Origin of the sequence: Salinicola sp. CPA57, assembly GCF_003206035.1 — a bacterium.
Classification (GTDB): Bacteria; Pseudomonadota; Gammaproteobacteria; order Pseudomonadales; family Halomonadaceae; genus Salinicola; species Salinicola socius.
In genome coordinates this window covers 29068-86272 of record NZ_PZJR01000004.1, presented here as the reverse complement: position 1 = coordinate 86272, position 57205 = coordinate 29068, and the positions used below count along the sequence as shown (strand labels likewise).

Sequence of the window (57205 nt, the reverse complement as noted above, 5' to 3'; positions counted from 1 at the left end):
CGGCAGCCAGACGCCGAACGACGCGCTCCTGACGCTCGATACCGAGCTCTGGCGGGCGCTGTCCCGCCACGGCTTCACCGCGCCGCAACGTGAATTCACCCCGCATGTCAGTCTGGTACGTCAGGCCGGCCGCGCGGCGACAAGGACCACACTGATCACTCCCGTCATCTGGCGATACGACCACCTCGCGCTGGTCGAGTCCCGACTCGACGGTGAGACGTCGCGCTACCTGACGCTGGCTCACAGCCAATCCTGACCACGGTTCAGAACAGAATCTGCAGATTGTCAGAAGCCAACTCCACGCCCTCCGGCAGGATTCGGGAAGTCGCCATGAAGTCGGCATCCAGCTCGTGACTGATATGGGTCAGCCAGGCGCGAGACGGCTGGATTCGCTCGATGATCTCCAGCGCCATGGCAACGTTGTTGTGGTTGCGGGGCGTAGTATGCGACTCCGGGTGCGGGGAGTCATCAGACTCCGGATTCGGGGAGTGATAAGAGTCGGGATGAGTCGCATCGACCACCACGCCATGGGGCCGCCATTCGCTCAGAAAGCGTTCGGTGGCACCGGGCAGGCCCACGGTGTCGCACAGCCAGGCCAGCCGGTTGACGCCGTCTTCGATCGCGTAGCCCAGCGTCGGCTTGCTGTGGTTGAGCGGCAGCGGCGTGACCTCGAGCCGCCCCAGCTGCAGTGTCCGGAACGGCTTCAGACCGGGCTGGAAGTCGAGAATGCCGGGGTTCCTGTGCAGGTCGGCGCAGCCTTGAGGATCCTTGGGACCGTAAACCGGAATCGATTCGCCCCGGCCCCAGCGCAGGTGCAAAAGCCCCTGCACGTGATCGGCGTGATAGTGAGTCAGCAGGATGGCGGCAGGGCGCTGACGCTCGCAGCGGGCGGCCAGATCCATGCGCCCGGCGTCGATCAGGATCAGTTCCCCATCGAGTTCGATCTCGCCGCAACAGGGCTCTCGGCGGTGGCAGCTCAGCAGCCGTGCCCGCTGGCAGGCCGGGCAGTCGCAGCCGAAACAGGGAACCTGCGCGCTGTCACCGGTGCCGGCGAAGCGCAGCTTCACGCCGGATCGTCCGATACGGGGGCGGCGTCGAGCCAGGCTTCGAGTGTCTTGACGCCCTCCGCCAGCGCGCCGCCGTTGTCGATTCGAGCGACCCCGGAAAGCGCGTGTTCCTCGCAGCTTCGTGCCAGTCGCGCCTCGACCTCGGCCAGCGTCTCGCGTCCGCGAGCGATCAGGCGTCGGCGCAGCACCTCGGCGTCCGCCACCACCAGCAGCGGCACCAATGCCGCCCCGAATCGCTCGCGCGCCCTTTCCAGCGCGCGGCGACTGCCGTTGAGCACCACCGTGTGCCCCGCCGCCAGCCACGCTTCGATCTCGGCGCCGACGCCGTAGTCGAGCTCATGTGCGCGCCACGAGAGACAGAACAGCCCCCGCTCGCGCCGCCAGTGGAATGCCTCGCGGGAGAGTTCGACACAGTTCTCCGCCCCGCCGCTGGCCCGGGTGATATAGCGATGCGCCACCAGCGCGTCCGGACGACGCCGTGCCAGCTCGCGCAGCAGGCTGTCCTTGCCGACGCCGCTGGCGCCCATGAGGTAGATCAGACGCGACATCTCGGACCTCTCGGAAAATACGCCATCAATGAACCTGCCTGCCCGCGGTCCACACCCGTCTCAGGATGGGATGATCGTCGATCAACCGCACCCGCAATAGATCGGCGCGCAGCCCCGCTGCCAGACGACCGCGATCGTCGAGCCCTACCGCTTCGGCCGGTATCCGTGTCGCGGTGGCGACCGCCCGGGGCAACGCGTAGCCGTTCTCCATCGCCGCCACCCGGAACACGGCATCGAGCAGCGCCGCCGGATAGTAATCCGACGACAGGATATCCAGCACGCCCAGCTCGACCAGATCGGCAGCGGCGATATTGCCGGAGTGGGAACCGCCGCGAACCACGTTGGGCGCGCCCATCATCACCGCCATGCCGGCCCGGTGGGAGGCCTCGGCCGCTTCGCGGGTGGTGGGAAATTCGGCGACGCGAGTGCCGTACTCGTGGCTTTCGGCGACATGCTCGACGGTGGCGTCGTCGTGGCTGGCGATCGCCAGGCCGCGTTCGCGACAGCTGGCCGCAATGGCACGACGATGCTCGGCGCTGTAGCGCTGGCTGTTGTCGATCTGTGTCGCCATGAAAGCGTTCATCGCTGCGTCATCGAGCTGGTACTTGCCCTGATAGTAGACGCGATACGCCTCGAGGCTGGCGAACTGGCGCTGACCGGGGGCGTGGTCCATCAGCGATACCAGGCCCAGCAATGGCGATGACGACAGCGCTTCGAACCGCGCCAGCGTGTTCGGGTGACTGACCTCGCAGCGCAGGTGGAGGCGATGATCGACCCGCGCCAGGCCATCGTGGACGATCTGCGATAGCGCCTGACACATCTCGTCCAGCGCCCGGTGGCGCATGCTCTGCTCGTCCACGTCACCGATCGAGACCGCATCGAACACGGTGGTGATGCCGCTGGCCGCCATCTGGGCATCGTGAGCCAGTGCCGCCTGACGCCCCGGCCATTCGACCTTGGGCCGCGGCTGGAAATATTTCTCCATGTTGTCGGTGTGCAGCTCGACCAGCCCCGGCAGCAGCGTGTCGCCTTCGCAGTCGACGGCGCCGGCGGCCTGGCTCGCGCCGTGGTCGATGGCCGCGATCCGGCCGTCGCGGATCACCAGCGTGCCGTCGATCACCTCGTCGTCGAGCACCAGCCTGGCGTGGGTCAGTATCTGTTCCTGCGCGCTCATGACAACGTCTCCTGGACGTCCCGGGTGAAAGAAGCGCGAGCGCCGAGGCTGTCGTCCAGCGGCAGCAGACGATCGGCGACCCGGTCGCGCACGTCCTCGTCGTGAAAGATGCCGAGCATCGCCGCACCGCGGGCCTTGGCCTCGCCGATCAGGGCGATCACCACGTCGCGATTGGTGGCATCCAGCGACGCGGTGGGTTCGTCGAGCAGCAGCAACGGATGCTCGCCGATGAACCCGCGAGCGATGTTGACGCGCTGCTGTTCGCCGCCGGAGAAGGTACCGGGCGGCAGCTGCCACAACCTTTCGGGCAGGTTGAGCCGGGCCAGCAGCGTCTCGGCCCGCTGGCGGGCATCCTGCTCGTCGGCGCCACGCGCCAGCAGCGGCTCCATCACCACGTCGACGGCGGCGACCCGCGGGACCACCCGCAGAAACTGGCTGACGTAGCCGATCACGTCGCGGCGCAGACCGTGCCAGGCGTAGGCCGGCAGCGTCTCGAGGTCGAGCGTGCCATCGTCGAAATGCAGACGGATACGGCCCTGATCGATGCAGTAGTCGCCATGGAGCATCTTCAACAGCGTGCTCTTGCCGATACCGCTGCGTCCGGCCAGCACCAGGCACTCGCCGGCATGCAGCGTCAGCGACAGATCGCGCATCACGTCGATTTCGAGCCCGCCCTGGCCGTGTAGCAGAAACTGCTTGTGCAACCCGCTCACCGTGAGGCGAGGTCGAGCGTTCGTCATGGAATGCATTGAAATTCCTCCCTCAGGGCGTCAGGACAGAAGAAACCAGCAGCTGCGTATATTCGTGCTGCGGGTCATCGAGAATCTGATCGGTGAGGCCGGTCTCCACAACCTGACCGCGGCGCATCACCATCAGCCGGTGGGCGAGCAGGCGCGCCACGGCGAGATCGTGGGTCACCAGCACCACCGAGAGACCGAGGCTTCTCACCAGCGTGCGCAGCATGTCGAGCAGGCGCGCCTGGACCGAGACGTCGAGTCCGCCGGTGGGCTCGTCCATGAACACCAGCCGCGGCCGGGTGACCAGGGTGCGGGCGATCTGCAGGCGCTGCTGCATGCCGCCGGAGAACGTGCGCGGCGCATCGTCGATACGCCCAGCATCGAGTTCGACCTGGCGCATCCACGCCTGGCCCGTCTCTCTGAGCTGGCCGTAGTGGCGCTGGCCCTGGGCCATCAGCCGCTCGCCGATGTTGGCCCCGGCGGAAACGCCCATGCGCAGGCCGTCGCGGGGATTCTGGTGCACCAGCCCCCACTCGAGGCGCAGCAGCGCCCGGCGCTGCGCCTCGCCGATGGCGTAGAGATCGAGCTCGGCCTCATCCCGGTCTAGCACGTCTTCTCCGGCATGCCGTCGATAGACCACGCGCCCGGCATCCGGCGCTTCGAGCCCGGCAAGCACGCGCAACAGCGTCGACTTGCCGGAGCCGGACTCGCCGACGATGCCCAGCACCTCTCCGGCATGCAGTTGAAAGTCGATCGCCTCGCAGCCCTTGGCCGGGCCGTAGAGTCGGGTGATGTCCTGAACGTCGAGCAGAACCGGACGTTCCAGTGCCGGCTTCTTCATGCCACTTCTCCCCGCCGGGTCTGGCAGTAGTCGGTATCGGAGCAGACGAACATCCGCCCGCCCTTGTCGTCGGTGATCACTTCGTCGAGATAGCTGTGATCGCTGCCGCACAGCGCGCAGCTATGCTCCCAGCTCTGGATCTCGAACGGATGGTCCTCGAAGTCGAGACTCTCGACCCGGGTGTAGGGCGGGATCGCGTAGAGCCGCTTCTCGCGACCGGCGCCGAACAGCATCAGCGCCGGATTGCCGTCGAGCTTGGGGTTGTCGAACTTGGGGATCGGCGACGGGTCCATCACGTAGCGCCCGTCCACCTTGACCGGATAGGCGTAGGTGGTGGCGATGTGGCCGTAGCGGGCGATGTCCTCGTAGAGCTTGACGTGCATCACGCCGTACTCCTCCAGCGCGTGCATCAGCCGGGTCTCCTGCTCGCTGGGCTCGATGAAGCGCAGCGGCTCGGGGATCGGCACCTGGAACACCAGAATCTGACCGCTTCGCAGCGGCGTCTCGGGAATCCGGTGGCGGGTCTGGATCACGTCCGCCGCGGTGGTCGCGGTGGTGGTCTCGACCCCGGCCACGCGCTGGAAAAAGTGGCGGATGCTGACCGCGTTGGTGGTGTCGTCGGCGCCTTGATCGATCACCTTGAGAATGTCGTCGGCCCCGAGAATGCTGGCGGTGAGCTGCACGCCGCCGGTGCCCCAGCCGTAGGGCATCGGCATCTCGCGGCCGCCGAACGGCACCTGGTAGCCGGGAATCGCCACCGCCTTGAGCAGCGCACGGCGGATCATTCTTTTCGTCTGTTCGTCGAGGTAGGCGAAGTTGTATCCGTTCATATTGAGCTCCCGAAACTAGCTGCGTCGCCGGATACGGCGTTAAACACGCCCTCAAAATGCTCATTCATAACCCATGAACTCCGCTTTCTTGGTCGTGTTTGCCTTGTCCCGACTTCCTCGCTGACGTTTCTTCCTCCGTGGAAGGTCGATCCAGCGATTCGCCCAGCTCAGGTGAAGAATTTCGAGCATGTTCGCGGCGCAGGCGCCGGAGCAGATCGAGCTCGGACTGGAAGTCGACGTAGTGCGGCAGTTTCAGATGCGAGACGAAGCCGGCGGCGTCGACGCTGTCGGCGTGCGCCAGCACGAACTCCGCCTGCTGGGCGGGGCCGATGATCGGCTCGCCCAGCTCCTCGGCGCGCAGCGCACGATCGACCAGCGCCATGGCCATGGTCTTGCGCTCGTTGTGGCCGAAGGCGAGGCCGTAACCCCGCGTGAACTGCGGTGCGGCTTCCCGGCTACCGCCGAACTGGTTGATCATCTGGCACTCGCTCAGCGCGATCTCGCCGACGCAGATGGTCTCGTCCCACTCGGCGACGTGGATCTCCACTTCCACCTGGCCCAGGCGGATCTCGCCGGCAAACGGATGATTGCGGCCGTAGCCGCGTTGGGTCGAGTACCCCAGCGCCAGCAGGTAGCCCTCGTCGCCTCGGGCCAGCATCTGCAGTCGGGCGGCGCGGTCCATCGGGTAATCCGGCGGATCGCGGGTGATGTCCGCAGGCTCACTGCCGTCGTCGATCTCCTGCTCCACCAGCCCTTCGTCGTTGAGCAGCGCCAGAATCTGCGGGCACGCCTCGGCGTCGGTGACATCGTCCCGGGTCTCGGCAGGCGGCACCTCGGCGCCGGCCAGCTGGAGGAAATCGAGCAGGCGGTGGGTGTAGTCGTAGGTCGGGCCCAGGATCTGGCCGCCGGGGATATCCTTGTAAGTGGCGCTGATGCGGCGTTCGATGCGCATGCTGGCGGTGTCGAGCGGCTCGCTGACGGCGAGTCGCGGCAGCGTGGTGCGATAGGCCCGCAGCAGGAACACGGCCTCGGTCAGATCGCCGCTGGCCTGCTTGAACGCCAGCGCGGCGAGTTCGGGGTCGTAGAGCGAGGCCTCGCTCATCACCCGGTCGACGGCCAGGCGCAGCTGATCGCCGATCTGGGCGACCTCGAGTTCCGGGCGATCGCGATCGCCGCGGCGGCGGTCGGCCAGCCAGCGGTGGGCGTTGGCGATCGCCTGCTCGCCTCCCTTGACGGCAACGTACATCAGTTCACCTCCCGAGAATCGACGCGCGTGCTGCGGGGCACTGCCGCCAGCTGCGCGCCGCAGCCGAAGATCATGTCCAAACCCCGCGGGAAACTGGCGCGGTTGGCGGCCAGCCGATCCATCAGCGCCCGGCAGCCGGGGGAATCGCCGATGTCGAGTGCGCGGGTGGTCTCGATGCCAGGCCCGGAGAGACGCCAAGGCCCGGCGTTGGCCAGTCGCTCGACGGCGACCAGCAGCGTGGTGCCGCGATCGGGATAGGTGTCGCTGCCCACCGCGAAAGGCGTGCGCGGATCGAAGGACCCGTGGGTCAGCAGCGCGAAATCGGCACTCGCCGGGTCATCGGTGATTCGCGCCCCGGTGTGAAAGGTCAGCGCCTCGCGCAGGGCCGGCGAGTCGAGCTCGGCGCCGATCCAGATCGTGGTATCCAGATCGCACAGACTCAGCAGCGCGCCCCACAGGGCGGCGCCCAGAAGCGGCTTCTGCGGCTGGGCAGGCGGTGTCGGCACGACCAGTTCATGCACGGTGCCGGGCTCGGACATGGCGCCAAGTACCTGCCGAAACAGGCGTTGGCTGTCATGGACGGTGTCATCCAGGGCGGGCCAGGATAGATTCATCACGCTTCTCCTTCGGGTTCATTCACCACGTACGAGAGTGAAGAAATCGACGCGGGTGGCGGCGGCGGTGGCGACGTCACGGCGCTGGCGCTCGGCCAGTTCGGCGGCCAGCGGCGCCAGCAGCTGCGTCTCGAGTGTCTGCTGCCACTCGGGGTGCTGGGCGACGGCATCGGCCAGCGCGATCAGCTCGGCGTGGCGGTGGTCGCGACCCCGTACCCAGCCGTGGCCGAGGGTGCCGTCGTCGAGCGCGACGCTGGCGCGGGTCAGGGTCATCTCGCCGAGATGGAAGGCGTTGCCGGTGCCGCCGGTGCGACCCTTGAGCATCGCCATGCCGGTTTCCGGGCCGCGTACGCAGCGGTGCGGGGGGAAATCGCCGAGCAACGCGCCCAGTGCGCCCCAACGGGCCTCGATATGCTGACGGGAGGAGAGCGCCAGCAAGCGCTGACGCGCGTTTCGTGATGTGTGACTCATGACGCAACCTCGTCGGTGTCGGAATCCATGGGGTCGGTGTCGAAATCGACGTGATAGGAGAGCCGGTCGGCGCGCGCCCGGCCCACGGACACCTCGACCAGCCTGCCGGCCGCATCGGTGTTATCGCTGGTCATCACCAGCAGCGGCGCATTGAGCGGACACTGCAGCCAGCGGGTGTCGTCGCGATCCGCGGGAACGGCATCGATGCGCACCCGCCGCCGATGCAGGCGCAGGCCGTAGTGCTGGCCGAGCAGCGCCCGGGTGGAGCCGCCGCGATAGCGCTCGAGCCAGCCCGGCACCCGCTCGGGATCGAACCAGTGACGCAGCCGCATCAGCGGGGCATCGTCGACGGTGCGCACGGTATCGACCCGCAGCAGCGGCTCGTCGGCGGGTCGTCCGAAGCGCTGGGCGATGGCCTCGGGAGGATTGACGAGTCCCTGTTCGAGACAGCAGGTGTTCGAAGGCAGGCCGAGTCCGGCCAGATTCTGGGTCACCTTGCTGCCGGCGCTGACGGCGTAGTCGAGCCGACGATCGACCACCTGGGTACCGCGCCCCTGGTGGCGCGTCACCATGCCGGCGGCGACCAGTTCGTCCAGCGCCCGGCGCACCGTGTGGCGATTGACCGCGAAGCGCTTGGCCAGCTGCGCCTCGGTCGGCAGCAGATCGCCCGGCGCGTAGTCGGCGCGGACCTCGCGCACCAGCACTTCGGCCAGTTCGCGGTAGCGGGGTATCGTCAGAATTTGTCTAGACATCATGTGGCCCAAAAAACCGGGGGGAAGCCCCGGCATCAGATGAAACGCTTGCGAACACGCTGCGACACCATGTCCAGCAAGGTGACGGCGACGATGATCACCAGCATGATCGTGGCGGTCTCGGTGTACTGGAATCCGCGCATGGTTTCCCACAGCGAGACGCCGATACCGCCGCCGCCGACCATGCCGAGCACCGTGGCGGAGCGAATGTTGGACTCGAAGCGGTACAGGCTGACCGAGATCCACAGTGGCAGCACCTGGGGGATCAGGCCGAAGACGATCTCTTCCAGGCGCCCGGCGCCGGTGACGCGCACGCCTTCCATCGGTCCGGCATCGGTGGCTTCCACCGCTTCCGAGAACAGCTTGGCGAGCACGCCGGTGGTATGGACGAACAGCGCCATGGTCCCGGCGAACGGCCCCAGGCCGACGGCGACCACGAACAGCATCGCGAACACCAGCTCGTTGATCGCGCGGCACGCATCCATCAGCCGACGCACGGGCTGGTTGATCCACCATGGCGCCAGGTTGTCCGAGGAGAGCAGCCCGAACGGGATCGCGAACAGCACTGCCAGCAGCGTGCCCCAGATCGCGATCTGGATGGTCACCAGCATCTGATCGATATAGTGATCGAGACTGCCGAAGGTGGGCGGCACGAAGTCGGCGGCCAGGGTCGCCATGTTGCCGGCGTTCTGGAACAGCAGGCTCGGGGCCATTTCGGCGCCCTGCCAGGCCCAGCCGAGTACGCCCACGGCGATGACCCAGCCGAGCAGCGCGGTCCAGCTGCGCTTGCCGGAGCGGGCTCGCGCATCGAGTGTGGAAGTGGTCATGCATGGACTCCGCTGCATCGATCATGAAGATGGCCAGGGCAGTGGGAACGTCGAAGTCCGCCCTGGCCTGTCAGAGACTCGTGTTCAGAACACGTCTTCTTTACTGCGTCGCCATCGCGGTGGTGTTGCCGGCCGGCTGGGCCTGGGCGGCCTCGCGGGCATCCATGCGCTCGTTCAACGACTCGAGGCGAGCGTCGAGATCCGCCAGCTTCTGCTGCTTGTCGTCGGCATCGAGGGAATCGTCGGCGGCGACCTGGGCGCGCTGCTTGAACAGCTCGAGCTGACGGATCGGCAGCAGCTGGTCGTTGTCGGAAGCGGCGAAGCCGGACCACTGAAGCGGCTCGAGGATCTGCTTCTGCCTGGCGGTATCGCCATAGCTCAGGAAGAAATCGCGCAGCTCGTCCTTGGTCTGCTGGGGCAGGTCGGTGCGCCAGACCAGCGGGTCGGAGGGGATCAGCGGCGACTTCCAGACCACCTTCAGCTGCGCGGCCTTGTCGGGATGGGTGATCTCCAGACGCTCCATGCTCTCGGTATTGAACGTCGCGACATCCACCTGGCCGTTGGCAACGGTCAGCGCGTTGGTCTCATGGTTGGCGTTGAGCGTGCGCTTGAACGCGGTATTGGGGTCGATGTGATTCTTGGCGAAGACGTAGTAACCCGGCACCAGATACCCGGAAGTGGAGTTGGGATCGCCGTTGCCGAAGGTCAACTCACTGGCGTGATCCAGCACCTCGTCGATGGTGTCGTAGGGGCTCGACTTGTTGACGATCATCAGACTCCAGTAGCCCGGCGCGCCGTTGGCGGCGACGGTCTGGGCGAAGATTTCGCCACCGGCGCGATCGACTGCTTCCATCGCCGACTTGTTGCCGTACCAGGCGAGATCGACCTTGTCGAAACGCATCGCCTGGATCACCGCGGCGTAGTCGGTGGCGAAGAACGGCTTGACCTCGACACCCAGCGCGTCGGACATGTCGTCCAGGAACGGCTGCCACTGGGTCGACTGGTTGGTGCTCGACTCGGTGGAGATGATGCCGAAGCGCAGCGGCTGGTCGGCGGCCTGGGCCGAACTGACGGCAAGCGTGCTGCCGAGCAGACCGAGCCCGGCGATCAGCGGCAGGGCCGCACGGCGTAGACGGGATGAGATCATGTCGTTTCCTTGGAGTGTCGTCGGTGATGGATCGTTGTTGGCGAATCGCTGGTGATGGCTCTGTGATGACGGCTCGGTGATGACGGCTCGGTGATCGGCGGGCGAGCGAGCGCCCGGATCAGCCCACCGCATGCAGCGGCGGCGCGAGCCGATGTTCAGGCTGGCGAGTTTCTAGCTCGTCGAGACCGGCGTTTTCGTAGAGCGCCTGCAGGCGGCCGTCGGTGAGGCCTTCGATCGGCCCGTCGTAGTAGAGACGCCCCTGCTTGAGGGCGATGGCGCGACGGCAGTAGCGACGCGCGACCTCGACCTGATGCAGCGTGACGACGACGGTGCGGCCGTCCTCGCGGTTGATCCGCTGCAGAATCTCCATCACCTCGCGGGCACTGCGCGGGTCGAGAGAGGCGATCGGCTCGTCGGCGAAGATCACCTCGGCCTCCTGAACCAGCGCCCGGGCGATGGCGACGCGCTGCATCTGACCACCGGAAAGCGTATTGGCGCGCTGATGGGCCAGGCCGACGATGCCCACGCGCTCCAGTGCTCGCAGCGCCAGGTCCCGCTCCTGCTGGGTAAACTGGCCGATCAGCGCCCGCCAGCGCGGCATCGCGCCAAGATGGCCGATCAAGACATTGGTCAGTACGCTGAGACGCCCGGCGAGATTGAACTGCTGGAAGATGTAGCCGCAGCGACGGCGCTGCTCGCGGCTGGCGCCCAGCAGCCGGCCATGACGCTGCACGTCGCGATCCAGCACCCGGACATGGCTGTGCGACTGGCGGTCGGCACGGGTCAGCCCGACGAGATGGCGCAGCAGGGTCGACTTGCCCGAACCCGATGGCCCGATCAGGGTGACCATTTCGCCACTGGCGATCTCGAACCCGATTTCGCGCAGTGCGGCATGGGTGCCGAAGGATTTGTCGAGCCGTTCGACGCTAACGATGGCGGTCATGCGAGTCGTCCCGGAAAGTGTCGGGCCGTGGGTCGGATCATCAACCCCTGGCCCCGAAATGTTGAACACAGTCTGGCGACGTCGTGTGACGGTTATTTATCTAGACAATTAAGAAACGATGACAAGAGGGAGGGACGGGGCGGGCAACGAAAAAAGCGCCCGTGGGCGCTTTGTCCTGTCTATCAGTGGTTTGACGATTCGCGTCATGTCGTTGACACGAATTCGTCGTCGAATCGTCATGCGCAGGTGAGGTCAGCCGTCAGGCTTTCGCCTTGCTCGTCCTGCCACCGGCCTTTTTCCTGCCACCGGATTGTTCCTCGGCGGGAAGGAAACCGCCCTGCTGCAGCACGTCCTCGTAACCTTCCCGGAAGGTGGGATAGCGAAACGTGTAGCCGGAATCCAGCAGACGCTGGTTGTTGCAGCGCTTGCTCGAACGACGGCGCAGCGGAGACTGGATGACGTCCGGCGTCTCGACCTTGAGCCGCTTGGCGATCCAGGCCATCACTTCATGCAGCGGCGCCGAATCGCAGTCGCTGGCGAGATAGATCGGCTCCAGCGACTTGCCATCCAACGTCAGCTGGATCAGGTGGGCGATCACGCCCGCGCAGTCGTCGCGATGGATGCGGTTGGAGTACATCGGCGGATTGGAGGCGGCGATCCGACCTTCGCTCACCTGGCGGATCAAGCGATCGCGTCCCGGACCGTAGATGCCCGAGAAACGCAGCGCCGTGCCCGGCAGATCATGTGCAAGCAGCGCCTGCTCGGCTTCGCGCATCAGCGTGCCGGAGAAGCCGTGGGGCTCGGTGTCGGTGGTTTCATCGACCGCTTCGCCCGCCTGCTGGGCGTAGACACTGGTCGAAGAGACGAAAAATATCCGTTCGGGCTTCTTTTTACGGGAGCCGAACGCCTGCAGCACCGCCTTCAATCCCGTCGGATAAGCCGCCTCGTAAGCCGACTCCTCGAACCGGTCCGCGGTCACCGAGTAGACGATGATATCGGCATCCGGCAGCGCCGCCACTGCCGCCTCGTCGGTCACGTCCAGCGCCACCGCCTCGATACCGGTTCCATCGAGCGCAGCGACGTTGCGCCGCGCGCCGATCACACGCTGGCCGGCGTCGATCAACTGCTTCCCGAGCTGGGTGCCGATATCGCCGCAACCGAGAATTAGCGTAGTTTTCTTCACCTTTCCCTAGCCTCTTGGTAAAACGTCCTTGATGATTCGTCCTTGAGGACGCGCACAACCACGAGAACTGCGTACCTATCGACTCATTCGCGCCATTTAGTCGCTTTATTCATTCGCCGTATCGCGCAGACAGGGAGCCTTTCGGTCCCAGCTAATGACTCTAACAGAACTCCGCTACATCGTAACCTTGGCCCAGGAGCGTCACTTCGGTCGCGCCGCCGAGCGCTGCTTCGTTTCCCAGCCGACGCTTTCCGTGGCAGTGAAAAAGCTCGAGGACGAACTCGGCATCGCCCTGTTCGAACGCTCCAAATCCACCGTCCAGGTGACCCCGTTGGGCGAGCGGATCGTCGAGCAGGCCCAGCGGGTGCTGGAGCAGGCCACGCTGATCCGGGAGCTGGCCACCGAAGGCAAGGACCAGCTGATCAGCCCGCTGCGCCTCGGTGCCATCTATACCATCGGCCCTTACCTGTTTCCGCACCTGATCCCGGCGCTGTCGCGCATCGCACCGCAGATGCCGCTCTATATCGAAGAGAGCTTCACCGGCGTGTTGCGGCGCAAGCTGCGCAGTGGCGAGCTCGATGCCATCTTCGTGGCGCTGCCGTTCAACGAATCCGACGTGGTGACCAAGACGCTCTACGAAGAGCCGTTCGAAGTGCTGCTGCCGGCCGGCCATCCGTGGACGCAGAAAGCCGCGATCGACAAGGAGGATCTGCTCACCGAACGTCTGCTGCTGCTCGGTGAAGGTCACTGTTTCCGCGACCAGATTCTGGAAGCCTGCCCGGCCATCAACGCGCAACTCAACAACCCCTCGAACACCCTGATCGCCGAGGGCGGCTCGCTGGAGACCATCCGCCACATGGTCGCCTCGGGTTTGGGCATCACGGTGCTGCCGAAACTGGCGATCGGCACCAGTCACTACGAAAACGGCCTGCTGGAGAGCCGCCCGTTCAAGGGCAACGCACCCTCGCGCAGCGTGGCGCTGGCGTGGCGCGCGAGCTTTCCGCGACCCAAGGCGATCGATGCCCTGATTCAGGCGATCGATAAAATCCAGGGCAGCGACGTCGAGGCCGCATGAGCCTCGATGCTCCGGTAACCGACCTCTCCGGCGTCGGCGAAGCGCTGGCCGGCAAACTGGCCAGACTGCGCATCGAGCACATCGCCGATCTGCTGTTTCACCTGCCGCTGCGCTATCAGGACCGAACGCGGATCACGCCGATCGGCACCCTGCGTGCCGGCACCGAAGCGGTGGTCGAAGGCGAAGTCAGCGCCGCCGAAGTCGTTCGCGGCCGTCGCCGCAGCCTGCTGGTCCGGCTCAAGGATGGCTCCGGCATTCTCAGCCTGCGCTTCTTCCACTTCTCGCCGGCCCAGCAGCAGCAGTTCGCCAAGGGCGTTCAGGTGCGCTGCTTCGGTGAGGCCCGTGCCGGCAGCACCGGGCTCGAGATCTACCATCCGGAATATCGCCTGATCCAGATCGAAGCGGCACCGGTGGACGAACATCTGACGCCGATCTATCCGACCACCGAAGGTCTGGCACAGCCGCGGTTGCGCGCCTTGATCCAGCAGGCGCTGAAGCGGCTGGCAAAAGCGCCCGAAAGCCTGCCGGAGTGGATCCCCGAACCGTTGCGGGGACGCTTTCGGCTGCCCGGGCTGACCGAATCGCTGCGTTATCTGCACGAACCCCCGCCGGACGCGCCGCAGGAGCGCCTGGCCGATGGTCGTCACCCCGCCCAGCGGCGATTGGCGCTGGAAGAGCTGCTGGCCCATCAACTGAGTCTGCGCCAGGTCCGCCTGCGAATTCAGGCCGACGGTGCCCCCAAACTGGCGGCGAGCAGCAACCTGCAGGCGCGCTTCCTGACCCAGCTGCCGTTCTCGCTGACCCAGGCCCAGCGCCGCGTACTGGAGGAGATCGGGCGCGACCTGGAGCGCGAAGTGCCGATGCTGCGGCTGGTACAGGGCGACGTCGGCTCGGGCAAGACCGTGGTCGCCGCCATGGCGGTGCTGAACGCCATCGCCGGCGGCTGTCAGGCGGCGGTGATGGCGCCCACCGAGATTCTCGCCGAGCAGCACTTTCGCCAGTTCCGGGCCTGGCTCGAACCGCTGGGAATCGAGGTCGGCTGGCTGGCCGGCAAGCTCAAGGGCAAGGCGCGGCTGGATACCAAGGCGGCCATCGCCGATGGTCGCGTGCAGGTCGCCGTCGGCACCCACGCGCTGTTCCAGGACGACGTGCTCTTCCACCGCCTGGGGCTGGCGGTGATCGACGAGCAGCATCGATTCGGCGTTCACCAGCGCCTCGCGCTGCGCCAGAAAGGGGAATCCGGCGGCCTGACCCCGCACCAGCTGATCATGACCGCCACGCCGATCCCGCGCACCCTGGCGATGAGCGCCTACGCCGATCTCGACCTGTCGGTGATCGACGAGCTGCCGCCGGGCCGCACCCCGGTGCATACCGTCGCCGTCCCCGACGAACGTCGTCCGGAGGTGATCCAGCGCATCCGCAACGCCTGCGCCGACGGTCGCCAGGCTTACTGGGTCTGCACGCTGATCGAGGAGTCGGAGACGTTGACCTGCCAGGCCGCGGAAGTCACCCGCGATACGCTGGTGGAAGCGCTCGAGGAACTCAACGTGGGGCTGGTCCACGGGCGCATGAAGGCGCAGGATAAGGTCGAGGTGATGGACGCCTTCAAGCGCGGCGAGCTGGACCTGCTGGTGGCGACCACGGTGATCGAGGTCGGGGTCGACGTGCCCAACGCCAGTCTGATGATCATCGAAAATCCCGAGCGGCTGGGGCTTTCCCAGCTGCATCAGCTTCGCGGCCGGGTCGGTCGAGGCAGCGTCGACAGCTACTGCGTGCTGCTCTATCACCCGCCGCTGTCGAACCACTCGCGCCAGCGTCTCGGCATCCTGCGCGACACCACCGACGGCTTCAAGGTGGCGGAGAAGGATCTCGAACTGCGCGGCCCCGGCGAGGTGCTCGGCACCCGCCAGACCGGCCTGGCGCAGATGAAGATCGCCGACCTGGAGCGCGATCGCGACCTGCTCGATACCGTCACCGCCCTGGCCCAGGCGCTGCTGGAAGAAGCCCCCGACGCCGCGCCACCGCTGATCCGCCGCTGGCTGGGCGACGAGGCCGGCAGGTACGGGCAGGTGTGAGTCAGAGCGTCGTGCGCTCGTTATACTGCTCCCATAAATGTCACTATCGGCCAATCTCTATTATGCGTCAGATCCTCCAGACAGCGCGATTCCTCGGCAGCCATTCATCTCTCGTTGCGCTGTTACTGGCCGTCGGATCGATACTCCTACCGACAGCCTCCGCAGATGCCGATTCTCCTCACTATCTGTACGACAACGATGCCATGACAGTCAGGAGCCTGGGCGATCACGCACAGATCCTCGACACCGAGACTGGCGAGATCATCGCCGATCACGTACTGGCAACGAACCGGATCGACGACTGGGTGCTGGTCTACACAGGTGACGGCAGTGACACTCCCTACACGGCCAAGAAAGGCATTCTGTCGTCCAAGGGACGCTGGATACTCAAGCCGGTGTACGACGGTCTCGACGTCAAGCGCGACAGCGACGCGTTCGTCGTGGAGCGAGACGGCCACTACGGCGTGTTCGGGCTGGACGGAGTGCAGCGCACCCCCATCGAGTATGATCGCCTGCCGGGCCTGCTTGCCAGCGACGACTTATGGATCGCCGAGCGCGGCCAAAAGGTTGGTGTGGTCAATCCTCGAAACGGCGAAGTGGTTGCGCCGATGGATTATGACGACATCCAGATATGGAACGGGCTAGCGCTCGCCTCGACCTTCGAGCCAGATCGTGATCATCGCCGCACCACCGTGTATAACGCCCGTGGCGATATCGTCGCGGGCGTCGAGCGAGAGGCCGACGTCAAGATCTGGCGCGAGCCAAAGCTGCTCGTGGTTGGCCAGCGCGTACTCGATCCGGCTACTGGCGAGAGCATACTGTCCGGTGATCGTTACGACAAAATCGATCCTATCGAAGGCAGCGATGCGGCGATCGTAAAGCTTGGCGACAAGATGGGGCTAATCGGTGCCGACGGTCACGAACGCATCGCGCCGACCTATGCATTGATCTACCCGCTGAACGCGGGAGAGCCAGCAGACATCTATCTGCGGGTTGCGCCTGATGCCTGGCCGGATGGTGGCGGCGGCAAGGTCGGCGTCGCCGATATCGACGGCCGCGAGATCATTCCCGCCGAGTGGGATGGGCTGGATCTCATCACTGTCAAGCGCTGGGAGGGCGATCCAACCCAGCACTTCTTCTATACGCGACGTGATCACCACTTCGGCAGCATCGATACCAACGGCGATACGATCCTGCCGGCGGATTTCGATTCGGCTCGCCGACTATCGAATGCAGGCCAGGTGTATCGTGTCATCCGTGACGGCAAAACCGGTATATGCAGCCTGCTCACGGGCGAGTGCCCAGTGGAGACGGCATTCGATGCGGTCAATGTCTTCGAAGATGACTATCGGCGAGCGCTCTTCGATGTCGTCAAGGCCAACCATCATGGCTTGATCACACAGTCCGGCAAGACGCTGATTCCGGTCGAGGCCGGTGCCATCAGGCGAATCGCGACCGATACGCAAGCGTCCAGCATCCGCATCGCCATCGTCGACGCCGAGGGCTTGCGAGGCGCACTACTGACTTACGACGAGGCGGCCGCTAACTGGCAGCTTTCATCCGCCGATGTCTCTACAGATGAAGCACTAGAGAGAGGCGCCTATGACGGGCAATTTAGCGCCCAGCAATATCAGCCGACCATCACTGCCCGCTACTTGCCCGAGGACTACACGAATGCCGAAGCCGTCGTGAAGGGCGTGAGTGAGGGGAATTTGCGTGAACTCGTCTATCCCAGCCTGCAACTCTCAAGCGACGAAAAAGCCTATGCCTTCTTCAACGCTTTCAAGGGAATGGACCAAGCGCTAAACGGCTCGTTGCCAGTTTGCCCCAACGATGGAGGCTTCGACATCCTGCTGATATCGCCCCAATACAACGACGCCAGCTGTGCGTTGATTGAATCAGACGAGCGTCTGCACTTCGCGCGCGGCAAAGACGGTTCGCTGCACTGTGCGGCGTGCGCGGCAAGAGGCATTCCCACCGATTGGGTCGAGCGCGGCCCGGAGCGAGTGGTATCCGATCACTGTGCGACTGCAACCAGCGACTCGCTCGGTATAGACCAGGCACTCTATGACAACTGGCTTCAACGCTTTGCCAGCGATATCGCATCACTGCAGAAGGCGTTCAAAGAGAACGACAACTGGATCGACGATGCCGACTTCTCGCGGCTCAGGCGCTCCAGTATCGATATGGAAACCCGTGCACCACACAATGTCGCACGCGGTCTCATGAAATCCGCAGGCCAGCTCGACTCGCCGGACACTCCAGACATCGAAACGCTGCTGACCACATTCGAGCACGCCGAACCGGCAGGCTACGGTGGGATGTTTCCTGAAACCCAATCGCAGTACCAGAACAAGTGCCAGCAGGTCTGGTATCTGCGCCTGCCAGCGCTAGAAGACGCTATCAATGCAGGCGACAGTCACCCGGCGGGTCTCGACTACTCGTTACCCAACGATAGCACCTTCGAGCGTCAAACCTATCCCTATGCGCTGTTCTCCATGAGCGGTGACCGATTGCGCCTGACCGGCATATCCCGGGAGCTTGCCGCTGCTATCCGCTGGATTGCGGAGACGAGAAGTGATGCAACACAGGCCGACGCCAAGGATGAAGTAGTGACATCACCCTGATTGCAGCAGGCCATTTCACCCGGGTGCTACTTATCACATCTTCAGAATGTGACGTGAAAAGCACTCAAAGAGTTTGATACCGGCCCAGAGACCGCCGTAACGCTTCAAGGCAGCCCGGTGATATCAGCGACGAGCCAATGGCCAAGCCGACCACGCTAGGCAGGCACTCCTGATCCGGCGCTGGCTGGGCGACGAAGCCGGACGCTACGGGCAGGTCTAGACGCAAGCGGCGTCCGGCACCTCAGGTCGCCTCGGCGGCCTTGTCGTCGTCGGCCACTTCGACCGGGCGTGCCACCAGCCGAGCGGCCGCCTCGCTCATCGGCACCAGCTGGCGGCTGATATGCAGCAACTGGGTCTGGATCACGCGGCGTTCGTCATCGGCATCGTCCTGGGCGGCGGCGGGCTCCTGCTCGAAGATCGCCATTAGCGCGCTCTGCTCGTCGTTGAGTTCGGGGATCGGCTGGCGAGCGGCCAGACTCGCGGCGATCGCATCGAAGCCATCGGCGATACGGCGGGCGGCGGCATGGATCTCGATATCCGCCCCGCTCGGCGTCAGCGTGCCCCGGTGCGCGCCCAGCGCGGAGAGATAGCCCAGCAGCGTGTGGGAGACCACCAGGAACCGGAAGCCCTCGTCGGCGTCCTTCTTTCGGTAGTGCCCCGGCTCCTGGAGCATGTTGGCCAGCACCGTCGAGAGCGCGGCATCGGCGTTGTGGGCGTTGCGTCGCGCCAGCCGATAGGCCAGATCGTCCTGCTTGCCGGCCTCGTACTGGTGGATGATCTCGCGCAGGTAGAGCGTGCTGTTGGTGAGCGCGGTGGCGGCGACCTTGTGCAGCCGCCGCCCCTGCCAGTCCGGCAGGATGAAGAACACCGCCAGTCCCGAGATGAACGCGCCGATCAGGGTATCGATCAGTCGCGGCAGGATCAGGTCGAAGCCGTCGCCGACCTGATTGAAGCTGCTCAACACCAGCGTGGTGATGGCCGCGGTGGCGACGATGTAGTGCTTTTCCCGGTTGGCGAAGAAGGTGACCCCGGCGACCACCGCGATCAGCGACTGGAGCAGCGGGTCGGGAAACAGGCTGATCAGGGCCCAGCCCACCACCAGACCCAGCACCGTCCCGACGATGCGCTGGCGCAGGAACCGCCGCGTCGCCCCGAAGTTGGGCCGACACACGAACAGCGTGGTCAGCAGGATCCAGTACCCCTGTGTCGGATGAACCAGGTGCAGTACGCCGTACCCTACCAGCAGGGCGGTCGACAGCCGCAGCGCGTGACGGAAGGTCGGCGAACCCGGCGTCAGGTTGAGCCGAATGCGCTCCCAGGCGTCCTTGAAGCTGCGCGGCGAGCGGTTGAGCAGGCTGGCATCCTTCTGGTCGGCCACGGCATCCGGATTGTTGGCGCTGGAGAGCTGGTCCTCCAGCGTCGCCAGATTGCGTCCCAGCGCCTGCAGCGAACGCAGCAGCGGCGTCCAAGCCGGGTTGCGCTGGGCACGCAGGTAGACGATCGAGGCCCGCAGGTCTTCCAGTGCCTGCTCGCTCTGGCCGTGGTCGAACGGCTGGCGCAACAGCAGCGCCTTGGCCAGCCGCTTGCAAGCCCGGCCCTGCTGGTCGAGCAGCCGCTGGCAGCGGAATAGTACGTCGTGGTGAAAGAATGCCTCCGACAGCGCGGAATAGGGATAGTGCGAGGCACTGACCCGCTCGTGAATATCCTGAGCGATGAAATAGAGCCGCAGGTACCGGTTGAGCTTGCGGCTGCCGCGTTGGCCCTCGAGACGCCGGAAGATCATCTCCTTGGCCTGATTGAGCGCCGTCACCACGCGGCCGTTCTGACGCGCCAGCGCGACGCGCCGGCTCTCCACGTCGACCCCGCGCAGCGGTTCGAACAGCGTTGCCTTGATGATCAGATACTCACCCAGTTCCCGATACAGCTGCGCCATGCTCTGCTTGACCGGCTGGCGCGAGAACAACGCACACCAGATGACCGAGATCGCCCCGTACCATGCCGCGCCCGCGACCAGCAGCAGCGGTTGCTGCCAGAAATTGCCATCGGTGGTGCCGCCGTGCTGCTCGATGTTGATCATCGAGTAGACCGACAGGATCAGCGTCGCCGAGGCGATGGTAGCGTAGCGCTGCTCGACCGCGCCGAGCATGATGAAAGTGAACGCCGATAGCGCGAGGCCGGGGGCGAATAGCCAGGGCCAGGGGAACAGTAGCTCCACCGAGCTCGAGGCGACCAGAAAGCAGATCAGCGTGACCAGCAGCGCGCGGACGCGGCCTTCCCAGTTGTCGTCGGTCTCGGAGAGCGCGCTGGCGATGATGCCCAGAAACAGCGGAATGGCGAGCGCGATCTGGTCCTGGGACCAGCTCAACGCGATGGCGCCACTGAACGCCAGAAACACGCGGAAGCTGTAGGCAAACTTGTCGAGCGTCCACAGCTGGCGCAGGGAACGGGAAAACGAATCGGAAATTTCGGTCTCTCCAGGATTGTGGTTATGCCGTCACGATAGCGCGCCCGCAGCAGCGGGAACAGATACCACAGACGGTGGACGGATAGAGAATCTGACCAGAATTTAGACTTTAGTATAACGTTGCTGATCCGGTCGGCCGCAACGGCTTTCCGCTTTATCCCCACCCCAGACTTCGGCATGATCGGGGTTTCCCGGAAGACTGAGGCAAGGCGTGGGATCGACCAACAAGTCGCATCGAAGCGGCGTGAGGCGCGCGCTAGGGTTCGTGGACCAGCTGCTGCGTGCCGTGGTGATACTGAGCGTGATCGGCTGGGGGGCATTGGCACTGCATTTCGAACTGCCGGGGCCACGCCCGCTCGTCCTCCTTACCATTGCCGCGTGGGTGCTGATCGGCGGCGCGGCGCTGATCGCGCCATGGCGGATCAGGCGGCGTACGCCTCTCATGACTGAGAACGCGCCTCGCAAGCCGCAGCGCAGCCGCGCGGCACCGACGATCCGGCTGACGTTCACGCTGGCGCTGATCGTGCTAGTGACCTGGTGGCAAAGTCTCGAACCTCGCAATGATCGCGACTGGGCGCCGGACGTGGCACGCCAGCTGGCGGTCGAACGTGACGGCGACCGGGTCACGCTTCACAACGTGCGCGACTTCGAATGGCAGACGCCGGACACGGCGACACCGCGCTGGGAGACTCGAGAGTACGACCTTTCGCAGCTCGACGCGGTGGATATGGTGGTCTCCTACTGGATGGGGCCGGCGATCGCCCACACGCTGGTCACGTTCGGCTTTGCCGACGGCCGGCATCTGACGTTTTCAGTGGAGATCCGACGCGAGCGGGATGAGGCGTTCTCGATCAGCGGCGGCTTCTTCAAGCAGTTCGAGCTCAACCTGATCGCCGCCGACGAGAACGATATCCTGCGCCTGCGCAGCAACGTGCGCGATGAGGACGTCTATCTCTATCGCGTCGGCCTGTCGCCACAGGCCCGTCGTGAGCTCTTCCTCGCCTATCTGGACGAGGCCGACCGGCTGCGCCAAAGCCCTGAGTTCTACAACACCCTGACCAGCAACTGCACCACCATCGTGTTCGACATGGCGGCCAGGATCGTCTCCGGGCTACCCAAGGATATCCGGCTGATTCTCTCCGGCTACCTACCGGAGTACGTCTACGATATCGGCGGACTGGACACGAGCCACCCGCTCGAATTCCTGCGCAGCCGAGGCTATATCAATCCGCGTGCCCGGCAGATCCCCTACACTGCCGGCAGCGAGGCCTTTTCCCGCGCCATCCGCGACGGGGTTCCCGCTGCCGATGGCGAGATCCTTCATGCTTCATCGCCCTGAGCCGAGCTTGACAACATGATCCCAATAACATGATCTCAATGCCATGACCTCCCTGCGCGACGCCATCGAAAATCGCATCAGCCATCTCACCGGGCGCACGCTGGGCGGGGTCGACTATACCCAGCCCAAGGGCGACCCGGGCCTGTTCGGGCCGGAAACCGTGGCGTGGAAAGTCCACGGCGAATTCACGCCGATGATGTGCGGCGGCGTCAGCGCGCTGCTGCTGCAGATGCTGCATCCGCTGGCACTGGCCGGCATCTGGGATCACTCCAACTTCCGCCAGGACATGATCGGCCGGCTGCGTCGTACCAGCCAGTTCATCGCCGTCACCACCTTCGGCTCCCGCGACGACGCCGAGCGTCTGCTCGAGCGGGTGCGGCGGGTTCACGATGGCGTCAGCGGCCACGCCGCCGACGGCACGCCCTATGCCGCCAACGATCCCGACCTGCTGGTGTGGGTGCACGTCGCCGAGATGAGCCGCTTTCTGGCTGCTCACATCCGCTATCGCAATCCGAACCTCGGCCTCGCCGATCAGGATCGCTATTTTGCCGAAACCGCCCGCGTGGCCGAAGCGCTGGGCGCCCGCGAGGTGCCGCGCTCCCGCGCGGCCATCGACGCCTACCTGGAACACCAGCGCCGCTATCTGGTCTGCGATTCGCGCACCCGCGACGTCATCGACGTGCTGCTGCACGCCTTGCCGCCGAGCCCGATCATCCGCCCCGCCGGGGCGCTGTTCATGCGTGCGGGCATCGATCTATTGCCACCCTGGGCGGCAACGCTGCTGAGTCTCGAGATGTCGACGCTCGAACGCCACGCCGTGCGCCAGGGCATTCGCACCATCGCCCCGGTGGTGCGCTGGGCGGTGCGCAACGGCTCCTATCGTCGCGCCATGGAGCGGATGCAGGCGAAGGAACAGCAGCGGAAGTAGGCACCGTACTATTTCGCAGACGCGAGCCCTGACTCGTCGCGACGCACGCGATCGATCTTCAGCATCCGCGCGATCACCTTGTCGAGTTCGGACTGCTCGAAGATCTTCTTCCAGTCGTCACGCAGGATATTCTCGCGGCCGTAGTCGATCGCGATCATGCAGGCATCCGAAAACGGATTGGTGCTGCGAAACGCCACCGCCAGCGCAATCTGGATATGACCGTAGAGCATCGCCTCGGCGGCTTTCTGGGGCACGCCGGTGCGCGCGACGGTCTCGTCCAGTGCCTCCTTCATGAAGGTGCCGAGCATGCAGGTCACCGTTTCCACCAGCGTGGGCTCGAGATAGGCCAGCTGAGTCACGGTGATCCAGTGCACGTCGTCGACCGGGGCGTACATCACACGGATCACCGCTTCCAGCGCCGCCTTTTCCGCGTCGCTGCCGCTCTCAAACGCCGCCGCGACGGACTGAGTGGCCGCCACGCCGCCAAAGGCATCGGCATGCTCTTCCCTAGTGTAGCGTTCCAGAAATACCGACGGATGACACGGATGCGCCACAGCGTAGTGAATATCTTCGCGCGGGAACAGCAGGTTGGCGTAGGCCGCTGCCGGATCCAGCGTCAGCACCGTCGCGCCGGCCTTCATTTGCGGCACCAGCGCTTCGGAGACCTTGCCGAGCACGATGTCCGGCACCGCCAGGATCAGCAGATCGCAGTCGGCAATGACGTCATCGATGGCCGACACGGCTCGCCCGGCATCACGCACGCGCCGCTGACCTTCCGGCGCGTTCTCGCAGTAGTGCACGTTGAAATCGCTGCGCGCCAGATTGGCCGAGATTCGCATACCCATCTTGCCGCCAGCGCCGACCAGCGCGATCGATCGATACGATTGCGTCATGCTGTGTGACTCCTCAGAAAGTGCAGGTTGTGTCGGGTCCATTCTGACTCCAGACGACAGGTCGTCGCGGCATCCGTCTGCCAGGGCAGCCAGTGCTCGATGACCAGGGAAATACCGCGAGAGACCGGGTCGACGCGTTCCAGCATGGCGTCGAACGGCAACTGACCCTCCCCCAGCGGGCAGCCGATGAGCTGGAAGCCGACCCAGCCGGGGGCGCGGGTGAAGTGGAAATCCTTGACGTGCAGATTGACCACGCGGTCCGCCGTGTGCGCGATCACCGCTTCGGGGAGCGCCAGCGCGGCGACACAGTTGGCGGGATCGAGACACACGCCGATGTGCGGATCATCGAGAGAGTCGACGACGGTCATCAGATCCTCGACGGAAACCTGTTCGTAGGTTTCCAGCGCCAGGGTGACATGCTGCCGTCGCAATCGCGGCAGGATCGATGCCAGCCGCCGGATCGCCGCCTCCGTAGAAGGCCGATCGGCATCTCGATACAGCATGCTGCGCAGCAGCGACACGTCCAGCCGCTCGGCGAGTTCGAGATAGCGGTCCAGGTGATCGGGCGCCACGCCTCTGGTGCCGAGCTCGAGCCGGACGCCGAGGCGCTCGGCCTGCGTCCGTAGCTGCGTCAGACGGGCGTCGTCGAAGTTTTCGATCGCCGGGTAATCGCAAATCTGGAACACGTCACCGCCGAGTGCCGCCGTCTCCTCGAGCATCGCTTCCAGCGACATCGGGTCCTCGACCCGGTCCGATCCGCGCCAGAAGAAGGCGTAGGTACTCAGTCCAATCCGCATGGTTGCTCCGGCATCGGTTGGCAGGGCCATCATCAGTGCCCAGCCGTCGCGTCGTGCGATGTCATGCGACGGCTGGGCATCACCGGTTCACGACTGATCGCCAGCATCACCACGCCAGCCATCGCCATGAAACCGCCAACCACGAACATCGGCAGGGTGTAGCTGCCGGTCATGTCGTGAAGCGCACCGGTCAGGTACCCCGAGGAGAATCCGGCGATATTGCCGATGGTGTTGATCAACGCGACGCCCGCGGCGGCAGCAGCGCCGTCGAGAAAGCGCGTCGGCAGCGTCCAGAAATTGGGCAGCGCGGCGAAGATCGAGCAGGCGGTGATGGTGATCATGGCGATCGTCGCGGCGGGCGACGCCATGTAGAGCGCCAACGGCACACTCAGCGCCCCGGTGAAGGCCGGTAACGCGATGTGCCAGCTACGCACCCCACGTCGCGTGGCATCGCGAGACCAGAAATAGAGTGCAACCGCCGCCGGCAGATAGGGTACGGCGGTAATCAGGCCCTTCTGCATCAGGCCGAAATGGGTCCCGAACTGCGCCTCGAAGCCGCCGATGATCGTCGGCAGAAAGAAAGCGAGGGCGTAAAGGCCGTAGATGAAACCGAAGTAGATCCCGCACAGCGCCCATACCCGGCCGCTGGAGAACGCCTGCTTGAGCCCTTTCTTCTCTTGATTGGCGCCAAGCTTCTGACGGGACTCCCGCTCGAGCTCGGTGGTCAACCACGTCTTCTCCTCGGCCGTCAGCCAGCGCGCATCAGCCGGGCGATCAACCAGATAGAACCAGGCGACGATACCCAGCAGGATGGCCGGAATGGCCACGCCGAAGAACATGAAACGCCAGCCCGCCAAGCCGAAGAACGCGCCATCGTGCTGGATCAGCAAGGCCGCCAGCGGCGCGCCGATGACCGTGGTCAACGGTTGGGCCAGATAGAATAGCGCGAGGATGCGGCTACGATAGCGCGCCGGTACCCACAGGCTCAGAAACAGGATCGCACCGGGGAAGAATCCCGCTTCGGCCACGCCCAGCATGAACCGCAGGAAGTACAGCCCGCCCGCGCTGTCCACCCAGGTGAACAGCAGCGCAACGACTCCCCAACTGACCATGATACGGGCCAGCCACTTGCGCGCGCCGAAGCGATGCAGCGCCAGATTGCTGGGCACCTCCAGCAGGATATAGCCGAGGAAGAAAATCCCGGAGGCAAAGCCGAACTGCGCGGCACTCAACGCCAGATCCGTATTCATGCCGTTGGGTGCGGCAAAGGAGATCGCCGTCCGATCCAGGTAATTGACGAAAAACATCAGGGCCACGAAGGGCACCAGACGCCATGCCACCTTGCGAATGGCGGACGTTTCTACCGGTGAGGCTGCCGCGTGTTCCATGATCGCTCCCACTCCCGCAAAAGGTTGTCGGTGACCACGGCATGGCCCGTAGATGTCGGCCATATCGCGGCAAGAGTCATGCGATCATCAGGTCATCATACCACTTCGGCAATACGGCAAACGTCGTAGACCGAGCATGGCGGCCGTGATCGGCAAGTCTCTCTCGGCGGAGGTGTGTGAAGGCGCTAGCGGATCGCATCGGAGATCGGGCATTGCACGCGGAGCCTGAGGATTTCAAACCCTGCGAGCCGATCGGTTCCACCCGCGCGCAGGCATGCCTGCCTGCTCGGCGCCGGCTGAAAGCCGTCCCCCATCGCATCGAGTCGCGACAGTTCGAGCAGGTTGGCACCCGCCAGGCGCAGCGGCGCGGCATCCGCACTCAAGTTGGCGATCCACACTTCGCTGACCGCCGATGATTCGGTTTGCCAGGCCAGAGAGGTCAGCGGGTGTTCCAGCTGCAGCTGGCGCAGCGGTCGCCCTGCTGCTCGCGCCAACCCCGCGATGACGTGGCCCACGGGATAGAGATGATCGGCGCCGATATCGAACGGTGGACCGAGGGACGACAGCGTGACGGCATCGACCCCGGCACAGGCAACGCGGGCCACGAACCCGACGGCCCAGGCCGCCGCGAAAAGCCCGCCCTGGCGCGGGTCGTTGTCGCTCAGGGTCACGCGCTGCGTGCCGTCATTGGGCGTGAGCTTCTCGCCGTAGGGGTTGGTCCAGGCGCCGATGGCAGTGGTGGTGATTCGGTAGGGCACATCCGGTGCCAGCGCGCGGCAGGAGGCGACGATATCCGGCAAGCTTTCCAGGGTTTCCATCACCGAGCGATCATCCGCGGCATGCACGATGGGCGAGACGGCATGGGTGATGAAGTCGATCGTCGTGGGGTCCGGGCGGCAGCGGTTGAGCTCGGTGAAGTAGGTGGGCACGCCGCCGCCCAGCGCCAGCTCCGGCCATAACGGACGCGCTGCCGCCAGTGCCTGATCGGGCGAGGTACCCGAAGGCCAGTCGCCATCCGGCTGGTGACTCTTGAGATAGGCCGCCGGCGTCACCAGCATCCCTGCCGGTACGAGCGACACGCTCTCCAGCCGCCTGGCCAGCGCGGCCAGCGACCGTCCGGGATCGCTGTCCTCGCAGACCACGTAGAGCCATATCGCCACGCGGCGTTCGCTGGCGAGGGACATCAGACCGGCCAACCGTTCGAGTGTCAGCGGATCGCGCAGATCGAGCAGCACGTCCAGATGCCGTGGCGCGACGGCCTCGAGCTGCCGCGACAGGCGCTCGAGCGTCGGATCCAGATCGAAAAGACGATCCAGCCACACGCCGCATCCGATGGACGGCAGCATCAGCGATAGCGGTTCTCCGAGCCGGATCGTCCGACCGGCGACACTCATGGCGAGCCTCCGTCGCGATCTAGCAGCGAAACGGTGACCTGTTGCATGATCCGATCGCCCGCTTTCAGCACGTAGGGCGTGGGCCAGGCCAGCGGTCGGTTGTAGATCTTGAACGACGCATCCGACCAGTTGCGCTGATCCTCCATCTCGAAGACATCACCATCGAAATCGATTCTCAACGTGACATCGTGCGTTGGAGAGAACTCAAGCCGTCGAATATCGAACAGCGGCTGGGACGGGCTGATCAGGCGAGGGAAGCGATCCGCTTCGCTACGGCCATCCGTATGGGTGACCTTCACCGGCGCGCCGACAATCCCACGCAGCGGTAGCAGCACGCTCAAGCCGCTACGTGCAGTCGGGAACGAGGCGTTCGCTTCGAGCATCAGTGTGACCGTGACCTGACGCACGCTGGCCGCGACTCTCAGCTGGCCGTGAAGACAGGGTTCGGCGCCCTTCCCCGATGGCAGATGAAACGTCTGCGTCAGCGTGGCGTCGTCCTCGGAAAGCGCGATCAAGTCGTCATCGACGATCGGCGCGAAAGTCCCCCACTGCGGATCGCGAAGAACGGCGGCGATACCGCGAACGATCTCGATATCACCGTATCGCAGCCAACGCAGCGCCCCCGCCTGCCAGCTGAACGACAGCGGGCCCAGCCCGATATCACGCAGATCGGGATCGGCGCTGGACGTGCCGTAACGAGCGATGGCCAGAGAGTCGCCTGCTATCGGGATATCATTCTCTGCCACGCCTTGGTCTCCCTGATCGACGATCGTCATGCGGTGATTGACCCGCCTGTCTTCGATGATGGCGGGTTTGACAGGGGATGCCATTCGACCTTTGGTATGATGACATGATCTCCATGCCCCGATTTAATGCCATTACGCTGTCCACTCCGGGAAAGCCAGACCGGGAGAGGACCATCGGAAGCAGTGATTGCAGGAGTGACCTGGATGGCCGGAGAACGAATCGTAAAGGGCGCGCTGATCGGCTGCGGCTTTTTCGCCGAGAATCAGATGCGGGCATGGCAGGAGCTGGAAGGCGTTAGCATCGTGGCCCTGTGCGACCGAGATCCACGGCGGCTGGCACATTTTCAGGCATTGTTCGGTATCGAAGATACGTTCACCGACGCCGAGACGATGTTCGCGGCGCTCACCGGCTCCGGAAATCGAGGCCTGGATTTCGTCGATATCGCGACGACCACGCAGGCCCACGCGGCGCTGGTGCCGCTGGCGGCACGCCACGGCGTCGACATCATCTGCCAGAAGCCGTTTGCCGGTTCGCTGGCAATGGCCCGCCGACTGATCGTGCAGTGCGCAGAGAACGGCGTGAGTCTCAGCATCCACGAGAACTTCCGCTGGCAACGGGCGGTGCGCCAGACGATCGAGGTGTTGCGGGCCGGACGGATCGGCCGGCCCTTCTTCGGCCGGATCAGCTATCGCAGCGGCTTCGACGTCTACAAGGCGCAACCCTATCTGGCTCGCGTCGAGCGCTTCATCATCGAGGATCTGGGCATTCACGTGCTGGATATCGCCCGCGCCCTGTTCGGCGAGGTAGAGCGGCTCAGCTGCGAGACCGCGCGGGTCAATCCCGGGATCAACGGCGAGGACGTCGCCACCCTGATGCTGCATCACGACGACGGCGTGACCGCCGTGGTGGACTGCAGTTACGCCACCCGGCTGGCCGACGACCCGTTTCCCCAGAGCCTGATCGAGATCGACGGTGACAACGGCTCGCTGCGCCTGCGTCAGGATTTCGAGCTGGAGATCCATGGCGCCGAGGGCGGTTGCGACAGGCGCGATGTTCGTCCCGAGCCTCCAGCCTGGAGTGAAGCTCCGTGGTGGCCGATTCAGGAGAGCGTGCTCGCCTTCCAGGCCGACTGGCTCGAGGCACGTCGTCATGGTCGTGCGGTCGAGACCCATGGCGAGGACAACTTCAACACGCTGGCGCTGGTCGAAGCCGCCTATCGCGCGGCGGCGGCGCATCAGAGCGTCGTTCCGGCGCGCTGGAGTCGATGAGCGTCAGCCACAATGACTGTTTTCCCGTTGGCCGAAGCGGCTATGCTAGGGTGCGTATCGACAGGACGGTGCGCGAAGCCGTCGCCATCACACAGGAACGCCATGAATGACATCGCCGCGGGACCGATTCGTCGACGCAAGCTATCGGATGAAGTCCTGGAACGCCTGCTGGCGTTGATTCGCACTCAGAAGCTGCAACCCGGCGACCAGCTGCCCCCGGAGCGCGAGCTGATGACGCTCTACGGCGTGGGCCGACCGGCGATTCGCGAAGCCATGCAGCAACTGGCGTCGATGGGCCGGATCACCATCAACCATGGCGAACGCGCTCGGGTCAGCGAAGTCACCGTCGCCGCCATGATTTCCCAGTTCGATACCACCGCCCGCTTTCTGCTCGACGACGATGCCGAGAACATCGACCATCTCAAGCAGGCCCGGGTGTTCTTCGAAGCCGGCATGGTGCGCATGGCCGCGACGCGGGCGACAGCCGAGGATATCGCCACATTGCGTCGGTTGATCGACGAGATGCAGCAGAGCCGACACGGCGATGCCTTCATCGAGCGCGACATGGAATTTCACAGCACCATCGCCGACATGACCGGCAATCCGATCTTTTCGGCGACCGCCCGCGCCATGCTGCACTGGCTGAAGGACTATCATCTCGGCATCGTCAGTTTCCGCGGGGCGGAAGATGTCTCCCTTCGCGAACACCACCAGATCGTCGATTGCCTGGCCGACAACGATCCCGACGCGGCGGAACAGGCGATGCGAGATCACCTCACCCGAGCCAGCGAGCTCTATCGTCAGCGCGCGGCATCCCTCGAGGAGGAGGACAGTCGTGACTGACTCGACCGTTCGCGTCTCATCATCGAGTCGTTCTCCATCGCGGTAAGGGACAGCTCGCGACGCAACCATTCGGCAAGCCGTTCGCCGCGGCGCGTATCGACGCCGGGGGCCAGCCACAGTCCCAGCGAGGCGTCGGTCTCGATCACCGGCCACGGCGCCAGCAGTCGCCCCTGACGTAGCTCGCCCGCCACCAGCAGCTGCGGGGCAATGGCAACGCCCAGCCCCGCCAGCGCGGCCTCCAGCAGATAGTAGAGATGCTCGAAGCTGCGGCCCCTGGCGCGCGCCTCGGACAGCGTCGCATCGTCGACGCCCATGGCAGCCGCCCATTCGGGCCAGGCTTGCGGCCGCGACGCCGTGTCCAGCAGCGTGAGCCGTTCAAGTGTCGCCCTGGCCGAGGCCTTCGACGCCGTCGTCCAGATCTCCGGCGTCGCCACGGCAACGATTCGCTCCGGCATCAGCGGGATCACCGCCATGTCGTCAGGCCACGGTGGCGCCGCAAAGCGCAGCGTGGCATCGATATCCTCGCGGCGCGGGTCGAGCTCGTTCTCGCTGGAAACGACGCGCAGTCGCAGCTCGGGCAGCTCGGCGTTGAGCCGGTCGAGCCGCGGGATCAGCCAGCGTGCCAGCAGACTTCCCGGGCAGGCCAGGGCGAACGGCGCCTCGTCGAGGCGCCGCGCAAGCGCCGCACACCCCTCGCTCAAGCGTGAGAAAGCATCACCCACCGCGGGATACAGCGATCTGCCGTGGGCGGTCAACACCAGCCCGCGACCGGCCTTGACGAACAGCGCGATCCCGAAATGGTGCTCCAGCGTCCGCAGCTGGCGGCTGACTGCGCCATGGGTGACATGCAATTCCCGAGCAGCCTCGCCGACGCTGCCCAGACGGGCCGTGGCCTCGAACGCGCGCAGCGCATTGAGCGAGGGTAGCGTCGTCATGTCTTCTCCGCCAATCGGTGATTTTTTCTCACATGAAGACGAGAGTTTATCGATTTTTTCCGACGCGCGACCAGCCTAATCTGAATCCATTGAATCGGCCGACCGGATCTGACTGATGAACTCGATGATGACTGACCTTCCCGACCAGCATGGTTTCTTTGGTGGCAGCTCGAATCGCGGCCATGGCGACCCGCAAAGACTGGGCTATGGCGGGCGCTACGTCGCGGAAACGCTGATGCCGCTGATTGGCGAGATCGAAACCGCCTACGACGAAGCACGCGCCGATCCCGTCTTCCGGGCGCGGTTGCAGGAGCTGCAGCGCGATTACGTCGGCCGCGCCACGCCGCTCTATTTCGCCGAGCGTCTGACCGAACACTTCGGCGGCGCGCGGATCTATCTGAAGCGCGAGGATCTCAATCACACCGGCGCGCACAAGATCAACAACGCCCTGGGCCAGGCACTGCTGGCACAACGCATGGGCCGCCAACGGCTGATCGCCGAAACCGGGGCCGGCATGCACGGGGTTGCCGTCGCCACGGTCGCCGCCCGGCTTGGCCTGCCCTGCGTGATCTACATGGGCGCGACCGATATCCAGCGCCAGCAGCCCAATGTCCAGCGCATGCACCTGCTCGGTGCCGAGATCGTACCCGTCCACAGCGGCACGGCGACGCTCAAGGACGCCATGAACGAGGCGCTGCGCGACTGGGTCGCCAATGTCGACGACACTTTCTACATCATCGGCACCGTGGCCGGACCGGCGCCCTATCCGCGCATGGTACGGGACTTTCAGTCGGTGATCGGCGTCGAGACACGCGAGCAACTGTTGGCGACACAGGGCCGTCTGCCGGACACGCTGGTCGCCTGTGTCGGTGGCGGCTCCAATGCCATGGGACTGTTCCACGCCTTTCTCGACGACGACGTCGCCATGGTCGGTGTCGAGGCGGCCGGGGAAGGGCTCGAGAGTGGCCGCCATGCCGCCAGCATCAACGGTGGCACTCCCGGCATCCTGCACGGCAATCGAACCTATCTGCTGCAGGACGACGACGGCCAGATCCGTGATGCGCACTCGATTTCCGCCGGGCTCGACTATCCCGGTGTCGGCCCCGAGCACGCCTATCTTCACGACAGCGGCCGGGCGAGCTACGTCGCGGTTACCGACGACGAAGCGCTGGAGGCCGTCGCGCTCTGCTGCCGGCGGGAGGGCATTCTGCCGGCGCTGGAGTCGGCGCATGCGCTCTATCATGCGGGACAATTGGCGGCGGCGCAGGGGCCGGACCAGGTCATCGTGGTCTGCCTGAGCGGTCGCGGCGACAAGGACATGGACACCATCACCCGCCAGTTGATGCCCGAGGAGGCCGAATCATGAGCGTTTCGTCTTTGAATACAAATGTCTTGAATACGGATGTCTTGGATACGGAGGTCCTGAATATGAGTACCTCGAATACCGAGGCCTTGATCGTCGACTCGCGCCTGACGCGTCGTTTCGCGGCACTGCGGGTCGAGAACCGCGCCGCGCTGGTGACCTATGTCATGGCCGGCGACCCCGATCCCGAGACCAGCCGTGAGCTGCTCGAACGCTTGCCGGCCGCGGGCGCCGATATCATCGAGCTCGGCATGCCGTTCAGCGATCCGATGGCCGATGGCGTGGCGATCCAGCGGGCCGGCCAGAGAGCCCTGGCGAACGGCCAGACCCTGGCTCGCACACTGGAGATGGCGCGGGATTTCAGAAAACGCGACGATGAGACCCCGATCGTGCTGATGGGCTATCTCAATCCGATTCAGCGCTTCGGTGAAGATCGTTTTCTACAGGCGGCAGCCGATGCTGGCGTCGATGGTCTGATTCTGGTCGATCTGCCGCCGGAACATGGCGCCTCGCTGACAGCGAAAGCGCGCGACCTGGGGCTTGCGCGGATTCCGCTGGTAGCGCCGACCACGCCGCCGGAACGGCTGTCGGCGCTGCTCGCCCAGGGCGATGGCTTCGTCTATCGCATCGCCTTCAATGGCGTCACCGGCAGCCGACGACCCGATATCGCGGATTCGCTGGACGAATCCCTCATCGAGCTCAAACGACGCTCGCCCCTGCCGGTCGCCGTCGGCTTTGGCGTGCGCGATGGCGAGACGGCCGCCGCCGTTGCCCGGATTGCCGATGCCGTCGTCGTCGGCAGCGCGCTGGTCGAGCGGCTCGCCGAGTCAGGGTTGGAAGGCGCGCTGGGATTGACGCGGGAACTGGCCGAGTCGATTGATGGGGCGCGGAGAGGAGAATCGTGAGCGCGCCAGATCGTTCGATTTTGCGCACGTATCCGTGCGCAAAAACGCGCTTTTGTTCGATTATATAGTCGATAAACTGTCTCCATTGCGCCGTCGCTGTCGCTCGGCGCCCACAACCAGGAGACAGGCCATGTTGACGATTCGACGCGGTAACGAGCGCGGTTATGCCGATCACGGCTGGCTCAAGAGCTATCACTCGTTCTCGTTCGCCGGCTATCACGATCCGAAGCACGTGCACTTCAGCGCGCTGCGGGTGATCAACGAGGACCGCGTGGCGCCCGGGCAGGGCTTCGGCCAGCACGGCCACCAGGACATGGAGATTTTCTCCTACGTGCTGAGCGGCGAACTGGGTCACCGGGATACGCTGGGCAACGGTTCATCGATCGGTCCGGGACGCGTACAGATCATGACCACCGGCAGTGGCGTCGAGCACAGCGAGTTCAATCACTCCGCCAGCGAACCGGTGCATTTTCTGCAGATATGGCTGTTTCCGCGGGAGCGCGGGCTGACGCCGAACTACGCCGAGAAGGACTTCGACGAAGCCGACAAGCGCGGCCAGCTGCGTCTGATTCTGTCACCGGACGGCCGTGACGGTTCGCTGACCCTACAGCAGGACGCCTTCATCTACGCCTCGCTCCTCGATGGCGAGGAGCGTGCCGAACTGACCCTGGCGGGCGATCGCCAGAGTTACGTGCATGTGGTCAGGGGCAGTATCACGGTCAATGGCCAGGCGCTTGAAGGCGGCGATGCGCTGATGCTCGTGGATGAACCGGGCGTGACGCTGGGACAGGGGGAGGATGCCGAGGTGCTGGTATTCGATCTGCCCGGCGTGAACCCGCGCTGAGCGTCGAGGCCGTGAGCTCCAGCGATCGTGAGTTCTGGGAGGCCGTCAGCCTCGAGAGTCAGTTTCGAGAGATAGCTGGCTGCGAGCGATAGTACTGACCGGCGACGGAGACGTTGCCGGTTTTTATCGTCGGATATCAGCGCTACAAATGCTTGAGCAAACTCTGCAATCGCTCCAGATCGCGGGAGTCTCCCACCAGCCGCAGCTGCCCCTTGAACAGCCCTTCGCGAAAGGCGCGCTGGGAAGGTTTGCGTAGAAAGCGCGTGGCGCTGTCGGCATCGCGGAAGCGCAGTTCCAGCGCCAGATCTACCGGCAGGCCGACATCGCTCTGGATCGTCTGCGGCGTCATGCGATAGTGCCGGGCGATCGACAGATCTTCGGTCGCAACGCCCCAATCGAATCGCTGCAGCTTTTCCAGGGTGTCGCGAAACGCCGTCTTGCGAGCCCGTGCTCGTTTGAGCATCACGCCCAGCCACCAGAGCATCAACTTGAGCTTCATGCCACCTCGCACGAACCGATCATCAGGATAGGAATATCGCTTGGTCAAGAATGCCGACCCACCCGCCTCTGGGGGGATCGGCTATCGCTTCGCCCATTGGCGGATGAGCGACTCAGGAACCCGGAACCCGAATTGACTTGCTGACCGAATTTACTTGCTGACGGCGTCCTTGAGAGCCTTGCCGGGCTTGAACGCCACGGTCTTGCTGGCGGGGATGTCCAACGGCTTGCCAGTCTGCGGGTTTTTGCCCGTCCGTGCGGCGCGCTCGCGAACCGTGAATGAACCGAAACCGATCAAAGTGACATCGCTACCCTTGGAAACCGTACCGGTGATCTCGTCGAGAATGACGTTCAGCACCTGACTGGCCTTGTCCTTCGAAAGATCAGCACGCTCGGCAATCGCCGCAGCGAGTTCTGGCTTACGCATAGAGCCCTCCTAATTTGGCAATGGCGTCACCTGACACGCCTCGCATCTGAAACGAGTTGTTGTTCTCGATGAGGGCGACGCCCTCCGATCGCATAATAGGCCGCTTGGGGCGCGGTTTGTCCAGCATCAGGTGACGATTCGTGGCTTACGCATTTGCAGCCACCGAGGCTAGCCTAGCAACGGGGGGGCGACTCGCGCCAGTTCGACTTTACGACGAACGCAGCGGCCGGTGAGCGCAAAACCCAGCAGCCGGCCGGCTTCGTCCTCGGCCAGTGCGGTGAAATCATCACCGTCTCCCTCGATTCGCCAGCGCTGAGGCGCTTGTCGCGGTGGCAACACGGCAACCGGCAACAGCGGCGTCTTGACGATCACCGGCCAGGCCGCGTAGCTGACCTCGGTCGGCGTGCCGGTGAGCGTTGCCGCCAGCGCCTTGGCACTGGCCTGCAGCGGCTGAACGTACATCGCATTCAGGCCATGGTGCTGCGCGTTGCCCGACCTATCGCTCGTCGCCTCGAGACCACCGACGCAGGCCACGTCACCCAGCGCGAAAACGTTCGGGTCGCTGGTGGTGAGCCGGCGATCGGTGAGGATGCCGGCCGGCGAGACCGCCAGCCCCGCCGCCTCGGCGAGTGCCGTTCGCGGACGCAGACCGGTAGCCATCAGGACCAGATCCGCCTCCAGCGATTCGCCGTCATTGAGCGTCAGCGCCACGCCCTCGCCGGTATCGTGGATTGCCGTTACCTGACGCTCGAACCTGACACGAATGCCGGCGGCCGCGAAGGCTTCCCCCAACGCTCGCCCCAACGGCGGCGGCAACAATCGAGGTAACGGCGTCGTCTCGGGCGCAATCAACGTGACCCGATGACCGCCAGCCTGCAGGTCATTGGCAAACTCACAGCCCACCAGCCCGGCCCCGATGATGGCGACGCGGGCCTGACGACCGGGATGACGCTCCAGCACGCCGCGCCAACGTCGGTAGTCGTCGAGATCGTTGATCGAGAACACCCGGGAGTGCCGCGACGCCTCGGCAGTGCACGGCTGCCGGGGCGCCGCACCGGTGGCCAGCACCAGCTGGCTGTAGGGCAGGCTTTCGACGCCGATCCGCAGCTGCCGGCTGACGGTGTCGATGGCATCCACCGTGGTGTGGGTACGAACTCGGGCCTGCAACGCGTCGGCCACCTCGACGGCATCGCGCATGACCAGCGCCTGCGCCGTCTGACGCTTGGTGAAGGCGCTGGAGAGCAGCGGCTTGGCATAGTCGTCGCCGCTATCGGCGCTGATCAGGGTAATCTGACGGTCAGGGTCGCGCTGGCGAACCGCCCGGGCCAGGCCGAGGCCCGCCATCCCGGTGCCGATGATCGTGAGCGGGGCGAAGGGGTGATCGATTTGACGCATGACAAAGGCTCGTTCGGTCGGTCGTCTCGAGACCTCATGTTACACTACGCCGCCTTCGGCCCGCGCCATCCGGCGGTTGACGGCCATTTTTCCGGCGCTTTCATGCTGCTTCTCAGGGAGTCGTCTCGCGTGCCCTCGACCTGCCACTGCCACGCCCTGTCATCCGCCGAACGCGCCTGGCGCTGGGTCCGCTGGTCTCCCGCCCCCGCTCAGCGCCCTCGGATGAGCGCCGCCTGGTGGCGGTGGGTGGCGTCCACCGACTCTCTGACCGCGCGGCTGATCGCGGCCTCCGAGCGCCCCTTTCGAGTCAAGCTGATGCATCAGGGCGTCGAACGGCCGCGTCGCGACGAAGCTCGGGCGCTGGGGCTGGCCCCTACCGACGTTACCTGGGTGCGCGAGGTGATGCTGATGAGCGGCGAGCGGCCGTGGGTGGCGGCACGCTCGATCGCACCGCTGGATCGCATCGGCTGTCGTCGCCTGCGCACGCTGGGAGAACGTTCGCTGGGCAGCTGGCTGTTCGCGCAGCCTGATCTGGAGCGCGATCCGATCGAGGTGGCACGCGTCTCCGCGGAGGCCGAGGGCGTGTGGCTACGGCGTTCACGCTTTCGCCATGGCGACGTTCAACTGCTGGTGCAGGAGTGCTTTCGCCGCGAGATGGCCGAAGATCTGGGACTGGCCGGCTCTCCTCCACCTCGCCGCGATCACGCCAATCTCGAAGCCGAGTGCCATCTACGATAAGGTCTCTGCGGCCCGCCGTTACGGAGAACTGCATGTCCCGCGCCAACGATTCAGCCGCCCGCCCCCGCGGCGACGATTTGTCCGCCCGCCCCCGCGGACTGGCGCGCCTGCCCGACTTCCTGCGCCTGACGCGCCTGGACAAGCCGATCGGCACCTGGCTCCTGATGTGGCCGACGCTGTGGGCGCTGTGGCTGGCCGCCGACGGGCTGCCGGATCGCGCCACGCTGATCATCTTCGTGCTCGGGGTCTATCTGATGCGCGCCGCCGGCTGCGTGGTCAACGACTACGCCGATCGGCATCTCGACGGCCACGTCAAACGCACCAAGGCGCGCCCGCTGGCGACCGGTCGGATCCGCGAGAAGGAAGCCAAGATCCTGTTCGCGGGCCTGGTGGTGCTGGCATTCGTACTGGTCTGTCTGACCAATCTGGCCACCGTGCTGCTCTCGGTCGTCGGCGTCGCGCTGGCCGCGATCTACCCTTTCATGAAGCGCTACACCCATCTGCCGCAAGTGGTGCTGGGCATGGCTTTTTCATGGAGCATTCCGATGGCGTTCATGGCGGTGAGCCGCGAGGTACCGCTGGAAGCCTGGCTGCTGCTGGTCGCCAACGTCGCCTGGACCGTGGCCTACGACACCCAGTACGCGATGGTCGATCGCGACGACGATATCAAGATCGGCATCAAATCCACCGCCCGGCTGTTCGGGGCCTGGGACAAGCGGATCATCGGCCTGCTGCAGCTGCTGACGCTGGCACTGCTGGTCTGGGTCGGCGCGCTGGGAACGCTGGGCGGATTTTTCTGGCTGGGCCTGGCGGCGATGGCGGCGACCTTCGTCTACCAACAGTGGCTGATCCGCGAACGCGAGCGCGACGCCTGCTTCCGCGCTTTCCTCAACAATTTCTGGTCCGGGCTGCTACTGTTTGCAGGGCTGGTTCTGACCTTGTGGCCGACGCTCTGACGCAACGCCTGGCGTGACTGTCATATCGCTGTCATATTTTCACGATGTAATCGTCACCGTTCTGTCACGGCCGGAAGCGATCCCGATGCACCACTGGCGTCACGCGGGAAAGCCTGCCGGCGGCTCACCCGAGGCATGTGCATGAGCTCCAAGACCGTACTCATCGTTGACGACGAAGCACCCATCCGCGAAATGATCGCCGTGGCCCTGGAGATGGCCGACTATCGCGTGCTGGAGGCGGACAACGCCCAGACCGGCCACGCCATGGCGCTCGACCAGAAGCCCGACCTGATCCTGCTCGACTGGATGATGCCCGGTACCAGCGGCATCGAACTGGCGCGCCGCCTGAAGCGCGAGGAAGCCACCGCCGAGATGCCGATCATCCTGCTCACCGCCAAGGGCGAGGAGGACAACAAGGTCCAGGGGCTGGAAGCTGGCGCCGACGACTACATCACCAAGCCGTTCTCCCCCCGCGAACTGGTGGCCCGGCTCAAGGCAGTGCTGCGCCGCGCCACGCCGCCGGGCATCGAGGAAGCCGTCGAAGTCGACGGGCTGCGGCTCGATCCCTCCAGTCACCGCGTCACCTCCCACGGCGGCGCGCTGGAGATCGGCCCTACCGAATATCGCCTGTTGCAGTTCTTCATGACCCACCAGGAGCGTGCCTACACCCGCAGTCAGTTGCTGGATCAGGTCTGGGGCGGCAATGTGTACGTGGAAGAGCGCACTGTCGATGTGCACATTCGCCGCTTGCGCAAGTCGCTCGGCGAAGCGCATCAGCACCTGGTCCAGACCGTGCGCGGCACCGGTTACCGCTTTTCGATCAGGGAGTAAGTCCGGACGTGCGCTACTGGATCAACGAACTGTGGCGTCTCGGCTACATGCTGTTCGGGCTCGGCGCGCTGGGCCTGCTGCTCGGCAAACTGGGCGGCAATCTGCTTGCCGGGCTGGGATGGGGGCTGGCCGCGGGGCTCGGGCTCTACGTCTTTCTGCACCTGCGCCACGTACGTCTGCTCTACGTCTGGCTGCTGAAGAATCCGCGCGAAGCGCCGCCGCCCGGCACCGGCGTGTGGGGGGATCTGTTCGACCGGCTGTACAGCTACCAGAAGGCCCAGACCCAACTGCAGCAGCGCCTGCGCGATATCCTGCGTCGCATCCAGGATTCCTGCGAGGCGATGCGCGACAGCGTGGTGATGCTCGACCCCAACGGCGACCTCGAGTGGTGGAACAGCGCCGCCTGCGACATGCTGGGCCTGCAGCCCGACCACGATCGCGGCCAGCCGATCACCAACTTTCTGCGCGACCCCCGCTTCATCGACTATTTCGAAGCCGGCGATTACCGCGAGCCGCTGCTGATCCCCTCGCCGCTGCAAGGCAATCGCACGCTGCAGTTCCATCTCACCCTGTTCGGCGACAACGAACGTCTGCTGATGGCCCGCGATGTCTCCCGTCTGCATCAGTTGGAGATGATGCGCCGTGACTTCGTCGCCAATGTCTCCCATGAATTGCGCACGCCGCTGACAGTGCTGGCGGGTTATCTGGAGACCTATTCGGATCATGCCGACCAGTTGCCCGAGCGCTGGCAGCGAGGGTTCGGTCAGATGCAGGCACAGACCACGCGCATGCAGAATCTGGTCGAGGATCTGCTGCTGCTGTCGCGCCTGGAGATCGATAGCCCCAACGATGACCGCGATACCATCGATGTCCCCTCGCTTCTCGACGGGATTGCTGCCGATGCCCGCGATCTCAGCGCCGGTCGCCACCAGCTGTCGGTAGAAATCGAGGAATCGGGACGTCTGCTCGCCAACACCAAGGAGATTCGCAGCGCGGTCTCCAATCTGGCATTCAATGCGGTCCGCTATACGCCGGAGGGCAGTACCATCACCCTGCGCTGGCGGCCCTGGCACGACGGCGCTGCCATCGAAGTCGAGGATGACGGTGACGGTTTCGACCCCATTCATATCCCCCGGCTGACCGAGCGCTTCTATCGCGTCGACAAGGGCCGCAGCGCCGCCACCGGCGGTACTGGCCTGGGACTGGCCATCGTCAAGCACGTGTTGCTGCGCCACGATGCCCAGCTGGAGATCGTCAGCCGGCCGGGCCTCGGCGCGCGCTTCCGTTGCGTCTTCCCCGCACCGCGTCTGGCGCCCAGCGCCGGCTCAGCCTCACTCGCTTCCGACATCTCGCCCTGACGCCATTCCCGCTTTTTTCAATAACTTCCTCTCAATCTTCAGCATCGGCGGCCGATAGTGCCAGCAGTTCATATCCATTTAATTGTTTATATGAATTGCGCTTATCGCGACCACTAGGATGCTTCACGATGACGATGCGACAAAAACTCTGGATCACGGTTGGCCTGATGTGGCTGGGAATGTTGATTCTGGTGGGCTGGATGGCCCTGGAGAAGCGCGAGACGCTGATGGCCGAACGCGTGAGCAGCCTCAAGAGCTTCGTGGGTAGCGCCCACACCCTGGTCGAGCGCTACGTCGAACGCGCCGCCAACGGCGAATTCTCTACCGAAGCTGCCCAGAACTTCGCACGCAAGAATCTATCGGCGCTGGACCTCGACGGCAGCTATGTCTATGCCTTCGACAGCAACATTCATCTGGTCTATCACCCCAAACGCGAGATCGGCACCGACATGAGCGGGTTCCGCGATGACAACGGGGTCTATTTCTATCGTGAACTCAAGGCGCTGGCGGACTCGCCCGACGATGGCACGCTGGAATACACCTCGACCAATGCCGATGGCGAAGATGTGTCCCGTCTCAACTACGTGCGCTACGTGCCCGAGTGGGACTGGTACCTGGCTGCCAACGTCTACATCAGCGACATCCAGCAGGCGTTCTGGGCCGGCGTGCTCAAGATGAGCCTCATCGCCGGCGTGATCGGTGCGATCATCACGCTGATCATGGGCTGGATCATCCGCAGCGTGCTGGGCGATCTGGGCGGCGATCCGCGGCAGGCCCGCGATGCGGTCAAGGGCATGGCCGAAGGCGATCTCACCACCTCGCTGAGCATCCGAACGGGCGACCAGCGCAGTCTGCTCGCCGCCATCGAAGGCATGCGCACCCACCTGGCCGAATCGATGGGCAACATTCGCCACGCCTCGACCACCATTACCGTCGGTGTCGGCCAGATTCACAACGGTAACCAGGATCTGGCAGCGCGAACCGAGCAGCAGGCGGCCTCCATCGGCGAGACCGCCTCCAGCATGGAGGAACTGACCCAGACCGTGCGCCAGAATGCCGACAATGCCCGCCAGGCCAGCGGTCTGGCTGGCGAGGCCCGTACCACCGCCACCGAAGGCGGCGAGATGATGGATCAGGTCGTCTCGACCATGCAGGGCATCACCGACAGCTCGCGTCAGGTCACCGAGATCGTCGGCGTGATCGACTCGATCGCTTTCCAGACCAATATCCTGGCGCTCAATGCCTCCGTCGAAGCGGCCCGGGCCGGCGAGCAGGGGCGGGGTTTCGCGGTGGTCGCCAACGAAGTGCGCACGCTGGCCAGCCGCAGCGCCGATGCCTCCCGCGAGATTCGCGGGCTGATCGATGCCTCCAATCGCAAGATCGATGCCGGTTCCGAGATCGTGGCGACGGCCGGCGATACCATTCGCCGCGTGGTCGAAGCCGTGTCGCGCATGACCGATCTGATCGAGGAGATCTCGGTCGCTTCCGGCGAGCAGTCCAACGGGATCGATCAGGTCAACGAGGCGGTGGTACAGATGGATCAGGTGACCCAGCAGAACGCCTCGCTGGTACAGCAGGCTTCCGCCGCCGCCTCGACGCTCAACGCCCAGGTCGCGACGCTGGAACAGGCCTTGGCCGGCTTCAAGATCGCCAGCGTCGACTACGACAACCTGGTGGCGCGATACCGCTCGCCGACCCCGGCGGCCACGCCACGGCAGCTGCCGTCGGCTTCGTCGCCAAGCCCCGTGTCGCCAAGCCCCGTGTCGACAGCGCGCTCGACGTCGGACGATAACGACGACTGGGAATCGTTCTAGGAGAATCTCCGAGCCCATCGCGGCGCGAGATGATCCGCTCGGCACATCGGGTTATGGTGGCGGCATCTCGCGATACGGAGTGCCCACAGGTGGCGACCATCCCAATCTCTCTTTCGTGGCGCCGACTCGTCGGCGCCATCGTCTTCATGCTGCTGCTGGCGGGCGTCATGACCGAGGCGCGCGGCGAGGCGATTCCGATCACCTTTCCCGACAGCGTCCAGCAGGGCTCGATGGTGATCGGTCGCGTGCCGCCGGGCAGCCGGGTTCAGGTAGCCGGGCATGCGCTGCGTGTCACCGGTTATGGCACCGTGGTGTTCGGCGTCGGGCGCGATGCCAGCGGCGCCGAGACCGTCGATATCACGACACCCGACGGGCGCAGTCGCCAGATATCGGTTGCGATCACGCCTCGGGACTGGCCGATCGAGCGCATCGACGGCGTGCCGCCCAAGACGGTCTCGCCGCCACCGGAGATCGCCCAGCGCATTCGGCGCGAGCAGGCCGCCGTCAGCGCCGAGCGCGCGCGCAACGACGATCGGGTGGGTTTCGCCCAGACCTTCCTACGGCCGGTCGAGGGCCGCATCAGCGGACGCTTCGGCAACCAGCGAATCTACAACGGCACGCCGGGTTCGGCGCACTCGGGGATGGACATCGCCGCCGCCGAGGGCACGCCGGTCAAGGCCCCGGCCAGCGGCGTGATCACCTTTGCCGATGACCTCTATCTGACCGGCGGCACGATACTGCTCGACCACGGCTACGGCGTCAGCTCCAACTTTCTTCACCTCTCGCGGATCGACGTCGATGTCGGCGACAGCGTCGAGCAAGGAGACGTGATCGGTTTGGTGGGATCGACCGGACGCGCCACCGGGCCCCACCTGCACTGGGGCATGAACTGGTTCGATACCCGCATCGACCCGCTGCTCGTACTCGACAGGGCACAATGAGCTGAGCTTCGTCTGAACAATCGGTGAGCGATGGTCAGACCGGGGCGCGTAGCCAAGGCAAAAATTGGCGAAAACGGACCGTGCTGGCGCACCAGTTTACGTGGGTGTAAATGAGCACTTTGACCGGGCTGGCGTTCGAGCCGATTTTTAACGCCGCATGGGCGAGCGCAGGCATTTTTCAGCCGACGCTCAACGTTTCCAGTAGCCCGTCACCAGATGCTGCCCCTTCTGCAGCCCGAACTCCTGCTTGAGACGCTTGCGCAGGCGCTGACTGACGTCCGCTTCGCCGGCGAACCAGACGAACAGGTCGTCTCGAACCGCCGGCATCGCCTCGACCACTGCAGAGGCGAGCTGCTCGCTGGGCGCATGGCCGCGACAGCGGTGACGCCAGCTGACGCGGCAGTGATCCGAAATCGGCAGCTCCACCTCATCCACCGGCGATTCGACCTCCAGCCACGCTTCGACACGGGCGTGGGCCGGCAGCGTCTCCAGTAGCCGCGCAATGGCGGGAATGGCGGTTTCGTCCCCCGCCAGCAGGTAATGCGACGCATCGGCGACGCCACGACCGTACGGACCGGCCATGCCGCAGACATCGCCCGGCCTGGCGCGACGCGCGAAATCTCCGCCGGGCCCCGGCGCGTCATGGAGCAGAAAGTCGATCTCGATCTCGCCGCTGGCGACATCCAGGCGGCGAATGGTGTAGTAGCGAATCTCGGCCCGCTGATCCTCCGGCGGCCACTGGGTGCCGCCTTCCGCGGTCGGCCGCGGCCACTGGGGACGATCGATGCCCTCAGGTGGAAAATGCAGGCGTACGTGCCACTCTTCCGGATGATCGAAGCGTGCCAGGTTTTCGCCGGCCAGCGTCAGTCGGCGGATGCTGGGGCTAAGGTCCTCGATTCGCGCCACTCGCATCTCGCGGAAGTTGGCGAAAGTGGGCGCGGCAACGACGTCACCGTGCCAGTGCAGCGGCAGCGCATTCTCGCCGGCAAACTGCGACACGTAGTATTCGATGATCCCGCGCAGCGTCTCCAGGCCGTCCCGCGCCTCGGCACGGGCTTCCATGTGCAGACCCACGCGAATGTTGGCGAAATGCGCTTCGCCCCCCGGTAGCTCGATGACCGTTCGCGTGTCATCACCCTGATAGAGCACATCGTACTCATCCAGAAACGCTCTCAGGCGCAATTGAAAATTATTTACATCAGTGAGCGTCAGTGTGGCGTCGCAGCGAAGTGCAGTCATGATGTCGGATCGTCTGGCGGAGTGGGAACGAGAGTCGGGCAACGAGCCGGCAGGAAGCCGACGGCCTCAGCCTATCAGAAAAGGCGTGATGGTGGGAATCAGCGCAGGATGCCCCCGCTCCGGGGCTATAACCGGGACGGGGGCATCTCGAAATCGCTCAAGCCTGTGGCGACGATTCGCCGATCAGGCGGCCGCTTCGGCATAGCGACGATTGACTTCGTCCCAGTTGACGACGTCGAAGAACGCAGCGATGTAGTCCGGACGCTTGTTCTGATACTTCAGGTAGTAAGCGTGCTCCCAGACGTCCAGGCCCAGAATCGGGGTCAGGCCTTCCATCAGCGGGCTGTCCTGATTCAAGGTATTGATGACCTTGAGCTTCTTCTCCGGGGTGACCACCAGCCACGCCCAGCCACTACCGAAACGCCCGGTAGCCGCTTTCTTGAACTCTTCCTTGAAGGCCTCGAAACCGCCCAGCTCGCTTTCGATGGCTTCGCCCACCTTGCCGGTCGGCTCGCCACCGCCATCCTTGGACATCACGGTCCAGAACAGGGAGTGGTTGGCATGCCCGCCACCGTTGTTGATAACGGCTTGGCGCTTGTCCTGCGGCACCTTGTCGATATCGGCCATCAGCTTGTCGACCGGCACGTCCTCGAGGCCCGTACCTTCCAGCGCGGCGTTGAGGTTGTTGATATAGGTCTGATGGTGACGGGTGTGATGAATCTCCATCGTCATTGCATCGATCTTGGGTTCCAGCGCGTCATATGCATAAGGTAGCGACGGTAGGCTATGAGCCATGATCAAAACTCCCATTCATGAGGAGGCATTGCCCGGCGTGGGCGCCTCTCGGGTCAATCAAAATAGTGAGCAACGCGTCTCGGTGTCAAGCAGGCCCGAAGGCTGTCACGCGTTGCGCATTCAGAGCAGTACCCTGATTTTAAAGCCTATTTCCAAAGATTTTTCGAAGCGCTGAACCACTGTCCTCAGCGCTTCGGCAAATCTCCAGCTCGTTTCTGATAGATGGCGTGCCCGGCGACGGCTTTCAACCCCGTTCGGCATTTTTCTTGCCGAATGGAACACCCGGAACGCGGTCAGGCGGCCAGGCTTCAGCGAATGGCCGGCACCATCGGCCGGTAGTAGCGATCCCACAACAGCACGCCACCGGCAACGCCGCCGGGCAAGAGAATCAGGTTGAGTACCGGCACCCAGGTCGCCACCGACATGCAGGCGCCATAGGTCAGCGTCGGCCACCAGCGCGCGCGCAGGCGACGGCGCATGTCGGTGAAGCCGACCTGATTGTTGTCCATCGGGTAATCGAGATACTGCACGGCCATCATCCAGGCCGAGAACGCCGCCCACAGAAACGGCGTGATCAGATTCAGGCCCGGCACGAAGCCCAGCAGGAACAGTGCCGCCATGCGCGGCAGAATGTAGCCCAGCTTGACCAGTTCACGCCCCAGCGCATCGACACCGGATTTGACCAGGCCGCGCTCGTCGCTCGGTGGCCGCCCGGTGACGCGGGTTTCCACTTTCTCGGCCAGGAACCCGTAGAACGGCGCGGCGATCAGATTGGAGACCAGCGTGAAGGTGAAGAACACGATCAGGGCCAGCGCCGCCACCAGCAGCGGCCAGATCAGCCACTCCAGCCAGGTGAGCCACTCCGGCACCTGGCGCATGCCGTAATCCAGCCAGCCGCCGAAATTCTCGAACAGATAGAAAAGGGTGCCACCGTAAAGCAGCACGTTGACCACGATGGGGCCAATCACGTAGCGGCGCAGGCCGGGTTCGAAAACCAGACGCGTGCCTTCGATAATCGCTTTCAGGGGATAGATCATGCCGAATCCGTCGACCAGACAGTATGTTGCGTGATCGACACGCTAACACAGTCCCGCCGATGAGGCGTCAATGCAGCGACAGCCAGTGCCGCCCCTGGTACCGGTTCGGCGCTAGCGGCCGCGCAGGGCTTCCGCGTCGAGCTCTTTCTTCGAGATATGGCGAATATCGTGGCCCTTGACCAGATAGATGACATGCTCGGCGAGGTTGTCGGCGTGATCGCCGATACGCTCCAGCGCGCGCAGTACCGTCATCACGCTCAGCACGCCGCCGATGGAGCGTGAATCTTCCATCATGAAGGTCGCCAGCGAACGCATGGCGGTGGTGTATTCGCTATCCACCGAGGCATCTTCCTGAACCACTTTCAGCGCCAGTTCGGTATCGAAACGGGCGAAGGCGGTCAACGCATCGCGCAGCATATGGCCGACGTGCTCGCTGATATGACGGATCTCGATGCTGCCCTGGGGAATCCGTCCGGCCTCGATCAGGTCGATCGCATTGCGCGCGATCTTGTTGGCTTCATCACCCATGCGTTCGAGATCGTTGGTGGCCCGGATGACCGCAATGACCAGGCGCAAGTCGGAGGCAGCCGGCTGGCGCCGGGCCAGAATCCGCACGCACTCCTCATCGATCTTGAGCTGCATGTCGTTGACGCTGCTGTCGTTGTCGCGCACCCGTATCGCCAGTTGGCTATCGCCATCCAGCAATGCCGTCAGGGCTTCCTGAAGCTGTTTCTCGACCAGTCCGCCCATCGCCATCAGTTGGGTCTTGATGGCTTCCAGGTCCTGATTGAACTGCTGCGAGATGTGCTGACTGTGGGTATCGCTGGTGATATCCATGCGTGGCTCCAAATGAGAGGCGCGACGAAAAACAGGGGGACGCGACGAACGTTTTACGACCTATCTCGCCATTCTGGCACAACAGTATTGCAAACAGATGACGACGTCGGCATTGGGCTGACCCGGCAGCGGCGTGACCCGCGCCTGGTCACAGCGGCGTGAGCTTGGCGAAGCCCAGCACCAGCCACTTGTCACCCTCGCCTTCGAAGCTGACGTGAACCCGGGCGCGCGCGCCTTCGCCCTCGGCATCGAGGATCACGCCCTCGCCGAACAGCGGATGGCTGACCCGCTGACCGAGCGATAGCGATGGCAGATCGTCGCCGCCTTCGATGCCCTGCTGGCGTGCCGGCCCCACGTTCGGCCGCGACGTCACCGGTCGCGATATCTGGCCGCGCAGGCGCACTTCCTCGAGCAGCTCCTCGGGCACCTCGCGCAGAAAGCGCGACGGTCGCGCCATCGTTTCGCGACCGTGCAGACGGCGAATCTCGGCGTAGGTCAGATAGAGCTTGCGCATGGCGCGGGTCATGCCGACATAGCAGAGCCGGCGCTCCTCCTCGAGGCGCCCCGGCTCCTCCAGCGACATCTTGTGCGGGAACAGACCCTCCTCGATGCCGGCCACGAACACCACCGGGAATTCCAGCCCCTTGGCCGAGTGCAGCGTCATCATCTGGACGCAGTCCTCGAACTCGTCGGCCTCGTGGTCGCCCGCGTTGAGCGCCGCCTCGGCCAGGAACGGTTCCAGCGCCGCGGCACCTTCGCCGACCTCCTGCAGATCGATCGGGTTGGCCTGCGCATTCTGCGAGAACGCCCGCGCCGCGTTGACCAGTTCCTCCAGGTTCTCGACCCGCGCCTGACCTTTCTCGCCCTTCTCGCTGCGATGATGTTCGATCAGACCGGAAATCTGGATGGCATGGTCGATGATCTCGTACAGCGCCATGCCGGCGGTGTCGTTATCGAGCCGTTCGATCAGCTCGGCGAAGGCGTTGACCGCATTGCCCGCGCGACCCTTCAGCGTACCGTCGCTCAGGCTGTCGTGCAGCGCCTGCCACAGCGACACGTTGGTATCGCGGGCGCGGCCACGCAGGATCTCCACCGTACGCGTGCCGATGCCTCGCGCAGGCACGTTGATCACCCGCTCCAGCGAGGCGTCGTCCTCGCGGTTGAGCAGCAGCCGCAGATAGGCCAGCGCGTTCTTGATCTCGAGGCGCTCGTAGAAGCGCTGGCCGCCATAGATGCGATACGGCACGCCGCTGCGAATCAGTGCTTCCTCGATCACCCGCGACTGCGCGTTGGAGCGGTAGAGAATCGCCATCTCGCGGCGGGAAAAGCCGTTCCGCGACTGCTCGCCGATGGTATCGACGATGAAGCGCGCCTCGTCGAGATCGTTGAAACCGGCGTAGACCGAGATCTTTTCGCCGGTCTCGCCATCGGTCCACAGCTCCTTGCCCATGCGCCCGCTGTTCTGACTGATCAGCGCATTGGCGGCATCCAGAATCACGCTGGTGGAGCGATAGTTCTGCTCCAGGCGGACCGTCCGGGTATTGGCGAATTCGCTCTCGAAGCGGCGAATGTTCTCGACCTTGGCCCCGCGCCAGCCGTAGATCGACTGATCGTCGTCGCCGACCACGATCATGCAGGCACGATCGTCATCGCTCCCTCCATTGCCATCGGCGCCCGCCAGCAGCTTGAGCCAGGCGTACTGGAGGGTATTGGTGTCCTGGAATTCGTCGACCAGGATGTGCCCGAAGCGCTCGCGATAGTGCTTGAGCAGCGCTGGCGTATCCCGCAGCAGTTCCAGGCTGCGCAGCAGCAGCTCGCCGAAGTCGACCAGCCCGCCGCGCTCGCAGGTCAGCTGATAGAGCTCGTAGAGCTCGACCATCTTGGCCATGTACGGGTCGCCATGGGTCGCCACCTGCTGCGGACGCAGCCCCTCTTCCTTGCAGCCACCGATGAAATACTGCACCTGCTTGGGCGGATAGCGCTCGTCGTCGACGTTGTGGTCCCGCAGCAGACGCTTGACCAGCCGCAGCTGATCGTCGCTGTCGATGATCTGGAAATGCTGGGGCAGCCGCGCGTCGTGCCAGTGCGTGCGCAGCAGGCGGTGGGCGATGGAGTGAAAGGTGCCGACCCACATGTTGCGAAGCGTCGCGCCCTGCAGCGCCTCGAGACGCGTCCGCATCTCGCGGGCGGCCTTGTTGGTGAAGGTCACCGCCAGAATGGCGTAGGGGGAAACGCCTTCGGCCTGCAACAGCCAGGCGATGCGGTGCACCAGTACCCGGGTCTTGCCCGAGCCGGCACCGGCCAGCACCAGCATATTGCCGGGCGGCGCGGCGACGGCCTCGCGCTGATTGGCATTGAGGGAGTCGATTAGTGCCGAGACATCATCCATTGGAAACCGTGCGGGGCCTGCTGCTGGAAATAGAGAAGAGCGCGCCAGCTTAACATAGCCGGCCCGCTCCACCTGACATGACGCCTGTTGGCAACTGCCGCCGCTGACTGGCGTGGGCGATCAGCGCTTCTGCGCCGTGGCGGCATCCTCGGCGGCAGCGCGGATCGCGGCATCCTGCGGACGAGCGCTCGACGAGCCGGATGCATTACCACCGGCCGTCCCGGCCGATGCCTTGCCGGCCGACGAAGAGGCGGCGGCTGGCGATGCGGAAGACGAGGCAGAAGATTTCGCTGCCGTACCGGACGCCGTGGGCGCCGTCGCCGAGGGCGTCTTCACCGGACCCGTTGCCCGGGAAGCCGATGCGGGAGAAGCGGTAGAGGTGGCCGCTGTCGCTGTCTTGCGGTTTTCGTCGGCAGGCGATGCCTCGTTCTCCTCGCCATCGGCCCGCAGATCCTGAGTGATCGCTTCGGGCTTGGGCGGCGGCTCGATCACCGTCTCGTGGTGCATGTCGGCCAGTTTCTCGGCGCCCCTGGCGACATGGTGATACATCTCGCGATAGTCCTCGACCATCCGCGTCATGGTCGCGGAAACCTGCTCGAAGTGCTCGCGAACGTCTTCCTTGTAGACCTTGTGCTCGCGATTGAGCTCACGCATCGGTTCGGTATTGTGGCCGCCCATCTTGGTGCCCAGCCAGTAGCCGACCAGCACCCCTATGGCCCCCACGGCCACCGCGATGGCAATCCAGGGCCCTACGCCAATGCTCTCCATAAATCAGCCGCCTCTTGAGTGATTGAAAGAAAAATCGTCGCTACGTCGCTACGCCGGCGTAAGCATGACAGTGAAGACCGGTCGCGTAGCGGATTGGTTCATTACCTAAGCATAGTTGGAAACCCGATTGCCAGTCCGGGCCCGGCCCTGTGGTTTCGGTACGGCCTCGATACGGTCTCGCCATGGCCTCAATGGAAATCGCGACTCCGCGTGCTCAGCCCCTCCAGCAGACCGGTGAGATCGGTCAGACGCCTGGCAATGACATGGCGCACGCCCGCCTGGGACTCCAGCTTGCCGATCACCCGCAGCAGTCGGGATTCGAGCAGTATCCGGCGATAACGCACGGCAAGATGCGGCCAGACCACGACATTGACCATGCCGAATTCGTCCTCGAGGGTAAGAAAAGTCACCCCCTTGGCGGAACCGGGGCGCTGGCGCCCGATCACCAGGCCGGCGATCGCCACGCCGATATCGCTCGGTAGCTCGGCGAGGCGTTTCGAATCCACCACGCCGCCCAGACCGCGAGTGCCCTCCGCCCGGCAGCGCTGGCGCAGCAGCGACATCGGATGCGGCCCCAGCGTGGTGCCGAGTGTGGCGTAGTCCGCCTTGATCGCCTCCCCGACTTCGAGGGTCGGCAGCGCGAACGTCTCCTCTTCGGTCTCGACCTCGGAAAACAGCGGTAGCGAGGTCTCGATCCCGGCCGCGGCCCATCGCGCCTGATGGCGATCCCCGGCCAACCCCTCCAGCGCTCCGGCATCGGCGAGCCGTGAGAGCACCGCCCGCTTGACGCCGGCTCTCGCCGCCAGGCGTTCGACGCTATCGCAATCAGGCGTATCGCGAGCGGCCAGCAGCCGCTCGCCGTCGCTCTCGGCCAGGCCCTTGATCATGTGCAGGCCGAGCCGGATCGCCATCCCGCCGGTGCTGTCAGGGGCAACCTCCAGCGTGCTCTCCCACCGGCTCTGGCGAATGTCGACCGGGCGAATTTCGACGCCGTGGCGGCGGGCATCCTGCAGCACCTGATCCGGCGAATAGAAGCCCATCGGCCAGCTGTTGATCAGGGCGCAGGCGAAGATCGCCTGCTCGTGGCATTTGAGCCAGCAGCTGGCGTAGGTGAGCAGGGCAAAACTGGCGGCGTGGGATTCGGGAAAGCCGTAGCTGCCGAAGCCCTTGATCTGTTCGAAGATGCGCTCGGCGAAGCTCAGTTCGTAGCCGCGCTCGAGCATCCCCTCGACGATGCGTTTGCGATGAGGCTCGAGCCCGCCGTGACGCTTCCACGCCGCCATCGAACGCCGCAGCTGGTCGGCTTCGCCGGGGCTGTAGCCGGCCGCCTCCACCGCCAGCGCCATCACCTGCTCCTGAAACAGCGGTACGCCCAGGGTACGCTCGAACACCGCTTTTACCGCCTCGGAAGGATAGGTCACGGGTTCCTCGCCGTTACGGCGCTTGAGGTAAGGGTGAACCATGTCGCCCTGAATCGGCCCCGGGCGCACGATCGCCACCTCGATCACCAGATCGTAGAACGTGGCCGGCTTGAGCCGTGGCAGCATCGCCATCTGCGCGCGGGATTCGATCTGGAACACGCCGACGGTGTCGGCACGCTGGATCATGGCGTAGGTTTCGGGGTCCTCGGGTGGCAGATCCGCCAGGCCGTAGTCGCGGCCGCGATGCTGTCTGAGCAGGTCGAAGCTGCGCCGCAGTACCGTCAGCATGCCCAGCGACAGCACGTCGACCTTGAGCAGGCCGACCAGATCGAGATCGTCCTTGTCCCACTGGATGACGGTACGCTCGGGCATGGCAGCGTTCTCCACCGGTACCAGCGTCTGCAGCGGCGCATCCGAAATCACGAATCCGCCCGGATGCTGAGAGAGATGGCGCGGAAAGCCGACCAGCGTGGCGGCCAGTGCCAGCAGACGCTTGAGCATCGGCTCCTGCGGCTCGAAACCCTGCTCCTCGAGGCGTGCCGCATCGGGGATCACATCGGTCCAGCGTCCGGCACAGCGGGCCAGTTGATCGATGCGCTCCGGCGCGAAGCCCAGTGCCCGGCCGATATCGCGAATCGCCCCGGCGGCATGGTAGTGACTGACCACGGCGGTCAGCGCGGCGCGATGGCGCCCGTAGCGGCGAAAGACGTACTGGATCACCTCTTCGCGGCGCTCGTGTTCGAAATCGACATCGATATCCGGCGGCTCGTCGCGCTCGCGGGAGATGAATCGTTCGAACAGCAGCGCCGTTTCGGCCGGGTCGATGGAAGTGATGCCCAGCGCGAAGCAGACCGCCGAGTTGGCCGCCGAACCGCGCCCCTGGCACAGGATCTGCCGGCGGCGCGCGAACGCCACGATATCGTGAACGGTCAGAAAGTAGTGCTCGTAGCCAAGTTCCTCGACCAGCGCGAGTTCGTAGTCGATCTGCCGGGAAGCCTTCTCCGGTACACCCGCCGGCCAGCGACGAACGCAGCCCTCGAGCGTCAACTCGCGCAGCCACTCGGCCGGCGTCTTGCCGGCCGGCACCACCTCGTGGGGATAGGTGTAGCGGAGCGCGCCGAGATCGAAATCGCAGCGCGCCGCCAGCGCCGCGCTCGCGGCCATCAGTTCGGCGGGATAGATCGCGGACAGCGCGTCGCGGCTGCGCAGATGGCGCTCGCCGTTGGCGAACAGGGTGTCACCCGCCTCGAACACGCTTCGATGATGGCGAATCGCGGCGAGGCAATCCTGCAGCGCCCGCCGGCCGCGGGCGTGCATGTGAACGTCCCCCGTCGCCAGCGCCGGTATGCCCAGCGCGTCGGCCAGAGCCTGCAGCTGGGCCAGGCGCGCGGCGTTGTCGCAGCCATTCTCGAAGCCGTAGTGGAGCTCCACCGCCAACCACAGCCGATCGGGAAAGGCGCGTGCCAGCCGCTCGCCCACCTCATGATCACCCATCTCGCAATCCGCCACGGCGCCGGGGATCCACAGCGCGAACAGGCCCTCGCCGCCGTCGAGCTCGTCGAGGTCGGCTTCGAGCAGCCGATACTCGCCCTTGGGCGCGCGACCGCGTACGCGGGTGATCAAGCCGCAGAGCGCTTCGTAGCCACGCTGGTTCTCCACCAGCAGCACCAGCTTGATGCCGCATTCGGTGCGAAACTCGGCGCCGACGATCAGGTCGATGCCATGCGTCCGCGCAGCCTGCCAGCCACGCACGATCCCCGCCAGCGTGGCCTCGTCGGTGATCGCCAGCGCCCGATAGCCGAGCCGGGCGGCGCGCTCGAACAGCTCCTCCGCGGTGGAAGCCCCGCGCTGGAAGCTGAAGGCGGAGAGACAGTGCAGCTCGGCGTAGGGCTCTCTAAAGGCGCCCGAACCCGCGCCTGTCGACTCACGGGCGCCCGAAGCGGCAGCGTCGGGCCGCGATGAGGCGACAGCGTCGGGCCGCGATGAGGCGGCAGCGTCGGGCCGCGATGAGGCGGCAGCGTCGGGCCGCTGTAAAAATCCATCGTTCATCCGAACCACCCGTGCAGATACCATCCCTGCCGCCCTGGTTCGCACCAGACCCAGGCATGACGACCGTCGGCCCACTGGGCCAGATAGTAGTCGCGCCGGATGTCGCCGCCGTCCCACCAGCCGCTTTCGATCCGCTCCGGGCCCGCCAGCAGCTGCACCACGTCGTCATCGCAGCGCTGGGGCACGCTGGCCAGCCAGCCCGGGCGCGGCGCGCCGGCGCGGGCGTCTCGCGCCCGCGGGCCAGCGCCATGGAGCACCGCCATTTCCGGGCGGTGTTCGCGATACTCCACCAGCGGCTTGAGCACCGGCTCGCCCAATCGCGCCACCAGCCGCTGATGCAGCGTTGCCCAGGCCTGGGCCTGACGTGCCGGCCCCTCCAGCAGTTCCCGCCGGATCGGCGCATAGGCCGACAATCGAGGCGCGAAAAGCGTCAGGCGCATGACCGGGCCGGCGAGACGCACGCGCTCCAGCTGCGAACGGGTCAGCTCGAGCAGGGTGTCGGGATCTCGCTGCGCCGACACCAGGCCGATCTCGACGGGCTGGGCCGGGCCATCTTCCAGCTCGAACATCAGCCGGAACCGCTCGACGCCCGCATCCTGGCCCATCAGAAACACGCTCAGCTCCTGCAACAAGCGCTTGAGCGGAAAGGTGAGGCCCGTGATGGCATATACCGGTCGATCGAATTCGAAAGTGCGCGAAAACCGCGGCGTCGGGCGGTGGTAGTCGAGCGCCAGCGGCCACTCCCCGCGCAGTTCGCCCAGATGGCGCATCAGGCCGGCCCCGAAACGTCGGGCCAGCGCACTGCGGGGCAGGGCGAAAAGCTCGCCCAGACGCTGGAATCCGCTGCGTTTCAGGGTCTGCACAATGTCTCGATCGGCATCGATGCTCCCCAACCCGGCACGCTCGAGGCGTAGCGTCGCCAACGCCGACTCCAGCCCGCCCTCGTCCACCGCCAGGCCGTCGTGGGCATTGACCAGCACGCGTGCCGCCGCCGGATTGGGCGCGATCACCAGGCGGTGGGAAAAACCGAGCTCGGCGAGTTCCGCCCGCAGTCGCGCTTCCAGACGCGGCCACGGCCCCAGCAGGTCGAGACTGCTGGCGATCTCGAACACCAGCGCGTGGGGATAGTGAAGACTGACCTGAGCGCTGAAACCGTAGGCCCAGGTCGCCAGACGCCGCCGCCAGCGCTCCACCGACTCGGCGTCGAAGGGCGCCGTCTCGAGCCGCTGACTCGAACCGGATCGAGACCCCCTATCTGGCGCGGCGTTGGGCGCCTTGGAAAGCGGCGCGGCGTCGGGCGCCTTAAAAAGCGGCGCGTTAAACAGCGCCTCGGCGAAACCGCGCGCCTGGCCGGGTTTGACCCCCTGATCGCGGGCGGCACGATTGGCAGCGCGAATGCATTGACGCGGTGCCGGCCCGTCGATCAGCGCAAAGGGTGCCTCGGGATTGGCCCGGCGGCGCAGCGCGCCCTCCAGGGCCAGGCGCGGAAACAGCAGGCAGACCCAGCGCATGGGGTCACGCTCCGGCGCCGAAGGCGATTCGCCGCGCAGGGGCAAAGCCACCGCGACACTTGAGGATCTCCAGCTCGGCATGCCGGTGCAGTCGTATTCGCAGCGGCGCCGGCGAGGCTTCGGGCACTTTCGCCAGCGGCCGATGGACGAACGCCAGCGTATCGCCGCTCGCCGCCGCCACCTGCAGCCGGCGCATGAGACGGCTATCGGCCTGCGGCAGCCAGGCAACGACGACGGCACAGCAGCCGGCGCGCAGGCACTGCTCCGTCGCCCACAGCGCTTCGCGACCCTGCACGTCCAGCCAATGGCACTGTTCGAGCGCTACCCCCGCCTGCCGCCACGCCGCCGGATACGGCACGCCCGGTGGCGACACCAGTACTATCGGACGGCCTTCGCGGGTCATCCGCGAGAGTACCGGCCACAGCAAGGCCAGTTCCCCGTTACCGGCGCCCGTCGACAGCAGCTCACTGATCGCGGCCGGCGGCCAGCCGCCGCCCGGCAGGATCGCATCGAGCTGGGCATGTCCGCTGGCAACCGCTTCGCCACGATCGCTATCGACGCCAGCCTGAGCGCGCCAGACCTGGCGGCTGTCGAGCAGAGCCTTCAAGCCGTTCATCGCGGCTTCCTGGTGCAGGAAGGCAACGTACCGGAAGGCAAAGTACGGGCAGGCAAAGTACGGGAAGACAACGTGCAGGGGCGCCAAACCGGCAATCCGTGATGATGATAATCGTGACGAAGCGACATGGTGACGACCAGACGTGACGAATCGGAAGACTCAGTGTCGCCTAGAAAACCATTTACTGTCTATATATACAGTGTCAGGAAGCGCCAAAATCCTCGCCCGACAGCGGGCCATGCGAGCAAAGTCGAGGCTTGGCTCGCATGGCCGGTGGGGACAGAAAAATGATGGTGGAGCAGAAAAATCAGGAAACGTTGTTGGACACTCTCAGCGACCCCAGACTGCGCTTGATCGCCTTGAGCTGATCGGTGATCTGCGGGCCGCGATTCTTGGCCACGCCGACGGCCAGCACGTCGATGGTCAACAGATGAGCGATACGCGAGGTCATCGGAATGTAGACCTCGGTGTCCTCCTGTACGTCGACCGGCAATGGCAGAGTCACCTCGCGGGCCAGCGGCGAATCGCTGGGGCACAGGCCGATCACGGTAGCGCCGGCCTTGACCGCGGTCTTGGCGCTGGCGATCAGCGCCCGGGTACGGCCGGTCTGGGAGATCGCCACCACCACGTCACCCGCTTTCAACGTCGCGGCGGACATCGCCTGCAGGTGCGGATCGGAATAGGCCGAAGTGTGGATCTGGAGACGGAAGAACTTGTGCTGGGCGTCGGCGGCCACGATTCCCGAGGCTCCGTATCCGTAGAACTCTACCCGGTTGGCCACCGCCAGTGCGGCGATCGCCTTGCCCAGCGCCTCGTTGTCGAGGCAATCGCGGACTCGCTCGAGGGTTTCGATGGTGCCGTCGAAGATGCCGTGGGAGAACTCGGCCACGCTGTCGCCATCGTTCATGGTGAACTGGGCGTACTGGCTGCCCTTGGCCATCATCTGCGCCAGCTTGAGCTTGAACTCCTGGAAACCGGCCATGCCCATGGCGCGGCAGAAGCGCACCACCGTCGGCTCGCTGACCTGTGCCTCGCTGGCCAGATCGGTGATCCGCATCAGGATCACTTCTTCCGGGTTGCGCAGCACGAAGCGCGCCACCTTCTGCTCGGAGCGGCGCAGACGATCCATGTGCACACGCAATTCATCGAACAGTGAACGGCTCATGACTGGCCCTCGGGTGACGGCATCAGGCGGTCTCGTCTCTTCAGGTTTCCATAGGGAGATCGACGGCTAGTGTTTTCGACGTCTCCGTCTTTTCGGCACTGTCTTCTCGACACTGTTTTTTCAACACTGTCTTTTCAACACTTAGGTGCTGTCTG

51 protein-coding genes (1 of these 51 cut by a window edge) are annotated in these 57205 nt (G+C 65.0%); 17 read left to right on the top strand and 34 right to left on the bottom strand.

Annotated elements, in window-relative coordinates:
• Positions 1-256: the 3' portion of an RNA 2',3'-cyclic phosphodiesterase gene (gene thpR, locus DOM36_RS06390; RefSeq protein ID WP_157958579.1), read on the top strand. The gene continues 269 nt to the left of window position 1, outside the view; only the last 256 of its 525 coding nucleotides appear in the window; its start codon lies beyond the left edge, outside the window; the stop codon is at positions 254-256.
• Positions 257-263: 7 nt separating this feature from the next.
• Here thpR and phnP read toward each other — a convergent pair whose 3' ends face one another.
• From phnP to DOM36_RS06320, 14 genes are all read right to left on the bottom strand, one after another.
• A complete protein-coding gene (phnP, locus tag DOM36_RS06385; RefSeq protein WP_110642042.1) occupies positions 264-1067 on the bottom strand; it encodes a phosphonate metabolism protein PhnP in 804 nt (267 codons plus the stop codon).
• The gene (phnN, locus tag DOM36_RS06380; protein WP_110642039.1) at positions 1064-1615 is read right to left on the bottom strand and encodes a ribose 1,5-bisphosphokinase; all 552 of its coding nucleotides are present in this window, start codon (positions 1613-1615) and stop codon (positions 1064-1066) included. Before phnN ends, phnP begins: the two co-directional genes overlap by 4 nt.
• Before the next feature lie 25 nt (positions 1616-1640).
• Complete coding sequence (locus DOM36_RS06375) at positions 1641-2789, bottom strand: alpha-D-ribose 1-methylphosphonate 5-triphosphate diphosphatase (protein ID WP_075569453.1); 1149 nt, start codon at positions 2787-2789, stop codon at positions 1641-1643.
• Positions 2786-3538: a phosphonate C-P lyase system protein PhnL gene (gene phnL / locus DOM36_RS06370; RefSeq protein ID WP_232823753.1), complete on the bottom strand. Its 753-nt coding sequence runs from the start codon at positions 3536-3538 to the stop codon at positions 2786-2788. The genes DOM36_RS06375 and phnL overlap by 4 nt, the downstream gene beginning before the upstream one ends.
• 13 nt (positions 3539-3551) lie before the next feature.
• The gene (gene phnK / locus DOM36_RS06365; protein WP_075569454.1) at positions 3552-4367 is read right to left on the bottom strand and encodes a phosphonate C-P lyase system protein PhnK; all 816 of its coding nucleotides are present in this window, start codon (positions 4365-4367) and stop codon (positions 3552-3554) included.
• Positions 4364-5197: an alpha-D-ribose 1-methylphosphonate 5-phosphate C-P-lyase PhnJ gene (locus DOM36_RS06360; RefSeq protein ID WP_110642037.1), complete on the bottom strand. Its 834-nt coding sequence runs from the start codon at positions 5195-5197 to the stop codon at positions 4364-4366. The genes phnK and DOM36_RS06360 overlap by 4 nt, the downstream gene beginning before the upstream one ends.
• Positions 5198-5261: 64 nt before the next feature.
• Positions 5262-6443, bottom strand: coding sequence for a carbon-phosphorus lyase complex subunit PhnI (locus DOM36_RS06355; RefSeq protein WP_110642035.1), 1182 nt, complete (start codon positions 6441-6443; stop codon positions 5262-5264).
• Positions 6443-7057, bottom strand: coding sequence for a phosphonate C-P lyase system protein PhnH (gene phnH / locus DOM36_RS06350; protein WP_110642033.1), 615 nt, complete (start codon positions 7055-7057; stop codon positions 6443-6445). Before phnH ends, DOM36_RS06355 begins: the two co-directional genes overlap by 1 nt.
• Before the next feature lie 18 nt (positions 7058-7075).
• Positions 7076-7528, bottom strand: coding sequence for a phosphonate C-P lyase system protein PhnG (gene phnG, locus DOM36_RS06345; RefSeq protein WP_110642031.1), 453 nt, complete (start codon positions 7526-7528; stop codon positions 7076-7078).
• Entirely contained in the window at positions 7525-8283 is a 759-nt protein-coding gene (gene phnF / locus DOM36_RS06340) for a phosphonate metabolism transcriptional regulator PhnF (protein ID WP_232823752.1), read from the bottom strand. Before phnF ends, phnG begins: the two co-directional genes overlap by 4 nt.
• A gap of 32 nt (positions 8284-8315) precedes the next feature.
• On the bottom strand, positions 8316-9107 hold the full coding sequence (phnE, locus tag DOM36_RS06335; protein WP_110642027.1) for a phosphonate ABC transporter, permease protein PhnE: 792 nt from the start codon (positions 9105-9107) through the stop codon (positions 8316-8318).
• Positions 9108-9207: 100 nt separating this feature from the next.
• The gene (phnD, locus tag DOM36_RS06330) at positions 9208-10254 is read right to left on the bottom strand and encodes a phosphonate ABC transporter substrate-binding protein (protein WP_110642025.1); all 1047 of its coding nucleotides are present in this window, start codon (positions 10252-10254) and stop codon (positions 9208-9210) included.
• Positions 10255-10372: 118 nt separating this feature from the next.
• Positions 10373-11197, bottom strand: coding sequence for a phosphonate ABC transporter ATP-binding protein (gene phnC, locus DOM36_RS06325; protein WP_110642023.1), 825 nt, complete (start codon positions 11195-11197; stop codon positions 10373-10375).
• A gap of 259 nt (positions 11198-11456) precedes the next feature.
• Positions 11457-12380, bottom strand: coding sequence for an SDR family oxidoreductase (locus tag DOM36_RS06320; protein ID WP_075569462.1), 924 nt, complete (start codon positions 12378-12380; stop codon positions 11457-11459).
• A gap of 154 nt (positions 12381-12534) precedes the next feature.
• Between DOM36_RS06320 and DOM36_RS06315 the strand changes: the two genes are divergently transcribed.
• The 3 genes from DOM36_RS06315 to DOM36_RS06305 all read left to right on the top strand — a co-directional run bounded on the left by DOM36_RS06315 (position 12535) and on the right by DOM36_RS06305 (position 18157).
• The gene (locus DOM36_RS06315) at positions 12535-13455 is read left to right on the top strand and encodes a hydrogen peroxide-inducible genes activator (RefSeq protein ID WP_075569463.1); all 921 of its coding nucleotides are present in this window, start codon (positions 12535-12537) and stop codon (positions 13453-13455) included.
• A complete protein-coding gene (gene recG / locus DOM36_RS06310) occupies positions 13452-15530 on the top strand; it encodes an ATP-dependent DNA helicase RecG (protein ID WP_110642021.1) in 2079 nt (692 codons plus the stop codon). Before DOM36_RS06315 ends, recG begins: the two co-directional genes overlap by 4 nt.
• Before the next feature lie 62 nt (positions 15531-15592).
• Positions 15593-18157 (top strand): WG repeat-containing protein, encoded by a 2565-nt coding sequence (locus DOM36_RS06305; protein ID WP_110642019.1) that lies wholly within the window; start codon positions 15593-15595, stop codon positions 18155-18157.
• 241 nt (positions 18158-18398) lie between these two features.
• On the opposite strand, the gene yccS is transcribed toward DOM36_RS06305, so the two are convergent.
• A complete protein-coding gene (gene yccS / locus DOM36_RS06300; protein WP_110642017.1) occupies positions 18399-20621 on the bottom strand; it encodes a YccS family putative transporter in 2223 nt (740 codons plus the stop codon).
• Positions 20622-20832: 211 nt separating this feature from the next.
• Here yccS and DOM36_RS06295 point away from each other — a divergent pair, with 211 nt between their 5' ends.
• The gene (locus tag DOM36_RS06295; RefSeq protein ID WP_232823750.1) at positions 20833-21960 is read left to right on the top strand and encodes a DUF4105 domain-containing protein; all 1128 of its coding nucleotides are present in this window, start codon (positions 20833-20835) and stop codon (positions 21958-21960) included.
• A gap of 43 nt (positions 21961-22003) precedes the next feature.
• Positions 22004-22888, top strand: coding sequence for an oxygenase MpaB family protein (locus tag DOM36_RS06290; RefSeq protein WP_110642015.1), 885 nt, complete (start codon positions 22004-22006; stop codon positions 22886-22888).
• 8 nt (positions 22889-22896) lie between these two features.
• Here DOM36_RS06290 and DOM36_RS06285 read toward each other — a convergent pair whose 3' ends face one another.
• From DOM36_RS06285 to DOM36_RS06265, 5 genes are all read right to left on the bottom strand, one after another.
• Positions 22897-23781: a phosphogluconate dehydrogenase C-terminal domain-containing protein gene (locus tag DOM36_RS06285; protein WP_110642013.1), complete on the bottom strand. Its 885-nt coding sequence runs from the start codon at positions 23779-23781 to the stop codon at positions 22897-22899.
• A complete protein-coding gene (locus tag DOM36_RS06280) occupies positions 23778-24578 on the bottom strand; it encodes a sugar phosphate isomerase/epimerase family protein (RefSeq protein WP_075569468.1) in 801 nt (266 codons plus the stop codon). Before DOM36_RS06280 ends, DOM36_RS06285 begins: the two co-directional genes overlap by 4 nt.
• A gap of 32 nt (positions 24579-24610) precedes the next feature.
• Entirely contained in the window at positions 24611-25966 is a 1356-nt protein-coding gene (locus DOM36_RS06275) for an MFS transporter (protein ID WP_110642011.1), read from the bottom strand.
• Between the two features lie 185 nt (positions 25967-26151).
• A complete protein-coding gene (locus tag DOM36_RS06270) occupies positions 26152-27360 on the bottom strand; it encodes a hypothetical protein (protein ID WP_110642009.1) in 1209 nt (402 codons plus the stop codon).
• A complete protein-coding gene (locus DOM36_RS06265; protein WP_157958577.1) occupies positions 27357-28106 on the bottom strand; it encodes a hypothetical protein in 750 nt (249 codons plus the stop codon). The genes DOM36_RS06270 and DOM36_RS06265 overlap by 4 nt, the downstream gene beginning before the upstream one ends.
• A gap of 204 nt (positions 28107-28310) precedes the next feature.
• On the opposite strand from DOM36_RS06265, the gene DOM36_RS06260 reads away from it, so the two are divergent.
• Positions 28311-29375 (top strand): Gfo/Idh/MocA family oxidoreductase, encoded by a 1065-nt coding sequence (locus DOM36_RS06260; protein ID WP_110642005.1) that lies wholly within the window; start codon positions 28311-28313, stop codon positions 29373-29375.
• Positions 29376-29477: 102 nt separating this feature from the next.
• A complete protein-coding gene (gene nanR, locus DOM36_RS06255) occupies positions 29478-30218 on the top strand; it encodes a transcriptional regulator NanR (RefSeq protein WP_110642003.1) in 741 nt (246 codons plus the stop codon).
• Here the strand turns inward: nanR and DOM36_RS06250 are convergent.
• Complete coding sequence (locus tag DOM36_RS06250) at positions 30176-31153, bottom strand: LysR family transcriptional regulator (protein WP_075571304.1); 978 nt, start codon at positions 31151-31153, stop codon at positions 30176-30178. The genes nanR and DOM36_RS06250 overlap by 43 nt on opposite strands.
• Positions 31154-31265: 112 nt before the next feature.
• Between DOM36_RS06250 and trpB the strand changes: the two genes are divergently transcribed.
• From trpB to DOM36_RS06235, 3 genes are all read left to right on the top strand, one after another.
• A complete protein-coding gene (trpB, locus tag DOM36_RS06245; RefSeq protein ID WP_348626385.1) occupies positions 31266-32519 on the top strand; it encodes a tryptophan synthase subunit beta in 1254 nt (417 codons plus the stop codon).
• Positions 32520-32581: 62 nt separating this feature from the next.
• On the top strand, positions 32582-33421 hold the full coding sequence (gene trpA, locus DOM36_RS06240) for a tryptophan synthase subunit alpha (protein ID WP_110642001.1): 840 nt from the start codon (positions 32582-32584) through the stop codon (positions 33419-33421).
• 130 nt (positions 33422-33551) lie between these two features.
• A complete protein-coding gene (locus DOM36_RS06235) occupies positions 33552-34265 on the top strand; it encodes a pirin family protein (RefSeq protein ID WP_110641999.1) in 714 nt (237 codons plus the stop codon).
• A gap of 142 nt (positions 34266-34407) precedes the next feature.
• Here DOM36_RS06235 and DOM36_RS06230 read toward each other — a convergent pair whose 3' ends face one another.
• From DOM36_RS06230 to DOM36_RS06220, 3 genes are all read right to left on the bottom strand, one after another.
• Positions 34408-34764: a hypothetical protein gene (locus DOM36_RS06230; protein ID WP_075571306.1), complete on the bottom strand. Its 357-nt coding sequence runs from the start codon at positions 34762-34764 to the stop codon at positions 34408-34410.
• A gap of 150 nt (positions 34765-34914) precedes the next feature.
• A complete protein-coding gene (locus tag DOM36_RS06225) occupies positions 34915-35190 on the bottom strand; it encodes an HU family DNA-binding protein (protein WP_071230476.1) in 276 nt (91 codons plus the stop codon).
• 168 nt (positions 35191-35358) lie between these two features.
• A complete protein-coding gene (locus tag DOM36_RS06220) occupies positions 35359-36585 on the bottom strand; it encodes an FAD-dependent oxidoreductase (protein WP_110641997.1) in 1227 nt (408 codons plus the stop codon).
• 36 nt (positions 36586-36621) lie between these two features.
• On the opposite strand from DOM36_RS06220, the gene DOM36_RS06215 reads away from it, so the two are divergent.
• From DOM36_RS06215 to DOM36_RS06190, 6 genes are all read left to right on the top strand, one after another.
• The gene (locus tag DOM36_RS06215) at positions 36622-37323 is read left to right on the top strand and encodes a chorismate lyase (RefSeq protein WP_348626383.1); all 702 of its coding nucleotides are present in this window, start codon (positions 36622-36624) and stop codon (positions 37321-37323) included.
• Positions 37324-37355: 32 nt separating this feature from the next.
• Positions 37356-38279: a 4-hydroxybenzoate octaprenyltransferase gene (ubiA, locus tag DOM36_RS06210; protein WP_110641995.1), complete on the top strand. Its 924-nt coding sequence runs from the start codon at positions 37356-37358 to the stop codon at positions 38277-38279.
• A 141-nt stretch (positions 38280-38420) separates the two neighbouring features.
• Positions 38421-39110 (top strand): phosphate regulon transcriptional regulator PhoB, encoded by a 690-nt coding sequence (phoB, locus tag DOM36_RS06205; protein ID WP_075571309.1) that lies wholly within the window; start codon positions 38421-38423, stop codon positions 39108-39110.
• 8 nt (positions 39111-39118) lie between these two features.
• Entirely contained in the window at positions 39119-40468 is a 1350-nt protein-coding gene (gene phoR / locus DOM36_RS06200; RefSeq protein ID WP_110641993.1) for a phosphate regulon sensor histidine kinase PhoR, read from the top strand.
• A gap of 128 nt (positions 40469-40596) precedes the next feature.
• A complete protein-coding gene (locus DOM36_RS20565; RefSeq protein WP_280952793.1) occupies positions 40597-42282 on the top strand; it encodes a methyl-accepting chemotaxis protein in 1686 nt (561 codons plus the stop codon).
• 89 nt (positions 42283-42371) lie between these two features.
• Complete coding sequence (locus DOM36_RS06190; RefSeq protein WP_198651222.1) at positions 42372-43223, top strand: M23 family metallopeptidase; 852 nt, start codon at positions 42372-42374, stop codon at positions 43221-43223.
• Between the two features lie 189 nt (positions 43224-43412).
• On the opposite strand, the gene DOM36_RS06185 is transcribed toward DOM36_RS06190, so the two are convergent.
• From DOM36_RS06185 to hexR, 10 genes are all read right to left on the bottom strand, one after another.
• On the bottom strand, positions 43413-44462 hold the full coding sequence (locus DOM36_RS06185; protein ID WP_110641991.1) for a siderophore-interacting protein: 1050 nt from the start codon (positions 44460-44462) through the stop codon (positions 43413-43415).
• Positions 44463-44645: 183 nt separating this feature from the next.
• Positions 44646-45257: a superoxide dismutase gene (locus DOM36_RS06180; RefSeq protein ID WP_075571313.1), complete on the bottom strand. Its 612-nt coding sequence runs from the start codon at positions 45255-45257 to the stop codon at positions 44646-44648.
• 308 nt (positions 45258-45565) lie between these two features.
• Positions 45566-46294, bottom strand: coding sequence for a sulfate transporter CysZ (gene cysZ, locus DOM36_RS06175; RefSeq protein ID WP_075571314.1), 729 nt, complete (start codon positions 46292-46294; stop codon positions 45566-45568).
• A 111-nt stretch (positions 46295-46405) separates the two neighbouring features.
• A complete protein-coding gene (gene phoU / locus DOM36_RS06170; RefSeq protein WP_075571315.1) occupies positions 46406-47131 on the bottom strand; it encodes a phosphate signaling complex protein PhoU in 726 nt (241 codons plus the stop codon).
• Positions 47132-47279: 148 nt separating this feature from the next.
• The gene (uvrD, locus tag DOM36_RS06165) at positions 47280-49520 is read right to left on the bottom strand and encodes a DNA helicase II (RefSeq protein ID WP_110641989.1); all 2241 of its coding nucleotides are present in this window, start codon (positions 49518-49520) and stop codon (positions 47280-47282) included.
• 120 nt (positions 49521-49640) lie between these two features.
• Positions 49641-50288, bottom strand: a complete 648-nt coding sequence (locus DOM36_RS06160) for a DUF1043 family protein (protein WP_075571317.1) — start codon at positions 50286-50288, stop codon at positions 49641-49643.
• Positions 50289-50476: 188 nt separating this feature from the next.
• Positions 50477-53758 carry an error-prone DNA polymerase gene (locus DOM36_RS06155; RefSeq protein WP_157958575.1) on the bottom strand — a complete coding sequence of 1094 codons (3282 nt, stop codon included), beginning with the start codon at positions 53756-53758 and terminating at the stop codon, positions 50477-50479.
• Positions 53755-55320, bottom strand: coding sequence for a DNA polymerase Y family protein (locus DOM36_RS06150; RefSeq protein ID WP_157958574.1), 1566 nt, complete (start codon positions 55318-55320; stop codon positions 53755-53757). Before DOM36_RS06150 ends, DOM36_RS06155 begins: the two co-directional genes overlap by 4 nt.
• Positions 55274-55972 (bottom strand): translesion DNA synthesis-associated protein ImuA, encoded by a 699-nt coding sequence (gene imuA / locus DOM36_RS06145; RefSeq protein ID WP_198651221.1) that lies wholly within the window; start codon positions 55970-55972, stop codon positions 55274-55276. Before imuA ends, DOM36_RS06150 begins: the two co-directional genes overlap by 47 nt.
• A gap of 220 nt (positions 55973-56192) precedes the next feature.
• A complete protein-coding gene (gene hexR / locus DOM36_RS06140) occupies positions 56193-57050 on the bottom strand; it encodes a transcriptional regulator HexR (RefSeq protein ID WP_075571320.1) in 858 nt (285 codons plus the stop codon).
• Positions 57051-57205: the final 155 nt, after the last annotated feature.

Excerpts from the sequence above, each read along its gene's own strand:
- phnN (WP_110642039.1), bottom strand. The coding sequence starts at position 1,615 with ATGTCGCGTCTGATCTACCTCATGGGCGCCAGCGGCGTCGGCAAGGAC.
- DOM36_RS06375 (WP_075569453.1), bottom strand. The coding sequence starts at position 2,789 with ATGAGCGCGCAGGAACAGATACTGACCCACGCCAGGCTGGTGCTCGAC.
- phnL (WP_232823753.1), bottom strand. The coding sequence starts at position 3,538 with ATGCATTCCATGACGAACGCTCGACCTCGCCTCACGGTGAGCGGGTTG.
- phnK (WP_075569454.1), bottom strand. The coding sequence starts at position 4,367 with ATGAAGAAGCCGGCACTGGAACGTCCGGTTCTGCTCGACGTTCAGGAC.
- DOM36_RS06360 (WP_110642037.1), bottom strand. The coding sequence starts at position 5,197 with ATGAACGGATACAACTTCGCCTACCTCGACGAACAGACGAAAAGAATG.
- DOM36_RS06355 (WP_110642035.1), bottom strand. The coding sequence starts at position 6,443 with ATGTACGTTGCCGTCAAGGGAGGCGAGCAGGCGATCGCCAACGCCCAC.
- phnH (WP_110642033.1), bottom strand. The coding sequence starts at position 7,057 with ATGAATCTATCCTGGCCCGCCCTGGATGACACCGTCCATGACAGCCAA.
- phnG (WP_110642031.1), bottom strand. The coding sequence starts at position 7,528 with ATGAGTCACACATCACGAAACGCGCGTCAGCGCTTGCTGGCGCTCTCC.
- phnF (WP_232823752.1), bottom strand. The coding sequence starts at position 8,283 with ATGATGTCTAGACAAATTCTGACGATACCCCGCTACCGCGAACTGGCC.
- phnE (WP_110642027.1), bottom strand. The coding sequence starts at position 9,107 with ATGACCACTTCCACACTCGATGCGCGAGCCCGCTCCGGCAAGCGCAGC.
- phnD (WP_110642025.1), bottom strand. The coding sequence starts at position 10,254 with ATGATCTCATCCCGTCTACGCCGTGCGGCCCTGCCGCTGATCGCCGGG.
- phnC (WP_110642023.1), bottom strand. The coding sequence starts at position 11,197 with ATGACCGCCATCGTTAGCGTCGAACGGCTCGACAAATCCTTCGGCACC.
- DOM36_RS06315 (WP_075569463.1), top strand. The coding sequence starts at position 12,535 with ATGACTCTAACAGAACTCCGCTACATCGTAACCTTGGCCCAGGAGCGT.
- recG (WP_110642021.1), top strand. The coding sequence starts at position 13,452 with ATGAGCCTCGATGCTCCGGTAACCGACCTCTCCGGCGTCGGCGAAGCG.
- DOM36_RS06305 (WP_110642019.1), top strand. The coding sequence starts at position 15,593 with ATGCGTCAGATCCTCCAGACAGCGCGATTCCTCGGCAGCCATTCATCT.
- DOM36_RS06290 (WP_110642015.1), top strand. The coding sequence starts at position 22,004 with ATGACCTCCCTGCGCGACGCCATCGAAAATCGCATCAGCCATCTCACC.
- DOM36_RS06285 (WP_110642013.1), bottom strand. The coding sequence starts at position 23,781 with ATGACGCAATCGTATCGATCGATCGCGCTGGTCGGCGCTGGCGGCAAG.
- DOM36_RS06280 (WP_075569468.1), bottom strand. The coding sequence starts at position 24,578 with ATGCGGATTGGACTGAGTACCTACGCCTTCTTCTGGCGCGGATCGGAC.
- DOM36_RS06275 (WP_110642011.1), bottom strand. The coding sequence starts at position 25,966 with ATGGAACACGCGGCAGCCTCACCGGTAGAAACGTCCGCCATTCGCAAG.
- DOM36_RS06270 (WP_110642009.1), bottom strand. The coding sequence starts at position 27,360 with ATGAGTGTCGCCGGTCGGACGATCCGGCTCGGAGAACCGCTATCGCTG.
- DOM36_RS06260 (WP_110642005.1), top strand. The coding sequence starts at position 28,311 with ATGGCCGGAGAACGAATCGTAAAGGGCGCGCTGATCGGCTGCGGCTTT.
- nanR (WP_110642003.1), top strand. The coding sequence starts at position 29,478 with ATGAATGACATCGCCGCGGGACCGATTCGTCGACGCAAGCTATCGGAT.
- DOM36_RS06250 (WP_075571304.1), bottom strand. The coding sequence starts at position 31,153 with ATGACGACGCTACCCTCGCTCAATGCGCTGCGCGCGTTCGAGGCCACG.
- trpA (WP_110642001.1), top strand. The coding sequence starts at position 32,582 with ATGAGTACCTCGAATACCGAGGCCTTGATCGTCGACTCGCGCCTGACG.
- DOM36_RS06235 (WP_110641999.1), top strand. The coding sequence starts at position 33,552 with ATGTTGACGATTCGACGCGGTAACGAGCGCGGTTATGCCGATCACGGC.
- DOM36_RS06230 (WP_075571306.1), bottom strand. The coding sequence starts at position 34,764 with ATGAAGCTCAAGTTGATGCTCTGGTGGCTGGGCGTGATGCTCAAACGA.
- DOM36_RS06225 (WP_071230476.1), bottom strand. The coding sequence starts at position 35,190 with ATGCGTAAGCCAGAACTCGCTGCGGCGATTGCCGAGCGTGCTGATCTT.
- DOM36_RS06220 (WP_110641997.1), bottom strand. The coding sequence starts at position 36,585 with ATGCGTCAAATCGATCACCCCTTCGCCCCGCTCACGATCATCGGCACC.
- DOM36_RS06215 (WP_348626383.1), top strand. The coding sequence starts at position 36,622 with ATGTTACACTACGCCGCCTTCGGCCCGCGCCATCCGGCGGTTGACGGC.
- ubiA (WP_110641995.1), top strand. The coding sequence starts at position 37,356 with ATGTCCCGCGCCAACGATTCAGCCGCCCGCCCCCGCGGCGACGATTTG.
- phoB (WP_075571309.1), top strand. The coding sequence starts at position 38,421 with ATGAGCTCCAAGACCGTACTCATCGTTGACGACGAAGCACCCATCCGC.
- DOM36_RS20565 (WP_280952793.1), top strand. The coding sequence starts at position 40,597 with ATGACGATGCGACAAAAACTCTGGATCACGGTTGGCCTGATGTGGCTG.
- DOM36_RS06185 (WP_110641991.1), bottom strand. The coding sequence starts at position 44,462 with ATGACTGCACTTCGCTGCGACGCCACACTGACGCTCACTGATGTAAAT.
- DOM36_RS06180 (WP_075571313.1), bottom strand. The coding sequence starts at position 45,257 with ATGGCTCATAGCCTACCGTCGCTACCTTATGCATATGACGCGCTGGAA.
- cysZ (WP_075571314.1), bottom strand. The coding sequence starts at position 46,294 with ATGATCTATCCCCTGAAAGCGATTATCGAAGGCACGCGTCTGGTTTTC.
- phoU (WP_075571315.1), bottom strand. The coding sequence starts at position 47,131 with ATGGATATCACCAGCGATACCCACAGTCAGCACATCTCGCAGCAGTTC.
- uvrD (WP_110641989.1), bottom strand. The coding sequence starts at position 49,520 with ATGGATGATGTCTCGGCACTAATCGACTCCCTCAATGCCAATCAGCGC.
- DOM36_RS06160 (WP_075571317.1), bottom strand. The coding sequence starts at position 50,288 with ATGGAGAGCATTGGCGTAGGGCCCTGGATTGCCATCGCGGTGGCCGTG.
- DOM36_RS06155 (WP_157958575.1), bottom strand. The coding sequence starts at position 53,758 with ATGAACGATGGATTTTTACAGCGGCCCGACGCTGCCGCCTCATCGCGG.
- hexR (WP_075571320.1), bottom strand. The coding sequence starts at position 57,050 with ATGAGCCGTTCACTGTTCGATGAATTGCGTGTGCACATGGATCGTCTG.